The sequence below is a fragment of the Micromonospora sp. MP36 genome, from assembly GCF_008119785.1.
In the GTDB taxonomy this organism is placed as follows: Bacteria; Actinomycetota; Actinomycetes; order Mycobacteriales; family Micromonosporaceae; genus Micromonospora.
This window is the reverse complement of record NZ_VSFA01000030.1, coordinates 1-57671: the sequence shown is the minus strand read 5'-3', so window position 1 is coordinate 57671 and position 57671 is coordinate 1. Positions and strand designations below refer to the sequence as shown.

Genomic DNA, 57671 nt, shown 5'->3' with positions numbered 1-57671 from the left:
CCGTGCCGGTGGCGAGGGTGTCGGTCACGGTCAGTCGATTCCGTGGCTCTGGAGCCACATTTCCAGGAGTCCGAGTTGCCACAGCTTGTTTCCGTTCAACGGGGTCAGTTCGGCGTTCGGGTCGGCGAGCAGTGCGTCGACGTACTCCGCGCGGAACAGGTCGCGGCGCCGGGCCTCGGGCGCGGTGAGGGCGTCGCGTACCCGGTCGAGGAGCTTGCCCTCGAGATGGGTGAGGCCCGGCACCGGGAAGTAGCCCTTCGGGCGGTCGATGACCTCGTGGGGGAGGAGCCGCCGGCCGATCTCCTTGAGCACGCCCTTGCCGCCCTGGGCCAGCTTCAGCTCCGGCGGGCAGCTCGCGGCCAGCGCCACGAACTCGTGGTCGAGGAACGGCACCCGGGCCTCCAGCCCGTGCGCCATGGTCATGTTGTCCACCCGCTTCACCGGGTCGTCGGTCAGCATGACCTGGGTGTCGATCCGCAGGCCGGCGTCGATCGCGGTCTGCGCGCCGGGCCGGGCCAGGTGCGCGGCGACGAACTCCCGCGCCGGGTCGCCGCCGACCAGCCACGCCGGGGTGAGCACCCGGGCCAGGCCGGCCGCGTCGCGGTCGAAGAAGGCCTTCGCGTACGTCTCGAGCGCCCGCTCGCGGTCGACCCCGGCGAGCGGCGGATACCAGTGGTAGCCGCCCAGGATCTCGTCCGCGCCCTGGCCGGACTGGACCACCTTGACGTGCCGGGCCACCTCCTGGCTGAGCAGCCAGAACGCCACGCAGTCGTGGCTGACCATGGGTTCGCTCATCGCCGCGACGGCGGCCTCCAGCGGCGGCACCAGGTCGCCGGTGGGCACCCTGATCTGGTGGTGGCCGGTGTCGAAGGTCCTGGCGACCAGGTCGGAGTAGACGAACTCGTCACCCGGCCGGCCGCCGACCGCGTCGAAGCCGATCGAGAAGGTGGCCAGGCCAGACTGTCCCTCGCCCGCGAGGAGCGCGACCACGAGGCTGGAATCCAGCCCGCCGGAGAGCAGCACGCCCACCGGCACGTCGGCCACCATCCGCCGGCGTACCGCGGTGGTCAGCGACTCCAGCAGCGCGTCCTGCCAGTCCCGCGCCGACCAACCGGCCCGCTCGGCGGCCCGGGTGAAGGACGGATCCCAGTAGACCCGCTCGTGGCGGGAGCCGTCCGGCTCGTACACCCGGACGGTGGCCGGGGGCAGCTTGGTGACGCCGCGGAGGATGGTCCGCGGCGGCGGCACGATGCTGTGGAAGCTCAGGTAGTGGGCCAGCGCCACCGGGTCGATCGAGGTGTCCACGCCACCGCCGGCCAGCAGCGCCGGCAGGGTGCTGGCGAAGCGGACCACACCCGGGGCCTCGGCCAGATAGAGCGGCTTGATGCCGAGGCGGTCCCGGGCCAGCACCAGCCGCCCGCTGTCCCGCTCGCTGATCGCCACCGCGAACATGCCGACCAGATGGTCGACGAATTCGAGCCCCCACTCGGCGTACGCCTTGACCACGACCTCGCTGTCGCCGGAGGAGAAGAAGCGGTGCCCCCTGGCCTGCAACTCCGCCCGCAGCTCGCGGTAGTTGTAGATGCAGCCGTTGAAGACGCCGGTGAGGCCGGCGGCGGCGTCGACCAGGGGCTGGCCGCTCGCGGCGGACAGGTCGATGATCTTCAGGCGACGGTGCCCCAGGGCGATCGGGCCCTGCGACCAGATCCCGTTGTCGTCCGGTCCTCGGTCACTCATGGTGGCCGCCATCCGCTCCACCGCCGCGACATCGGCGCGTGAACCGTCATGACGGAACTCCCCAGCCAGTCCGCACATGCCGGGCAATGCTGCCAGAGGTCGGCCCAGCTCGCCTGTTGAGCTGATGTCCGGGGAGTCTGGTCTTTGCTAAGATGCGCGGCCGCTCCTCGGTGGGGCGCAGGCCGTGCCCGTATTTCGCGCCGGGCCCGGTCGGCTGACCGGAGTGAGCCGGGCCCACGGTGTGACAAACACCGCAGGCCCGGAAACGGACACCCGGTCGATCAACCGGCGGTACGGGCCACGCCCACCGGGCAGCTGAGCCCGTTCGGGCCGTGGTTGCAGTACCCGCCCGGGTTCTTGGTCGGGGCCAGGTACTGCTGGTGGTAGTCCTCGGCGAAGTAGTAGTCACCGAGCCGGGCGATCTCCGTGGTGATCTCGCCCTTGCCGGCCCGCGCCACGATCGGCGCGAACGCGTCCCGGGACGCCTGCGCCGTGGCGAGCTGCTCGTCCGTGGTGGCGTAGATCGCCGAACGGTACTGGGTCCCGACGTCGTTGCCCTGGCGCATGCCCTGGGTCGGGTCGTGGTTCTCCCAGAAGACCTTCAGCAGGTCCTCGTAGCTGATCCGGCTGGGGTTGTAGACCACCTGGACCACCTCGGCGTGCCCGGTCATCCCCGAGCAGACCTCCTCGTAGGTCGGGTTCGGGGTGTAGCCACCCGCGTAGCCGGCCGAAGTGGTGATCACGCCCGGGAGGGTCCAGAACAGCCGCTCGGCACCCCAGAAGCAACCCATCCCGAACACGGCGACCTGCGCGCCCTCGGGGAACGGGCCCTTGAGCGAGGACGGCAGCACCTCGTGCCGGTCGGAGATCGGCATCGCGATGGCGCGGCCCGGCAGGGCCTGGTCGGGAGAGATCATCTCGGCCTTCATGCGGCGAAGGAACACGGTGGGACTCCTCTCTTGGCTTTCCCAGCCTGTGCAACACCGCCGGGCCCCGCTTCCTTACCCGCCCGTCCCGCGGTCAGGCCAGGGCGGCGGCGATCCGGTCGGCGTACTCCTGGGCCTCCGTGTCGTCGGTGTAGCGGGTCCGCGGCCAGAAGAAGCCGCGCAACCCGTCGCCCTTCGTCCGGGGCACCACGTGGGTGTGCAGGTGCGGGACGGACTGGGACACCTTGTTGTTGACCGCCACGAACGTCCCACCGGACCCCAGCCCGGTCTCCACCGCCACGATGAGCCGCTGCACCAGCCGGAAGTAGCCCGGGATCGCCTCGGTCGGCAGCGTGTCGAGGGTGACCAGGTGGGTGCGCGGCACCACCAGCACGTGCCCCTTGAAGACCGGCCGGGTGTCCAGGAACGCCACCCCGTCCGGCTCGTCGGCGACGGTGAACGCGGGCACCTCGCCCGCCACGATCCCGCAGAACACGCACCCGCTCACCCGGCCAGGGTAGGCGCTCCGGCGGACGGCCGACTCGCGCCCGGGTTCCATCCGATGGGACGGGTGGGCGGACTAACGTCTCGGGAATGAGTCACGGCTTCGAGACGCTCGCCATCCACGCCGGTCAGGACCCGGAGGCCCGCACCGGCGCGGTGATCCCGCCGATCTACCAGACCAGCACCTACGCCCAGGACGCCGTCGGCGCGCCCCGGCAGGGCTACGAATACAGCCGATCCGGCAACCCCACCCGCGACGCGCTCCAGGAGTGCCTGGCCGCGCTGGAGGGCGGGCCGGTGGGGCTCGCCTTCGCCAGCGGCCTGGCCGCCGAGGACACCCTGCTGCGCACGGTCTGCAAGCCGGGCGACCACGTGGTGATCCCGGACGACGCGTACGGCGGCACCTACCGGCTCTTCGCCCGGGTCGCCGAGCGCTGGGGGCTGACGTACACCCCGGCGAAGGTCTCCGACCCGGACGCCGTTCGGGCCGCGATCCGCCCCGGCGCCACGAAGATCATCTGGGTGGAGACGCCCACCAATCCGTTGCTCGGCATCGCCGACATCGCCACCCTGGCCGCTGTCGCGCACGACGCCGACGCGCTGCTGGTGGTCGACAACACCTTCGCGTCGCCGTACCTCCAGCAGCCGATCGCGCACGGAGCCGACGTGGTGGTCCACTCCACCACCAAGTACATCGGCGGACACTCCGACGTGGTCGGTGGCGCGCTGGTCGTCGCCGACAGCGGGCTCGGCGACGAGTTGCGCTACCACCAGAACGCGATGGGCGCGGTCAACGGGCCGTTCGACGCCTGGCTCACCCTGCGCGGCATCAAGACCCTCGGCGTACGCATGGACCGGCACTGCGACAACGCCGAGCGGATCGCGGCCTACCTGGACGGTCACGCCAAGGTCGGCCAGGTCATCTACCCCGGCCTGCCCGCGCACCCCGGGCACGAGGTGGCCGCCAAGCAGATGCGCCGGTTCGGCGGCATGATCTCCTTCCGCGCCGCGGGCGGCGAGGAGCACGCCGTGGAGATCTGCAACCGGGCCAAGCTCTTCGTGCTCGCCGAGTCGCTCGGCGGCGTCGAGTCCCTGATCGAACACCCGGGACGGATGACACACGCGAGCGCTGCCGGCTCGCCGCTTGAAGTTCCCGGCGATCTCGTGCGACTGTCTGTCGGCATCGAGACGGTCGACGACCTGCTCGCCGATCTGGAGCAGGCACTGGGCTGACCGCTGGCTGGGGAGGATGGCCGTGCCGGAGATCATGCCGACGACCTGGGTGGGGGCGACCGCCAAGCAGATCGCCCGCGGCGTACGCCGGGGTGACGTCTCCGCCACCCAGGTCGTGGCCGACCACCTCGACCACATCGCCCGCGCCGACGCCGACCTCGCCGCGTTCCGCACGGTACGCGGCGGGGAGGCGATCACCGAGGCGGAGAAGGTCGACGAGCAGGAGGACCTGGCCAACCTCCCGCTGGCCGGGGTGCCGGTCGCGGTCAAGGAGAACACCCCGGTGGCCGGCCTGCCCACCTGGAACGGCTCCGCCGCCGTGCGTACCCCGGTGGCGGAGGCCGACCACGAGGTGGTCCGGCGGTTGCGCGGCGCGGGCGCGGTGATCCTCGGGGTGACCCGGATGCCGGAGCTCGGCCTCTGGGCAGTCACCGACGACGAGACCGCGGTGACCCGGAACCCGTGGGATTTGCGGCGTACCCCGGGCGGCTCGTCCGGCGGCGCCGCCGCCGCGGTCGCCGCCGGCCTGGTGCCGATGGCGCACGGCAACGACGGCCTCGGCTCGATCCGCATCCCGGCCGCGTGCTGCGGCCTGGTCGGGCTCAAGCCCGGCCGGGGCGTGATCCCCTACCAGCTCGGCGCGGACGACTGGTTCGGCCTCGCCGAGCACGGCGTGCTGACCGGCACGGTCGCCGATGCGGTGGTCGGCTTCTCGGTGCTGGCCGGCCGCCGCCCCGACAAGCTGGTGCCGCCGCAGCGGCTGCGGGTGGGCGTCTCGCTGCGCTCGCCGGTCCGCGGCGTCTCGCCGGACGCGCCCAACCGGGACGCGGTGGCCGCCGCCGGCCGGCTGCTGGCCGCCGCCGGGCACGACACCGTCCCCGCCGAGCCGGTCTACCCGACCTCGCTCGGCCTCAAGGGACTCGCCACCTGGTTCGCCGCGGCCGCCGCCGACGCGCAGGCCGCCGGGCTCCAGCGCAGCGGACTCCAGCGGCGCAGCCGCCGGCATGTCGCGCTCGGCGAATGGGCGCAGCGTCGGGGATACGTCCGCGCGGCGGACCGGATCGCCTGGCGCGAGCGTTCGGTGAACTTCTTCGCCGACCACTCGGTCGACCTGCTGCTCACCCCGGCGCTGGCCGGCCCGCCGCCGGAGGCCGGGGGCTGGTCCGGCCGGTCCTGGCTGGCCAACATGAAGGCCAACATCCGGTACGCCCCGTACGCCGCGCCGTGGAACATCGCCGGGCTGCCGGCGATCGTGGTGCCGGTCGGCCGCCGCCCGGACGGCCTGCCCGTCGCCGTGCAGTTCATCGGCCCGCCCGGCTCGGAGCTGCTGCTGCTCGGCGTCGCCGGCCAGTTCGAGATGCAGGCGCCGTGGCAGCGACACGCCCCCGACTACCCCCGGATCGGCACGGGGTCGCCGGCCCACGCTTGATCGTTTAGCGTGTGCGCACCCACGCACCCCTGGACGGTCATCCATGCGCTGCCACACCTGCGGGGACGAGACGTCTCCCAGCGACAACGAGTGCCAGAACTGCCACACCCCACACGGCCAGCCCGCCGTAACCCCGGGCGTGCCGACCTACTCGGTGCGGGGCGTCGGCCTGGCCGCCTCGATCGCGGTCGGTGCGACCGCGCTGCTCTACCTGGTGGTGGCGCTCTTTCCGCTGGTCGGTGCCGCCCTGGCCGGGCGCGCGAGGGAGAGCCAGGACCCGGACGTGCTGCTCGGCGCGGTGCTGATCGAGGTGGTGCTCTCGCTGCCGTTCCTGCTGGCCTACCTGACCGCCGCCGTGCTGGTGATCGTCTGGACCTGGCGGGCCCGGAAGAACCTGGACGCCTTCCCGGGTGCGCTGCCCCACCTCGGCGCCGGCTGGGCGATCGCCGGCTGGCTGGTGCCGTTCGCCAACTTCGTGGTGCCCGCCCGGGTGGTCGCCAACCTCGCCCGGGACAGCCTCTGGAAGCGGTTCACCCCCGGGCTGGTCTTCGTCTGGTGGGTGGCGTGGCTGGCCTTCAGCTTCGGGGAGCGCCTGGTCAGCCGGCGCGACGACCAGGCGTACGGCCGGCTGCCCGAGCAGCCCATGTTCGACACCGAGTTCAAGTGGTACGCCGACTACTACCGGGAGGCGCTGGGGTGGCACCTGATCCCGCTGGTCGCCTGCCTGGTCGCCGCGGGGTCGCTGATCGTGCTGATCCGGCGGATCTCCACCGCCCAGGAACAGCGGATCGCCCTCGGCCGGCCGGCCTGGCCCGCCCACCCCGGCTGGCCGGCGCCCGGCGCGCCGCAGGGCTACGCCTATCCGGCGCAGCCGGTCACCGGGCCGCCGCCGCAGGGGTGACCGATCCGACGGTGGCGTCGCCGCAGGTTCCGCCGGGGGCGGGTGGCACGATCGGGGCATGACGGAACTGGTCGGTCTCGCCGACGTACGGGCCGCGCGGGAACTGCTCGCCGGCGTCACCCGCACCACCCCGCTGGAGCCCTCCCGGCCGCTCAGCGCCGCGCTCGGCGGGCCGGCATGGCTGAAGTGCGAGAACGTGCAACGCGCCGGGTCGTACAAGGTGCGCGGGGCGTACGTGCGGATCTCGCGGCTGTCGGCGGAGGAGCGGGAACGCGGCGTGGTCGCGGCGAGCGCCGGCAACCACGCGCAGGGGGTGGCGCTCGCCGCCGGCCTGGTCGGCACCCACGCCACCGTCTTCATGCCGGTGAACGCGCCGCTGCCCAAGGTGGCGGCCACCAAGGGGTACGGCGCCACGGTCGAGTTGGTCGGCAACACGGTGGACGAGTCGCTGGTGGCGGCGCAGACCTTCGCCGAGCGGACCGGGGCCGTGTTCATCCACCCGTTCGACCACCCGGACGTCATCGCCGGCCAGGGCACGGTGGCGCTGGAGATCCTCGAACAGTGCCCGGACGTGAAGACCATCGTCACTGGGGTGGGTGGTGGCGGTCTGATCTCCGGCATCGCGGTGGTGGCCAAGGCGCTGCGTCCCGACGTACGGGTGATCGGGGTCCAGGCGGCCACCGCCGCCGCCTTCCCGCCCTCGCTCAAGGCCGGTGAGCCGGTCCGCCTGTCGTCGTTCTCGACGATCGCCGACGGCATCGCCGTCGGCCGTCCCGGCGAGCTGACCTTCACCCACGTCCGCAAGCTGGTCGACGACGTCGTCACGGTCTCCGAGGAGGACATCTCCCGGGCCCTGCTGATGCTGCTGGAACGCGGCAAGCAGGTGGTGGAGCCGGCCGGCGCGGTCGGCGTGGCCGCGCTGCTGGCCGGGGTGGTCCAGGTGGAGGCACCGGTGGTGGCGGTGCTCTCCGGCGGCAACATCGACCCGCTGCTCATGCTCCGGGTGATCGAGCACGGCCTGGCGGCGGCCGGCCGCTATCTGCGCGTGACCGTCCGTTGCACGGACCGGCCGGGTCAGCTCGCCTCGCTGCTGCACGAGATCGCCGAGCACCGGGCCAACGTGGTCGACGTGGAACACCAGCGGGCCAACCCGCACCTGCGCCTCGGCGAGGTGGAGGTGGCGCTGTCGGTGGAGACCCGCGGCGTGGAGCACTCGGACACGCTGATCAGCGCCCTGCGGGCCAGCGGCTACCAGGTGGTGTTCGCCGGCGAGTCGTGATCTCGGTCCGGGGGCTGAGAAGACGCGACCGCCCCGGCCGGTGGGCCGGGGCGGTCGAAGGTGGCTCGGGTCCGAGGAGCCTGTCAGCCTCGGTCGGGTCGGACCCGAGCCGTCCGGCGCGGGTCCGGTTGGCTCTTAGCCGGAGAACGGCTCGAACTTGACGACAGTCACCTTGATGTCGGCGCCGCTCGGCGCCGTGTAGGTGCAGGTCTGGCCCGCCTTACCGCCCAGGATCGCCTTGCCGAGCGCGGACTCGGGGCTGTAGACGGTCAGGTCGGTCGTGGAGGCGATCTCCCGGGAGCCGAGCAGGAAGGTCTCGGTGTCGTCGGCGTCGTCGTCGAAGTAGATCGTCACGACCATGCCGGGCGACACGGCGTCGGCCGTCGGCGCCTCGCCGACCTTGGCGGTGCGGAGCAGCTCCTTCAGATAGAGGATGCGGCCCTCCGCCTTGCCCTGCTCTTCGCGGGCGGCGTGGTAGCCCCCGTTCTCCCGCAGGTCGCCCTCCTCCCGCCGGGCGTTGATTTCGGCGGCGATGACCGGCCGGTTGGCGATCAGCTCATCGAGCTCGGCCTGCAGGCGGTCGAAAGCGTCCTGGGACAGCCAGGTGGCGGGCGCCTCGTTGCCATTGGTGGACACAGGCGTTCTCCTCGGTTGGTGCGGACTGGCTGACAGGTGAACTATCAAGTTACCAGTGCCGGACCGATCCGGGTGTCGACGATCACGACGGGTGCCGGTGACGGGACCCGCCGTAGGGGTTCGAGCAGGTGGGAGCGGGCGGCTCAGCCGGCCGGCCGGCAGCGCAGGACCTCGCCGATGAACGGGCGGGCGGTGGTGGGCACCTCGTGCCGGGTGGTGACGTGTCGCTCACCGGGACGGGCGGCCACGGTGGCCTCGACGCGACCCACCTCGGCGCCGTCGTGCGCGCGGGCTCGCAGCACGCAGGTCGCCGAGCCGCCCGGGGGCACGGTGACCCGGAAGTCGACGACCACCCGCGAGTCGGTGATTCCGGTGTACGTGATCATCTGGGCCCGGTAGTCGGGGTCGCCGTACTGGGCGTAGAGCTTGGTGGCGGCCAGCCCGAGCACCGCCAGCAGGACGGCCGCGGACAGGGCCAGCAGGAGCGGACGGCGGCGCCCCGGCTCCCGGCGACGGCCGTAGCGGCCGGGCGGGAAGACCGGCGTACCCGGTGCGATTGTGGCGTGCGTCTCGCTCACCGGCGGGTATCTCCTGGCGTTGTTGTCGTGGGCATCGGCAAGAATGGCAGAGTCCATCTTCCCAGCCCGGGCACTCAACCAAGGATGGCAGGTCGGCGGGGCCGCCGACCGGCCGGTACGGGTTTCCGCGGGCACGGGGGGAGATTCCGGCAGGTCAGCCGGTCGACCCCGACGGGTCCGGCCGGTCGGCACAGACGAGGAGCACCGAAGGTGGCAGAGCAACTGCGTCTGATGGCCGTGCACGCCCATCCCGACGATGAGTCGAGCAAGGGCGCCGCGACCATGGCGAAATACGTCGCCGAGGGGGTGGATGTCCTGGTCGTGACCTGCACCGGCGGCGAGCGCGGCAGCGTGCTCAACCCCAAGATGGACCGGCCGGACGTCTGGGCCAACATCGGCGAGATCCGCCGCGCCGAGATGGACGCGGCCCGGGCGATTCTCGGCGTCGAGCAGGCCTGGCTGGGCTTCGTCGACTCCGGGCTGCCCGAGGGCGACCCGCTGCCGCCGCTGCCGGAGGGCTGCTTCGCCCTCCAGGACGTCGAGGTGGCCGCCGCGCCGCTGGTGCGGCTGATGCGCCAGTTCCGTCCGCACGTCGTCACCACGTACGACGAGGAGGGCGGCTACCCGCACCCCGACCACATCATGACCCACAAGGTGACCGTCGCCGCGTTCGAGGCGGCCGGCGACCCGGATCGCCACCCGGACCTCGGCGAGCCGTGGCAGCCGCTGAAGCTCTACTACGACATCGGCTTCTCCCGCGGCAAGATCATGGCCCTGCACGAGGCGATGCTCGCCGCCGGGCTCGAGTCGCCGTACGAGGACTGGCTCAAGCGCTGGGAGGATCGCCCGGACAAGGGGCCGCGGATCACCACCCGGGTGGAGTGCGCGGAATACTTCCCGGTGCGCGACGACGCCCTGCGCGCCCACGCCACCCAGATCGATCCCGACGGCTTCTGGTTCCACGTGCCGATGGAGCTCCAGCGGCGTGCCTGGCCGACCGAGGACTTCCAGCTCGCCCGCTCCCTGGTCGACAGCCCGCTGCCCGAGTCCGACCTCTTCGCCGGGGTCCGCGAGACGTGCGATGCCCACTGATCTCCCCGCGGGCTACCCTGGTCAGCAACCGCACATCGGAGGAACGCCATGTTGACCACCGCCCAGGTGCTCGCGGAGAACAACTTCGGTGACACCCGCACGGGTGGCCTGGCCGGTCCGATGGGCCTCTTCCTCATCGTGCTGCTGGCCATCGTCACCATCCTGCTGATCCGCAACATGAACGCCCGGCTGCGTCGACTGCCCGACCGCTTCCCGCAGCAGGCCGGTCCGGCCGACCGGGACCAGACCGATGCGACGGTCGCCGATCCGACAGACGGGATGGCCTCGCAGGAATCACCGACGAATGCTCCCAACGGCTCTCAGCAGCGCCGGAACGGGTAGTCGGCACGTGAATCACGTCGAAGCCGGTGGTCGCCCCCTGTTGCGACCACCGGCTTTGGCTTAGCCTTCCGCCGGGGGGACCGAAAGGCCCCAGCCGTGCGCGGAAGGGGGGCGCCGATGTCCATGGCAGCCGTGGCCGCCCACCGTGCCCTCGGACCGCCCGTGGACGGGGTGGGCCGGTGACCTCCGGCCGGGACGGTCACCCTCCGGAGCGGTGGGGCCTGCGCGGCACCCCCTCCGGGGTGCTTCTGCTGACCTGTGCCGTCGCGGTGACCGCCCTGGTGGCCGCCGTGCTCGGCCTCACCGTGCCCGCGTCCCTCCCGGCGGGCAACCCGCTGCCGGCCCCCGCCCGGTTCGGCATCGCGGTCGCCGCGTTCGCCGTCGCCCAGCTCGCCCGCCTGCGCTTCCGGACCGCAGCCGGGATGGTCAGCATCACCTGGGGCGAGGCGGCCCTCATCGTCTGCCTCTATCTCGTACCGGCCGGGTGGCTGCCGGCCGCGGCCCTGCTCGGCACCGGGGCCGCCTGGACCGCGATGTCCCTGCTCGCCGACCGCCGGCCGGTGCTGGAACTGGTCCGGATCGCCGGTTCGCTGACCGCCGCCACCGCGCTCGCGGCGGCGGTGGCCAGCGCGCTCGGCCAGCCGCTGCTCGCCGCGCCGACCCCCGAGCTGGCCCTCGCGCTGACCGCTGGCTCGGTCACCTACCTGCTCACCACCGCCTGGCTCGGCGCGGCCACCCTGGCGCTGCGGCACGGGGTGCCGATCGGGCCGCCGCTGCTCGCGGCGCTCCGGGGCAAGCTGCTCATGTTCGTCGGCAACGTGGCCGTCGGCCTGGTGGTGGTCGCGCTGCTGGAGATCGACGCCCGCTGGCTGCTGCTCCTGCCCCCGCCGCTGTGGCTGCTCCAGCAGACCTACCGCCACCGGCTCCGGTCTGACCAGGAACGGCGCACCTGGCGGGCGTTCGCCGAGGCCACCGCCGCGCTGAACCAGCTCGAGGAGCGGGGTGTGGCGACCGCCGCGGTGACCGGGGCGCTCACCCTCTTCGGCGCCGAGCTGGTCGAGGTGGACGTGGCCCGGGGCGACGGCCGGTGGCGGCGCTACCGGGCGGACACCGGCGGCCAGGTACGCGACCGCGAGGTGCCGCCCCCGGCGCCTACCGAGTCGAGCGATCACGAGTTGATCCGGCCGCTGACCGTGGGCAGCGCCGCGGTGGGCCAGCTGCGGGTCCTGTTTCCCCGGTCGGCCCCGCCCAGCGCCCGGGAGCGGGACGCCGTCGCCGCGTTCGGCGACGCCCTGGCCGCCGCCCTGCACGACGCGGCGACCCACCGCGAGCTGCGGCTGGTCACCGCCCGGTCGTCGTACGAGGCGGTGCACGACCAGCTCACCGGGCTGTTCAACCGCGCCGCCCTGCTCACCAAGGGCGACCAGACGCTGCGGCAGCTCGCCCACGACCACCCGGTGGCGCTGCTGCTGCTCGACGTCAACCAGTTCAAGGAGGTCAACGACACGCTCGGGCACGCGGCCGGGGACCAGCTGCTGCGGCTGACCGCCAACCGGCTGGCCGCCCTGGCCCGCCCCGGTGACCTGCTCGGCCGGCTCGGCGGCGACGAGTTCGCCCTGCTGCTGACCGAGGTGCCGGTGGTCGACGACCGGACCGCCCCGCTGGCGTACGCGCTGCGCCAGGCCCGGGAGATCGCCGAGCGGCTCGCCACCCCGACGGAGGTGGCGGGCGTCCGAATGTCCGTCGAGGTGGCGGTCGGGGTGGTGGTCGCCGACGCGGGCACCGCGGACCTGACCGAGCTGCTGCGCCGGGCCGACATCGCCATGTACCAGGCGAAGGAGGGCGGCGGCAGCGTCGCCGCGTACGACAGCTCCCGGGACGCGGCGAGCACCGACCACCTGGCGCTCCTCGCGGAGCTGCGGGAGGCCTTGGAGGCCGACGACCAGCTGGTGCTGGCGTTGCAGCCGGCGGTGGACCTGGCCACCGGCGCCCCGACCGGGGTGGAGGCGTTGATCCGCTGGCGGCATCCGCGGCGGGGTTGGCTCGGGCCGGCCGACTTCATCCGCCCGGTGGAGAACAGCGAGCAGCTTGGCAGCTTCACGCGGTACGTGCTGGACAAGGCGCTGGGGGTGGCCGCCGAGTGGGCCCGGGCGGGCCTGGACGTGCCGATCTCGGTCAACCTGTCGGCGCGCAGCCTGCTCGATCCGCGGCTGCCGGCGGAGATCGGCGAGGCGTTGCGCCGGCACCAGGTTCCGCCGCACCGGCTGGTCCTGGAGATCACCGAGACGGTGGTGATGAGCGAGCTGGAGGTCATCGACGAGGTGCTCGCCATGCTGCGGTCCATGGGGGTGCAGCTCGCCGTCGACGACTTCGGCACCGGCTTCTCGTCGCTGACCTTCCTGACCCGGATCGCCGTCGACGAACTCAAGGTCGACCGCTCCTTCGTGATCCGGATGGCCGACTCGCCGGAGGCGGCGGCGATCGTCCGGACCACCGTCGGGCTCGCCCACGAGCTGGGCCTGCGGGTGGTGGCCGAGGGCGTGGAGACGGCCGAGCAGCGGACCGCGCTGGCCGAGCTGGGCTGCACCGCCGCCCAGGGTTACCACTTCTTCAAGCCGATGCCGGCGGAGAAGATCGGGGCGGTGCTGGGCTCGCTGCTCGACACCGCCCGCGGCAACGTTCTCCCGCTGCGCGCCGACGGCGCCTCCTGACGGCTCGTCGACACGGAGTCGCGCATCGGCGACATTGGACGGGACAGCGCTACGGCGGCGCGATCACTACCCTCGGTACGGGCGCGCACACAGAGGGCGTCCGCAATGTCCACTTCGGGGGAGGACTACATGCTTCGTTCCTGGCGACGATCTCTGCTCGCCGCAGCCCTGTCGTTGACCGCCGGCGCCGCCGGCCTGATCGTCTCCGCGCCCGCCTCGGCGGAGCCCCCGGTCGGCCCCGCTTCGGGCACGTTCACCCTGACCGGTGACCTGGACGATCCGATCACCAGGGGAGAGTCCTTCTCCTTCACCACGGCGTCGGGCATGACGGCTGAGATGTATGACCAGTTCGGGGGCGTTGCGGTCGCGCTGAACGACCCCGGCGCCGGCGTCAGCTTCTACCTGGCCCTGGCGTCCGGTGGGGCCCCGTTGGCGCCCGGCACTACCTACACCGGTGCCACCCGCTTCCCGTACCAGGAGGGCGGCAACCCGGGGATGATCGTGCATGGCAATGGTGCGACCTGCGGCGACGCGTTGACCGGCTCGTTCACTGTCCACGATGTCAAGTTCGGGCCGTACCACTACGTGGAGAAGCTGCACGCCACCTTCGAGCAGCACTGTGACGGCGGGGAGCCGGCGGCCCGGGGTGAGGTCAACCTGACCAACCCGCCGGCGCCACCGCTGCTGGACCCGCAGGCCACCGTGACGACCGGCACGGTCGTCATGCCGGACGGTCCGGTGACGGTGCAGGGCACGCTGACCTGCGGCCAGGCGGCCACGATGTCCGTGGACGCCAATGCGCAGCAGGACGGCCGGATCGTCTATTTTGAGCGCGTCGAGGTGCAGTGCGTACCGGGCCAGGCGGTCGGCTGGACGGCGACGGGCACTCCGGCGAGCGGCGTGCGGTTCCGACCGGGCGACACGCAGGTCAGGGTGCAGATCCAGGGCCGTGACCCGTTCTTCGACGAGTTTGTCGAGGTGATTCCCCCGCTGTTCCCGGTGCGGCTGGACGTCGCCCGACCCTGACAGCGTGATACCCAGGCCGGGCCGGGCATTGTTCCCGGCCCGGCCGGTCCGCTCCCGCAGCGACGGCGGGGCGCGCTCGATATGGTCGTCGGGTGAACCGACTCGCCAACGCCACCTCGCCGTACCTGCTCCAGCACGCCGACAACCCGGTCGACTGGTGGCCCTGGTGTGACGAGGCGTTCGCCGAGGCGAAGCGGCGGGACGTCCCCGTGATCATCTCGGTCGGATACGCGGCCTGCCACTGGTGCCACGTGATGGCGCACGAGTCGTTCGAGAACGAGGCCGTCGCCCGGCTCATGAACGAGGACTTCGTCTCGATCAAGGTGGACCGGGAGGAACGCCCCGACGTCGACGCCGTCTACATGACCGCCACCCAGGCGATGACCGGCCAGGGTGGCTGGCCGATGACCGTCTTCGCCGCCCCGGACGGCACGCCCTTCTTCTGCGGCACCTACTTCCCGCGGCCGAACTTCATCCGCCTCCTCGGCTCGGTCGCCACGGCGTGGCGGGACCAGCGGGAAGACGTCCTGCGGCAGGGCGCTGCCGTGGTGGAGGCGATCGGCGGCGCCCAGGCCGTGGGTGGCCTGACCGCCCCGCTCACCGCCGACTTGCTGGACGCCGCCGCGGACCAGCTCGCCCGGGAATACGACGAGACGAACGGCGGGTTCGGCGGAGCGCCCAAGTTTCCGCCGCACATGAACCTGCTCTTCCTGCTCCGGCACCACCAGCGCACCGGCTCGGCGCGGAGCCTGGAGATCGTCCGGCACACCGCCGAGGCGATGGCCCGGGGCGGCATCTACGACCAGCTCGCCGGCGGCTTCGCCCGCTACTCCGTGGACGGCCACTGGACGGTGCCGCACTTCGAGAAGATGCTCTATGACAACGCGTTGCTGCTGCGGGTCTACACGCAGCTCTGGCGGCTCACCGGCGACCCGCTGGCCCGCCGGGTGGCCCGGGACACCGCGCGGTTCCTCGCCGACGAGTTGCACCGGCCCGGCGAGGGCTTCGCCTCCGCGCTGGACGCGGACACCCAGGGCGTGGAGGGCCTCACCTACGTCTGGACCCCGGCCCAACTGGTCGAGGTGCTGGGGGAGGAGGATGGCCGCTTCGCCGCCGATCTGTTCGGGGTGACCGAGCAGGGCACCTTTGAGCACGCCACCAGCGTGCTGCGGCTGGCCCGGGACGTGGACGCCGCCGACCCGGAGATCCGGGCCCGCTGGCAGGACGTGGTGGGACGGTTGCTGGCCGCTCGGGACACCCGTCCCCAGCCGGCCCGGGACGACAAGGTGGTGGCCGCCTGGAACGGCCTGGCGATCACGGCGATCGCCGAGTTCCAGCAGGTCGCCGCGCTGTACGCGTCTCCCGAAGACGAGGACGCGAACCTGATGGAGGGCGTCACCATCGTGTCCGACGGCGCGATGCGGGACGCCGCCGAGCACCTGGCCACCGTGCACGTCGTGGACGGCCGGCTGCGCCGGGTCTCCCGGGACAAGATCGTCGGCGAGCCGGCCGGCGTGCTCGAAGACTACGGCTGCGTGGCCGAGGCGTTCTGCGGGCTGCACCAGCTCACCGGTGAGGGGCGCTGGCTGGCGCTGGCCGGCCAGCTCCTGGACGTGGCGCTGGCCCGGTTCGCCGCCCCCGACGGCGGCTTCTACGACACCGCCGACGACGCGGAGCGGCTGGTCACCCGGCCGGCCGACCCCACCGACAACGCCACCCCGTCCGGCCGGTCGGCGATCGTCGCGGCGCTCGTGGCGTACGCGGCGTTGACCGGTGAGACCCGGTACCGGGAGGCCGCCGAGGCCACCCTGTCGACGGTCGCGCCGATCGTCGGGCGGCACGCCCGGTTCACCGGGTACGCGGCCACCGTCGGCGAGGCGCTGCTCTCCGGGCCGTACGAGATCGCGGTGGTGACCGACGACCCGGCGGGCGACCCGCTGGTGGCCGCCGCCCACCGGCACGCCCCGCCCGGTGCGGTGGTGGTGGCCGGCCGCGCCGACCAGCCCGGCGTGCCGCTGCTGGCCGAGCGGCCGGCGGTGGACGGGGGCTCCACCGCGTACGTCTGCCGAGGGTTTGTCTGCGATCGGCCGGTAACCTCCGTCGACGACCTGGTTGCCCAGCTCCGCGGCTGACTCCGGCGGCGGGGCCGGGCAGCCGCCCCGATAGGCTGGTGGCGCTATGGATTCCCGTACTGGACTGCCTGTCGTCGGCATGGTGGGCGGTGGCCAGCTGGCCCGGATGACCCACCAGGCCGCCATCGCTCTTGGCCAGTCGCTGCGCGTGCTGGCTCTCGCCCCGGACGACGGCGCGGCCCTGGTCGCGGCCGACGTCCAGTACGGCGACCACACCGACCTCGCCGCGCTGCGCACCTTCGCCAAGGGTTGTGACGTGGTCACCTTCGACCACGAGCACGTGCCCACCGGGCACATCCGCACCCTCGCCGAGGAGGGGGTGAAGCTCTTCCCGCCGGCCGAGGCGCTGGTGCACGCGCAGGACAAGCGGGTGATGCGCGAGCGGCTCGGCGAGCTGGGTGCGCCGAACCCGGCCTGGCGTCCCGTCGAGGCGCCCGCCGACCTGGTCGCCTTCGGCGAGGAGACCGGCTGGCCGGTGGTGCTGAAGGCGGCCCGGGGCGGTTACGACGGGCGGGGTGTCTGGCTGGTGGACGACGCCGGCCAGGCCGCCGAGCTGGCCACGACCCTGCTCGCCGGGGGCACCCGGCTGATCGTCGAGGAGCGGGTCGCGCTGCGGCGGGAGTTGGCGGTGCAGGTGGCCCGCTCGCCGTTCGGGCAGGTCGCCGTGTACCCGGTGGTGGAGACCGTGCAGCGGGACGGGATCTGCGTCGAGGTGCTCGCCCCGGCACCCGACCTGCCCGAGGAGTTGGCGGTCGCGGCCCAGCAGCTCGCCATCGACCTGGCCACCGCGCTCGGTGTGGTCGGGTTGCTCGCCGTGGAGCTGTTCGAGACGCCCGACGGGCTGGTGGTGAACGAGCTGGCCATGCGCCCGCACAATTCCGGGCACTGGACCATCGAGGGCGCCCGGACCTCCCAGTTCGAGCAGCACCTGCGGGCCGTGCTCGACTACCCGATGGGGGACACCTCGCTGACCGCGCCCGTCGTGGTGATGGCGAACGTGCTCGGTGGCGAGCCGGGCGGGATGCCCATCGACGAGCGGCTGCATCACCTCTTCGCCGCCGAGCCCGGGGCCAAGGTCCACCTGTACGGCAAGCAGGTCCGGCCCGGCCGCAAGATCGGACACGTGACGGTGCTGGGCAACGACCTGGACGACGTACGGGCCCGGGCCGCGCGAGCCGCCCGCTGGCTGCGGGAGGGGAAACAGTGAGCACGGTCGGGCTGATCATGGGCAGCGACTCGGACTGGCCGACCATGCAGGCCGCCGCCGAGGCACTCGCGGAGTTCGAGGTGCCGTACGAGGTCGGCGTGGTGTCGGCGCACCGCACCCCGGCCAAGATGATCGAGTACGGCCGGACCGCCGCCGAGCGGGGGCTCAAGGTGATCATCGCCGGGGCCGGTGGGGCGGCCCACCTGCCCGGCATGGTCGCCTCGGTCACGCCGTTGCCGGTCATCGGCGTGCCGGTGCCCCTCAAGTACCTGGACGGGATGGACTCGCTGCTCTCCATCGTGCAGATGCCGGCCGGCGTGCCGGTCGCCACGGTGTCGATCGGCAACGCGCGCAACGCCGGGCTGCTCGCCGTGCGGATCCTCGGCGCGTCGGACCCGGTGCTGCGCGAGCGGATGGCCGCGTACCAGGCGAGCCTGGAGGAGTTGGTCGCCGAGAAGGAGGCGAACCTCCACGCCTCCCTCGGGTGACCCTCGCCGGCCCGCAAACCCGGCACGCTCTGCCCGCCCTCGACGGTGAGTGCCCACCCCTCGAGTTTCATCGCATGCCGCGCAGGGCGGTCTGCAGCCGCTCCTGGGCCCGGCGGCGGCGTTCGTTGCTCGCGCCGAGCACCAGCAGGAGGATGCCGACCGGGATCAGCACCAGCCACGGGCCGAGGCTGATCAGCGCGTGCACCGCGGTCACCGCGGTGACCGTGGCGCCCACGATCACCGGTGCCTGCTGCCGGCTGGTCGAGCCGAAGATCAGCACCGCCACGGCACCGAGCAGCAGCAGCACCTGCCGCAGCATGCTGGTGTCGGTGGCCAGCACGATCGCCAGTGTCGGCAGGAACGCGGCGACCAGCGCCGGCCCGTACGCCACCCAGCTCGACAGGTCGGGCCGGTGGCGCAACTCCAGCACCCCGACCAGCAGGGCGAGCAGGGCGAACGGCAGGGTGTACGCCTCGGGCAGCGCCACGTCGGCCACCCGCATGAGGATCCACCAGGCGGTGATCTCGCAGCCCACCACCGACCAGAACAGGATCCGCCGCTCCACCGGCCGGCGGCCCGGGCGGCCGGCCGCCACCCCGAGTACGGCACCCCAGGCGGCCAGCAGTGCCGCGATGTGCCGGGGCGAGTCGTACGCCAGAGCCAGCGCGATGAGCGCGGCGGCGTACCCGCTCCACTCCACCGTGGCCGACTCCCGGTACGCCTCGGGACGGCGTAGCCGGGGCAGCATGGCGGCGAAGACCTGGAGTGCCGCCCCGACCGCCAGCACCCCGAACGCCGACCAGACCGCGGCGAGCCCGGCGACCAGGCCGAGGGTGAGCACGAACAGCTCGGCCATCAGCGAGGCGAACAGCCAGCCGAGGATGCGGGCCCGCTGGGTGGTGCCGAAGATCGCGGCGACCACGCCCACGCCGACCGCCCCGCCCAGCGTGAAGAGGGTCAGCTCCCGGGTGGCGAGGCTGCCGGCCAGCCCGGCGCCGCCGGCGGCCAGGCCGATGGCGAACACCAGCACCCGGGCGACCCGCAGCGAGCGGGCCGGCTCGACCAGCGGCGGGGGCGGGGTCAGCGCCAGACCGAGCATGGCGATGGTGAAGACCGCCAACCCGGCCAGCGCGGTTTGCGGCCAGCCGTGGCCGAGCGCCACGGGCGTGATCAGCAGGGTGATGGCCGCGCCGGGCAGCACCACCGGCACGGCCCGGGAGCGTCGGCCGCCGCTGAACCCGGTGGCGGCCAGCGCCGCCGTGGCGGTGAGCAGCAGGGCGGTCAGCACGTGAGTGGGGTCCACCGCCGCGGCGGGCGGGGTGAGCAGCTCGGGTGGTGCCCCGTGCCAGATCCGCGGCAACACCCGGAACGGCTCGACCAGGGCCACCAGCAGCGGCGGCGTCAGGGTCACCAGGGCCAGCGCGGTGGGCAACGCCGCCGCCGCGAGGGCCCCGGCCGCCGGGCTCACCCGCCAGCGCAGCTCGCTGCCGTCGTCGGGCAGCCGGCGCAACGCCCCGTCCAGCAGCACCGACCAGCGGCGTACCGGACGGGCCGACCCGACCGGCGGGGTGGTGGCGGCGCGGACCAGCTCGGCGAGCACGCCGAGCAGCGCCGCCGCGGCGGCGTAGACGCCGGAGGGCAGGCGGGCGATCACGGCGGCCACCGCGCTGACGGTGGCGCCGCCCACCACGGCCACGCTCGCGTACGGGAGGAACTGCGGGACCTGCCGGCGGGCCGCCGCCACCGCGGCCAGGCCGATGCTGGACGCGGCCAGCGCGGCGGTGAGCACCACCTGCGGGGAGCGGCCGAACTCGGCGGCCAGGGCGGCCACCGCCCCGGGCAGGGCGAGCAGGGCGGCGCCCATCGCCGCGCCGCCCACCTGGACCAGGTGCGGCGGCATCCCCTCGGTCTGGAGGTCCTCGACGAGCGACGGCGCGAGCACCCGGGCGAGGACGGCCACCACCACGCCGATCAGCGCGATGCTGCCCAGCGCCAGCGCGGTGGTCCACGGGCGGACCAGGCCGGCGCCGGCGGCGTGCAGGGCGATCACGCCCGCCACGGTGGCCCGGGACAGCGCGGCCCGGGGGTCCAGTGAGGCGACCGCCGCCATCCCGCAGACCGTGGCGACCATGGCACCGATCAGGACCGGCGACCACCACGGCAGGTCGAACGCGGCCGGGGCACCGATGGTGGCGAGCACGACGGCCGCCCCGGCGACGTCGTACTTCCACGGCGGCGGCAGCAGGATGCCGGCGGCCACCGCCAGCAGCGCCAGCGCGACGGGCGCCTGCCAGGTCGACGCGCCCGTCGGCGCGGCCGGCCAGCCGCTCAGGTCGCCGGCCCAGATCGGGCCGGGCGTGGCCAGCACGCCGACCCCGCCGCGCAGCGCGGTCCAGCCGGCGATGAGACCGATCAGCGTGCCGCCGACCGCGATGCCGAGGACGGGGCCGCGCCGCCACTCCTCGGGCATAGCCCGGGCGGCGACGGCGACCACCAGCACCAGCGCGGCCGCCACCACCAGCTGGCCGCCGGGCGCGAGCACGGCGGCGATCCGGACCAGGGTGGCGATCAAGGCCGCCGTGGTGGCCGCCAAGGCCAGGTCGGACCCGTCCAACGTCAGGTCGGAACGGCGGCCGGCGTCGATCCGCGGAGCCAACGCCAGCAGCGCGGCGGCGAGCAGCAGAAGCCCGCCGACCCAGGCGTCGGCGGTGGTGGCGCCCGGCGCCCCGAACGCGGCAGCGGCGACCGCCACCGCGCCCAGCACCGTGCCGATCGCGTGCGGTGCGCTGAGATGTCGCTGCGCCACCTGGACCAGGGCGGCGTAGCCGAGGCTGACGCAGACGCCGAGGAAGCTTGCCGCCAGGATCGGGACGGTCACCTCGCGCAGGTTCGCCGGGGTGGGCGCCAGGTTGGTCGGCACGGTGGCGGCGACGAACGCGGCCACCGCCCCGGGCAGCGCGAACGCCGCCCCGCCGGCGGCCCAGCCGCAGACCGTGTCCGCCGCGGCCGCGGCGATCCGCACCCGGGGTGCCAGCGACACCAGCGCGCCGGCCAGGCAGAGGGTGGTCAGCGCGGCGGCGGTGAGGGCCGGCCGGGCGAGCGCCGCTCCGGCGCCGATCACGCCCAGCGCGGCGGCGGTGGCGGCGTGCACCACGGCCGAGCGCTTGGTGGCCGCGGCCAGTCCCAGGACGCCGATGCCCACGGCGGTCATCAGCATCGGCCAGCAGGCGGCCGCCCAGCCCAGCCCGAGGGAGGCGGGCACCGCGAGCGCGGTCAGCGCCGCCCCGACCACCGCGAAGTCGCGCCGGATCTCCGGCGGCAGGGCGACCACCGCGGCGACGGTGAGCAGCAGCGCGCTCGCGGCGAGCTGCCACCCGGTCGGCCCGACCGCCGCCGCCAGCTCGGTGTGCCACCGGCTCAGATCCGCCGACCAGGCGGGCAGCCCCGCGCGTACCGGCGCCAGCCCGGCGCGCAGCGCGCCGCCGGCCACCACCAGGCCGCTGACCGTCAGCGCCACGGCCGAGGCGAGCTGCGGACCGCGCCGGGCCTGCTCCGGTACGCCCCGGACGGCGAACCCGGCCAGCGCGATCACCGCGGCGATGAGCAGCAGCGACCGGCCGGGGAAGGCGACCGAGGCGACCCGGCCCAGCGCGCCGATCACCGCGAGGGTGACGATGCCGGCACCCAGGTCCGGCAACGGCGGCCGGCGCAGCACCAGGGCCCCGGCCAGCGCGGCCAGCGCGGCGAGCAGCAGCACGGCGCCCGTGGCGGCGGCCGTCGGTACGGTGGCGGCGCGCAGCAGCGCGGTGACCGCGTACGCCAGGGCGACGGCGACCGTCCCACCGTGCAGCACCCAGGCCAGCTCCCGCAGCCAGGGCACCGGGCGGGCCAGCGGGAGGATCCCCTCGTCGGCCGGCTCCGCGCCGAGCACCTCGGCCGACTCTTCCGGGTCTGTCTCCGGGCGATCGTCGGCGCTGCGCTGCCGGGGCGGGGTGGGCGTGGGCACGGGTGCCGGGGTGGGCAGGTCCCGCCGGACCGGCCATTCGAGGACGACCGCCGAGCGGGCCAGGGCCAGGTCGACGACGGCCACCACGGTCAGCACCAGGGCCCAGCCGGCCGGTCCGGTGATCCGCTCGTACGCCAGCAGGGGCAGCACCGGTTGGGCGGCCAGGACGGTGGCGAAGCGGGGTGCGCGCAGCCCGGTCCAGTGCGCGTACCCGAACGCGATCAGGGTGGTGACCAGGAAGATCGACCCGGCGAAGGCCGAGCCGGAGGCGCCGCCGATCCGGTCGACGGCCCACAGCGCGTACCCGGCCAGCGGCAGCAGCAGCAGGCCCACCGAGGCGATCGTCTCGGCGGTCGAGGTGAGCCCCCGGCGGGCCAGCACCGGCGGGGCGAGCAGCATCAGCACCGTCGCCAGCAGCAGCACGCCGAGCCGGGCCAGCGCGTCCAGCGAGCTGGTGGCGACCGCGGCGAAGACCACCGCCGCGACGCCCAGGAGCAGCGCGCCGAGCCCGAGGGGGATGTTCTGCACCTCGCGGGAGGACGCCTCCGGCGGGTGCTCCGGGTTGTCCACGTCGAGCCACTGCGGCCTGCCCCGGGGTGGGTGGTCGTCCGGGCCGGGCGGCGGGGTGCCCTGGCGGGGCACCCGGGGCGGGGCGCCGGTGGTGGCCGTGGGCGGGCGGCGGCCGGGCCGGCGGCGCAGCACCCGGCGGGGCCGGGTGGACTGCCGGACCCGTTCCTCACCGGCGTGCGCGAGGATGTCCCGCTGGAAGAGCGCGGCCTGCAGCTTGGCGGCGATCTGCCGCTGTTCGCGGGCGATCTCGGCGTCGCGGGCCTTCATCTCCGCGATCGAGCGTTCGATGTCGGCCAGGTGCTCGGCCCACTGTGGCTGGTCCGCCCCGCAGTGCGGGCAGATCACGGCCGGCTTGATCTCCCGCCCGCACGAGGCGCACCTGAAGGACTGCACGACACCCCTCCGTCCGGCCGGCCCGCACTGTGGACCCCCACTGTCGCAGCATGCCCTGACCGGGCGCGGATTTCGACAGTTGCCGGCGCGTTCGGGGCAACAAAAAGATCGCCGGGCCGCGACCGTGTCGGGTCGCGGCCCGGCGTCAGAGTGCGGAGCCGGAGGTCGGTCGACTGTTCCGGATCGTGGCGCGGCGTCAGACGCGCCGAGCCGGAACGGTCGATGGGGTCAGGGGCGGCCCATGCCGCGGTACTCCCAGCCCGCCTGCGTCCACAGTGTGGAGTCCAGGCAGTTCCGGCCGTCGACCACCTTGCGGCCGTTGACCAGTTCGCCCAGCGCGACCGGGTCGGCGTTGCGGAACTCGGCCCATTCGGTGAGCACGCAGACCAGGTCGGCGTCGCGCACCGCGTCGGTCATGCTCGCCTCGTACGTCAGCTCGGGCACGGCCCGGCGCGCGTTGTCCATGCCCTGCGGGTCGAACACGTGCACGTCGGCGCCGGCCTTGCCGAGCAGCGAGGCGACGGCGAGAGCCGGGGCGTCCCGGACGTCGTCGGTGTTCGGCTTGAAGGTGGCGCCGAGCACCGCGATCCGGGTGCCGGAGAGGTCCGGACCGGCCGGGCCCGACCGGCGGCCGAGCAGGTCGGCCGCGAGCTGGACCACCCGGGTGCGCCGGCGCAGGTTGATCAGGTCGACCTCGTGCAGGAAGCGCAGCGCCTCGCCGGCGCCGAGCTCCTGGGCGCGGGCCTGGAAGGCGCGGATGTCCTTGGGCAGGCAGGCCCCGCCGAAGCCGAGCCCGGCCTGGAGGAACCGGTTGCCGATGCGGGGGTCGTACCCGATCGAGCGGGCCAGCTGGGTGACGTCGCCGCCAGCGGCCTCGCAGACCTCGGCCATCGCGTTGATGAAGGAGATCTTGGTGGCCAGGAAGGCGTTGGCGGCGACCTTGACCAGCTCGGCGGTGGCGAAGTCGGTGACCACCAGCGGCACCTCGCGGTCCTCGGTGGCGGCCAGGTCGAAGACGCCTTTGTGGGCGGCGTAGAGCATGCCGTTGGCCCACTCGCTCTTGACCCCGACCACGATCCGGTTGGGCCGCAGCACGTCGTCGACGGCGAAGCCCTCCTGGAGGAACTCGGGGCTCCACGCCACCTCGACGCCCAGGTCGGCCGGGGTGTGTTTGCCGACCAGTTGCTCCACCCACTCGGCGGTGCCCACCGGGACGGTGGACTTGCCGACGATCAGCGCCTTGCGGGTCAGGTGCTGGGCCAGGCTGGTCACCGACGCCTCGACGTACGACAGGTCGGCGCCCATGCCGTCGGCCCGCTGCGGGGTGCCCACGCAGATGAAGTGCACGTCGCCGAAGTCGGCGATCTCCTGGATGTCGGTGCTGAACCGCAGCCGGCCGGCGGTCAGGTTGCGCCGGAGCAGCTCGTCCAGGCCGGGCTCGTGGATCGGGACCTCGCCGGCGTTCAGCTTGGCGATCTTGTCCGCGTCGACGTCGTAGCCGAGCACCTCGTAGCCGAGCTCGGCGTAGCAGATGGCGTACGTGGCACCGAGGTAGCCGGTGCCGAGGAAGGTCACCCGAGGTCGGGCCGCACCCGAAGGCGGGGTCACCGCGGCGATGGCCGGCACCGGCTGGGTGTTCGGGTAGGGGATCGTCACGCCTGTCTCTCCGCTCGCACTGGCGGCGCTTCCTTGCGTCGCATTCTGCTGCGGCGCCTGGCCGGGCACCGGTGGGGGACTTTCCTGTGGTTCTGTGGTCGCCGCTCGGCTTCGACGCCCATCATGCACGAGCCTACGCGGCGGTAAGGAGCACCAAATCCTCGGTCGCTATCCTTCACTCTGTGCGGTCGGCGGCACTCAGGGCGCTAGGACTGCGCATCTTAGCGGTGAAGGGGAGGGGCCACATGGCCGCGGAGCAGTTCGACGCCTACCGGCTGCCGGAGGAGCACGAGGCGATCCGGGAGGCGGTGCGGGACGTCTGTACGGCGAAGGTTGCTCCGCACGCCGCTGAGGCGGATGAGACGGGTGAGTTCCCCAAGGCGTCGTACGACGCGCTGCGGGCGGCGGACTTCCACGCCCCGCACATCCCCGTCGAGTACGGCGGCGCCGGCGCGGACGCGCTGGCCACGGCCATCGTGATCGAGGAGGTGGCCCGCGCCTGCGCCGCGTCCTCGCTGATCCCGGCGGTGAACAAGCTGGGCACCATGCCGCTGATCCTGGCCGGCTCCGAGGAGCTGAAGCGGACGTACCTGACCCCGGTCGCGGCCGGCGACGCGATGTTCTCCTACTGCCTCTCCGAGCCGGAGGCGGGAAGCGACGCCGCCTCGATGACCACCAAGGCGGTCCGGGACGGCGACCACTGGGTGCTCAACGGCGTGAAGCGGTGGATCACCAACGCGGGCGTCTCCGAGTACTACACCGTCTTCGCTGTGACGGATCCCACAGCCCGGTCGAAGGGCATCTCCGCGTTCGTGGTGGAGAAGTCCGACCCGGGCATCAGCTTCGGCGCGCCGGAGAAGAAGCTCGGCATCAAGGGCTCGCCCACCCGCGAGGTCTACTTCGACAACGTGCGGATCCCGGCGGACCGCATGATCGGCGCGGAGGGCACCGGCTTCGCCACCGCGATGCGGACCCTGGACCACACCCGGGTCACCATCGCCGCGCAGGCGGTCGGCATCGCCCAGGGGGCGCTGGACTACGCCAAGGGGTACGTCCAGGAACGCAAGCAGTTCGGCAAGCCGGTCGCCGACTTCCAGGGCATCCAGTTCATGCTCGCCGACATGGGCATGAAGCTGGAGGCCGCCCGGCAGCTCACCTACGCCGCCGCCGGTAAGTCGGAGCGGGGCGACGCGGACCTCACCTACTTCGGCGCCGCGGCGAAGTGCTTCGCTTCCGACGCCGCCATGGAGATCACCACCGACGCCGTGCAGTTGCTCGGCGGCTACGGCTACACCCGCGACTACCCGGTCGAGCGGATGATGCGGGACGCCAAGATCACTCAGATCTACGAGGGCACCAACCAGGTGCAGCGCATCGTCATGGCGCGCCAGCTGCTCAAGCGCTGACCCCGGCGCGACGATCGGGCGGGCGGGCCGGCAACTCCGGCCCGCCCGCGGTCGTCAACGGGTCTCGGTGGTGCCCTCCGGTCGGCCGGTCGCCCGCGGCGGCGCGGACCACGGCGACTCGCCGGCGGTACGGCGGGGCAGCGGTTCGGTGGGGGTGGTGTCGGGATAGCCCAGCGTCAGCGGGGCGGTGTCCTTGTCCGGGTCGGCCGAGGGCCAGTCGTTGAACGACTGGGTCTGCTCGCTCGCCGGGTCGGCCGGGGTCAGCTCCGCCACGGCCGGCGGCTGCCCGGGCGAGCGCCGCCAGCGCTGCCCGCTGAACACGGCCATCAGCAGCAGCACGCCGATCAGGAACAGCGTCCCGTTCTCCATCGGCTGGCGCAGTGGCAGCGGGTCCCCGAGCATCTTCCAGCCCTCGGGGATCCGGTCACGGACGGTGAACGGCGCGACGAACATCCCGACGTACGGGATGGCCAGCAGCAGCCCGGCCACGAGCGGACCGAGCGGCGAGAAGCGCAGCGTGCCGAGCAGGCCGAGGAGGATGCCGGCGACGCCGAGGTAGACGGCCGGCTCGATCAGGTTGGGCGTGCTGTAGGTACCGATCTCCACCCAGCGGTGCACGGTGCCTGCAGACCCGTCCTGACCGAGGGTGACGAGCACCCAGGTGATGGGCGCCACCACCAACCCGGCGAGGAAGCTCCAGAGATGTCGCATCCGCGCACCGTACCGTTTTCGGCATGACAGATCACCCCTCCACCGGGCCGGTGGGCAAGCCGACCTCGTATTCGCGGGTCACGCTCAGCCGGATCATGACCGCCGTCGATGTCAACCTGTACGGGACCGTGCACGGTGGGGTACTGATGAAGTTCGTCGACGACGTGGCCGGGGCCGCCGCGGCCCGGCACAGCGGCGGCACCGCGGTCACCGCCTCGATCGACGAGATCGTCTTCTCCGAGCCGGTCCGGGTGGGCGACCTGGTGCACGCGCACGCCCAGGTCAACTGGACCGGGCACACCTCGATGGAAGTCGGGGTGAAGGTGGTCGCCGAGCGCTGGGACTCGGCCGAGGACGAGCCGGTCCCGGTCGCCACCGCGTACCTGGTCTTCGTCGGGGTGGACGTGGGCGGGGCGCCGCGCCCGGTCCGGCCGGTGCTGCCGGAGACGCCGGAGGACGAGCGCCGCTACCGGGAGGCGGAGATCCGCCGCGCCCACCGGCTGGCCCGCCGCCGGGCAATCCAGGCCCACCGGGCCGGCTGAGGTGACAGGAGGGGCCCTTGACAACGCCAGGCGTCAACAAGGGCCCCTTCCTGGCAGCCCGGCCCACACAGGTGGCGGGGTGGAGGTGTGGGCGGGGCACGCCCCCGGAGCGGCACCCGGTGCGGAGAATGGCGACGCGAGGTAGGGCAAGATGGCGCCACGGCCCATGCACAGTGCTGTGACGGGCCTCAGGGAGGGTGGAGCAGTGGGTGACGTGCTGTGGACGCCGCCGGCCGACGTGCGCGAGCGGTCCCGGATCGGCGACTACCTGCGCTGGCTGGCCGAGCACCAGGGGCTGGAGTTCGCCGACTACGACGCGCTCTGGCGCTGGTCGGTGACCGACCTCGACACCTTCTGGCGGTCGATCTGGGACTATTTCGAGGTGGTGGCGCACACCCCGCCGACCGCCACGCTCGCCGACCGGGCGATGCCGGGTGCCCGCTGGTTCCCGGGCGCGACGCTCAACTACGCGGAGAACGTGCTGCGGATGCCCGGCCGGGGGGACGACGACCCGGTGGTGATCGCCCACGGGCAGACCCGCGCGCCGGAGACGCTGACCGCGGCCGAGCTGCGCGAGCGGGTCCGCCGGGTGGCGGCCGGGCTGCGCCGGCTCGGCGTCGGCCCGGGTGACCGGGTGGCGGCGTACGCGCCGAACATCCCGGAGACCTTCGTGCTGCTGCTCGCCACCGCCAGCCTGGGCGCGATCTTCTCCTCCTGCGCGCCCGAGTTCGGCACCCGCAGCGTCACCGACCGCTGGCAGCAGATCGAGCCGAAGGTCCTGGTCGCCGTGGACGGCTACCGGTACGGCGACAAGCCGGTGGACCGGCGGGGCGAGGTGGCCGCCATCCGGGCCGCCCTGCCGTCGCTGCGGCACACCGTCGGCATCGCGTACCTCGACCCGGCCGGCGCGCCGCCGGAGGGCGGGATCTCCTGGGGCGAGCTGGCGGCGGAGACCGACGAGCCGTTGACCTTCACCCCGGTGCCCTTCGACCACCCGCTCTACGTGCTCTACTCGTCCGGCACCACGGGCCTGCCGAAGCCGATCGTGCACGGCCACGGCGGCATCCTGCTGGAGCACCTGAAGATGCTGGCCCTGCACCACGATCTGGGCCCGGCGGACCGGTTCTTCTGGTTCACCACCACCGGCTGGATGATGTGGAACTTCCTGGTCTCCGGTCCGGCGGTGGGCGCGACCATCGTGCTGTTCGACGGCAACCCCGGCCACCCGGACCTGGGCGCGCTCTGGCGGATGGCGGAGCAGACCGGCACCACGTACTTCGGCACCTCCGCGCCGTTCCTGCTGGCCTGCCGCAAGGCCGGCCTGGTCCCGAAGGAGATCGCCGACCTGTCGGCGCTGCGCGGCCTCGGTTCGACCGGCGCGCCGCTGCCCGTCGAGGGCTTCACCTGGGTGTACGAGAACGTCGGCGGCCGCCTCCAGCTCCAGTCGCTCTCCGGCGGCACGGACGTCTGCACCGGCTTCGTGGGGGGCGTGCCGCTGCTGCCGGTGCACGCCGGGGAGATCACCTGCCGGGCGCTCGGCGCGAAGGTGGAGGCGCGCTCCGCCGACGGCACCCCGGTCATCGGCGAGCTGGGCGAGTTGGTGATCACCGAGCCGATGCCGAGCATGCCGGTGGGCTTCTGGAACGACCCGGAGGGCGCCCGCTACCGCGAGGCGTACTTCGAGGTCTATCCGGGCGTCTGGCGGCACGGCGACTGGATCACGGTCAACGAGCGGGGCGGCTGCGTGATCACCGGGCGCTCCGACGCCACCCTGAACCGGGGCGGCGTACGCCTCGGCACCGCCGAGTTCTACTCCGTGGTCGAGGGGCTGGACGAGGTGGTCGACTCGGTGGTGGTGCACCTGGAGGACGACCAGGGCGGGGCCGGCGAGCTGCTGCTCTTCGTGGTGCTCGCCGAGGGGCTGGAGTTGGACGACGAGCTGCGGAAGAAGATCTGCCGGGAGCTGCGGACCGCGCTGTCGCCCCGGCACGTCCCCGACGAGATCCACCAGGTCCGGGCCGTTCCGCGTACCCTCTCGGCGAAGAAGCTGGAGGTGCCGGTCAAGAAGATCCTCACCGGCACCCCCGTCGACAGCGCCGCCGCCAAGGGCGCCTTGGCCAACCCGGAATCGCTGACCGCGTTCGCCGCCTTCGCCCAGCGGCGCGCCCACACCGAGGAGTCCGCGCCCGCCTGAGCGGTGCACGCGCGCCGGCCGGGCCCCGGCCGGCGCCCGTTCAGGCGAGGCTGCGGGTGACCTGCTCCGTCGCGGTGCGCGCGTCGAGGCGGGCGGGGTCGAGGTTGCCGCAGAGGACCAGGCTGGCGCCGGCGGTCAGTGGTGCCAGCAGCCAGTCGACCGGGTCGGGGTGCTGCCCTGTGTCGACGAGCAGCCGGTCGCCCGGGGTGAGGCAGAGCTCCGCGGCCCGGGCCTCCGCGCGGGCCAGCAGCTCCGCGTCCGCCTCGCCGGCCTCCGAGTACGGCGTGAAGTGGTCGCCGTGGCCGCGTACCGCCGACACGAAGTCGGCGAATCCCGGCGGCACCTGCCGCATCGGCAGGGCGAACGGGTCGAGCGCGAGCGCGTAACGTTCGCCCGCCGACCAGGCCGCCGCCGCGTCGACCCGCTCCCCGGCGGCGAAGAGCACGTCCACGGCACCCGGGGCATCCACCACGGTCAGCTTCGCCGACCAGCAACCGAGCAGCACGGCGGCGGTCTGCCAGTGCGGGGGCAGCAGCACGGCGGCGGTGTCGCCGGGGGCGAGGGCCACCTCGTCGACGAGCAGGTTGGCCGTCTTGGCCACCCAGTTCGCGCACGTGGCGCCGGAGAGTTCGGTGCGCTCGCCGGTGGCGTCGTCGTACCAGGTCAGCAGCGGGCGGGTGGGGTCGGTCGCGATCGCGTCGGCGAACACCCGGGCAATGTTGTCGGCCATCGGCGCGAACGATACGCGCCGGTGGCCCGTACTCGATGGCAAGGACAAGTCGGCGTACCGTCGGGTCGCAGTCACCGCCGGGACCCGGGCCCGGCGTAGGCTTGCCGACAGTGTTGTTCCCCACAGATCGTCTGCCTGAGGAGTCGCCCCGTGACCGCCGGTCGCCCGCCCCGCGTGCTCATCGACGCCACGAGTGTCCCCGCCGACCGTGGCGGCGTCGGTAGATACGTCGACGGCCTGCTCGGCGCCCTCGGCCGGGTCTGCGGCTCCGGCGTGGACCTGGTCGTGGTCAGCCTCCGCACCGACCTGGAGCGCTACACCCGGATGCTGCCGGAGGCCGAGGTCATCCCCGCCCCGGCGGCGGTCGCGCACCGCCCGGCCCGGCTCGCCTGGGAGCAGACCGGCCTGCCGCTGCTGGCCCAGCAGGTGGGCGCGGAGGTGCTGCACTCGCCCTTCTACACCTGCCCGCTGCGGGCCGGCTGCCCGGTGACGGTCACCGTGCACGATGCGACCTTCTTCACCGAGCCGGAGCACTACGACAAGTCGCGCCGGACGTTCTTCCGCAGCGCGATCAAGACGTCGCTGCGCCGCGCCGACCGGGTGATCGTGCCGAGCAAGGCCACCCGGGACGAGCTGATCCGCCTCCTGGACGCCGACCCGACCCGGATCGACGTGGCCTACCACGGGGTCGACCAGGCCGCATTCCACGCCCCGAGCGAGGAGGAGAAGGCGCGGGTACGCGCCCGCCTGGGGCTGGGCAGCAGCAGCTACATCGCGTTCCTCGGGGCCAAGGAGCCGCGCAAGAACGTACCCAACCTGATCCGCGGCTGGGCTCGCGCGGTCGCCGACCGGAACAACCCGCCGGCCCTGGTCATCGCCGGCGGCCAGGGGCACGACGACGACATCGACCGCGCGGTGGCCGAGGTGCCTTCGCACCTGCGGCTGCTCCGCCCGGGCTACCTCCGCTACGCCGACCTGCCCGGCTTCCTCGGCGGCGCCCTGGTCGCCGCCTACCCGTCGTACGGCGAGGGGTTCGGCCTGCCGATCCTGGAGGCGATGGCGTGCGCGGCGCCGGTGCTGACCACGCCGCGGCTCTCCCTGCCCGAGGTGGGTGGCGACGCGGTGGCGTATACCAGCGAGGACCCGGACCAGATCGCCACCGACCTGGCCGCCCTGCTCGACGACGAGCAGCGCCGGCTCTCCCTGGCGAAGGCCGGTTTCGACCGGGCCAAGGAGTTCACCTGGGAGTCGAGCGCGGAGGTGCACATCGCCGCGTGGAGCCGGGCCCGGTCCTGACCTGTCGGACTCCCGTCTGCCCGACGTGGCGTCCGTGCCGTCATGGTTCGGGCATGATGTGCTGATGTTCTATGCCGTCATCCCGGCGGGGGGCAGTGGCACGAGGTTGTGGCCGCTGTCCCGGGCCGGCCATCCCAAGTTCCTCCACCCGCTGACCGGTACGCCGGCGTCGCTGCTCCAGGCGACGGTGGACCGGCTGTCGCCGCTGACCACACCCGAGCGCACGCTGGTGGTCACTGGGGCCGCGCACGTCGCGGCGGTGGCCCGGCAACTGGCTGGCCTGCCGGAGGAGAACATCCTGGTCGAGCCCTCGCCGCGCGACTCCTGTGCGGCGATCGCGCTGGCCGCGGCGGTGATCGCGGAGCGGGCGCCGACGGCGGTGATGGGCTCGTTCGCCGCCGACCACCTGATCGGCGACGCCGCGGCCTGGGCGGAGACGGTACGCCAGGCGATCCGGGGGGCTGAGCAGGGGTTGCTGATGACGGTGGGCATCACGCCGACCCGGCCGGAGACCGGCTACGGCTACCTGGAGACCGGCGAGCCGACGGGCGACGGTCCGTTGCGCCCGGTGATCGAGTTCAAGGAGAAGCCGGCCGCCGAGGTGGCCGAGGGCTACGTCCGCTCCGGACGGCACCTCTGGAACGCCAGCATGTTCGTCTGGCGGGTGGACGTCTTCCTGGCCGAGCTGGCCCGGCAGCAGCCGGCGCTGCACGCGGGGATCGTCGCGATCGCGGCGGCGTGGGGGACCCCGGAGCAGGACGACGTCCTCGGCACCGTGTGGCCGACGCTGCCGAAGATCTCCGTCGACTACGCGGTGATGGAGGGCGCGGCGGCCGCCGGGCGGGTGGCCACCGTACCGGGTGACTTCGGCTGGAACGACGTCGGCGACTTCCACACCCTCGGCGAGGTGCTGCCCGCCGACGCGGACGGCAACGTGGTGCTGGGCGCCGCCGAGGCCAAGCCGGGCGTGCTGCTGCGGGACAGCGCCGGCCTGGTGGTGGTGCCGCACTCGGGCCGGCTGGTGGCCGCGCTCGGCCTGCGCGACCTGATCGTGGTGGACACCCCGGACGCGCTGCTGGTCTGCCCGCGGGACCAGGCCCAGGACGTGAAGAAGCTGGTCGACGAGCTGAAGGAGCGCGGCGAGGAGGGCCTGGTCTGAGCCGACCCCACTGCACGGCCCGCCCTGGTGGCGGGCCGGGCCGGCACGGCGGCCGGCTCGGCTCGGCAGCCAGCGAGGGCGGCTCAGCCGGCGGCGCGGCGCGCGAGGGTGGCCAGGGCCGGCGCGACGAGCTGGGCGGTGGCGTCGGCCAGCGGCTCGGGGAGCCGGTCGGGTGGGAACCAGCCGAGCGCCTCGGATTCGGCGCTGACCCGCTCGGTCGCCCCGGGCGGGGCGAGCACGGCGAACCGGACGTCGTAGTGCAGTGAGCCGCCCTGGCAGGCGACCGGGTGGATGTCCACGTCGATCGGCTCCGGGTCGACCACCAGCCCGGCGATTCCGGACTCCTCGCCGGCCTCGCGCAGCGCGGCTTCGGCGAGGGTTCGGTCGCCGGGTTCGCAGTGCCCGCCGAGCTGCACCCACTTGCGGAACTTGCCGTGCAGGCAGAGCAGCACCCGCGCGCCGGTGCCGTCGAGCACCAGGGCGCTCGCGGTGACGTGCCCGGCCCGGTGGCCGCGGCTCATCGCCACCGGCCCGGCGGACAGCAGCTCCAGGGTCCGGTCCCGGGCCTGGGCGGCGCCGGGGCTGGTCGGCGTCCAGCGGCTCAGCAGCGCGGTGGCGTCGGCGTGCAGGTCGGCGTACGTGGCGAGGTCGCTGCGGGGGTCGGGCACCCCGACACTCTACGAGCGTGGTCTTCGTACCCTGGCCCGGTGACCCTGCGACTCGTCGAGTTCGTCGTGGCCGGCAACGAGGCCAGCGATCTGCTGCCGGTGCGCTCGCCGGCGCTGCTGCGCGCCCACGGCGCGCGCCGGGGCTTCTGGACGGTGCTGGACGAGGGCCCCGTGGAACGCTGCCTGGCCCTGCTGCTGGAACGTCACGACGGCGAGTGGGTGGCGCACCACGTGGCCGCCGACGCCGGCCCGGAGAACGGCCGCACCGAGGACGGCGAGGCGCTCGCCCACCACGACGGCTGGGTGTACGTCTTCGGCTCGCACTTCGGCTCGAAGGCCGGTCCGCTGCGGCCCCGCCGCGCGTTCGTGGCCCGGTTCCGCGAGGCGGACGCCGCCCGCGGGACGTTGCCGGTGCACGTGGTGCGCAACCGGTTCCGGCTGCACCGGGCGGTCAACGACGCCCTGGCCGCGGCGCCGCTGACCCCGCTGCCGCCGGGCGACCTGGTCCGGCACCGGTTCATCGTGGCGACCCTGGCCCGGGGCACCGCCCGGGCCAAGAGCTGGGTGAGCCAGCTGGCCGAGGACGACCTGCCGGTCAACGTCGAGGCCGCCGTGTTCACACCGGCCGGGACGGTGCTGCTGGGGTTGCGCTTCCCGGTGACCGCCGAGGGGGAGCCGATCCTGGTCGAGCTGGCCGGGGTGGCCGACATGTTCGACGCCGACCCGGGATGGCCCCGGGCCGTCGGGGCGTACGCCCTGACCGGGGTGACCCCGCCGGGCGCGCTGACCGGCTTCCGCGCCGTCACGCCCACCCCCGACGGCGGGTACGTGGCGGTGGTCGGGTCGATCGACGCGCTGGGCAAGGGTTCGGTGCTGCTGGACGACCACCCGCACGGTGGCGAGGTGACCTCGCGGCACGTCCGGTTCCGGTGGGACGTCACGCCGGACTCCCGGGTAGCAGGGAAGCTGGTCGCCGAGCTGGCGCCGTTCCACCACGTGGAGGGGCTGGCCGAGCTGGACGGGCGCTGCTACTACGTCACGGACGAGGACCACCGGGTGGCGCTCTGGATCGACTGAGTCGAGCGGGCGAAGTCGGACGACTGGACGGCACCTCTGCGGAGAACGCGCCGCAGACCCTCGTGGTGTCGTCCGGTCATCCGTCTCCCCGAATCCCGGACGGGGGAAGCATCGTTCCGACCCGGACGGGCAAGGGAAGCATGCCCAACCGGCCCGGTCGGCGTCGAGGTTTTTCAGTCCAGGCTTAAAGATGGAGATTAGTGCCGCCGGGTACAGTGCCAATGGTGGCGGGCTCTCCCTCCGTCCGCCCCCGGGAGCGCTCCATGCTGAAGATCATCTTCTCGAGCGAGGACATCCTGCGGACCAGGGTGGCACCCGCCGCGGACCCGGTCTGGGAGCTGGTCCTCAGCCTGCACCTGCTCCAGGGTCGCGTACGTGACCCGTTGCTGACGCCGTGGCGACGCACCGTGGCGCGCACCCTCCGGACGCAGGAGAGCGCCGGGCGACGCTTCCGCCTCCTCTTCGCGCTCAACCCGCCGCGCGGCTACTTCCCCGACTTCCTCACCCCGTACGCGAGCAGGGACGGTATCGAGGCGGGGCTGGAAGCGGTCCGGGGCACCCCGGTCGGCATGCTGCAGCGGGACCTGACCCTGCTCGCCGAGGAGAACGTCCTGCCCGCCCCGGCCGCCGGGCTGGCCCGGGGTGAGCCCGAGGTGCTGCGCCACCTCACCGACTCGATGGCTCGCTACCAGGAGCTCGCGGTCACCCCGTACTGGTCGCGGATCCAGGCCGCGGTGGAGGCGGACCGGGCGCGGCGGGCCCGGGCGATGCTCGACGGCGGGGCCGAAGGGCTGCTGGCCAGCCTGCGGCCCAGCATGCGGTGGGCGGACGGGGTGCTCGAGGTGCTCGACTACCCGGACACCCGCGAGCTGCACCTGGGCGGCCGAGGCCTGCTGCTGGTCCCCTCCTTCTTCTGCGCGCGCATCCCGGTCGCGCTCGTCGACCCCACGCTGCCGCCGGTGCTGGTCTACCCGGTCGACCGGCTCGGCGGGCTCACCCCGGCAGCCGGGCTCGGGGACCGGACGGACGCCGACGGCGCCAGCCGGGAGGCCCTCGCCGCACTGCTCGGCCGCACCCGCGCCGCCGTGCTGGAAGCCGCCGACGAGGGCTGCACCACCGGGGAGATGGCCCGCCGGCTGCGCATCTCCGCCGCGGCGGCCAGCCAGCACACCAGCGTGCTGCGCAACGCCGGGCTGCTGGTCAGCCACCGCGACCGCAACACCGTGCTGCACACCCTGACCCCGCTCGGCCGCGCCGTCCTCGACGCGTGACGCGACGGCCCCGGCCGGTTCCGCAAGGCGCGAGATCGGCGATCTGGCGGGGTCGCTCGGGCCCGGATCCCACCACATCGCCGAGGCGGCGAGGCCGGCGCGGGACCCGGGTCTGACCCGCGGCCCGGATCCCACCACATCGCATCGGGGCGGGACCCGGGCCCGAGCGCGGGTCAGACGGCCAGCGCGGCGCTGGCGGTGCTGCCGGCCGGCGGCGGGAACACCGCCGAGGAGATGCCCTCCGCGGCCAGCGCGGTCCGCAGGCGTTGCAGGTCGGCACCGAAGCGCACCAGATCCGCCGGGTCGACCGGGGTCGGCGGCGCGCCGAGGACCAGACCGCTCGCCTGCTCGGGCCAGCCGGGCACGCCGGCGACCAGGCCGGCGCGTACCTCGGCGTCGGTGACGTGGGTGAAGACCGTGCCGGGCGCGACCACCCCGGCGACCGCGGCGATCGCCCGGTCGACGGCGGCCGGCTCGGCCGGCGCCGGGCCCGGGCCATCGGGGAGGAGGGCGGCCTCGCGCAGCCCGGCGGCCTTCGCCTCGGCGGTGCCCAGCGAGAAGAGGTCCAGGGCGGCCTCGCGGACCAGCACCCGGGCACCCTCGCCGTCGTCGGCCCGCGCCACGCCGAGGTAGCCGCGCACGACCGCGACCGGCACCTGGTCGCACTTGCCCTTGATCAGCTCACCGGCGGCGGCCAGCTCGTCGACCACCGCCATCTGGGTCAGCTGGAGCTCGTTGCCGTACGGGTCGATCTCACCCCGGTGGTCGCGGATCGCCGGCATGCCGGCCACGCCCAGTGCCACGTCGGTCAGGCCGTTGCGCCACGGCCGGCCCATGGTGTCGCTGATGATCACCGCGACGTCCAGGTGGTACTGGTCGCGCAGCGCGGCCCGCAGCGCCCGGGCGGACGCGTCCGGGTCCCGGGGCAGCAGCACGAGCCGGGTCTTGTCCACATTCGAGGCGTCGATACCGGCGGAGGCCATCACGAAGCCGTGGTGGGTCTGCACGATGCGGGTCGCCCCGCGGGTCGCCACCACCCGCGCGGTCTCACCGGCGAGCACCTCGTCCCGCGCGGCGAGCCGCTCAGGTCCGTCCGCCGGCACGTCGACCAGCCGACCCTCCGCCTTCGACACGATCTTGCTGGTCACCACCAGCACGTCGCCGTCGCGCAGCCACGGCGCCGCGGTGGCGATCATCGCCGCCAGGTCGTCGCCCTCAGTCACGTCGCCGATGCCCAGCACCGGCAGGATCTCCAGCCTCACACCAGCTCCAACGCGGCCCGGACCATCTCCGCCGTGGCCGCCTCGTCGATCATCCGCAGTGGTGCCGAGCGTACGGTCACCTCCGGCACCAGCGTCCCCTCGTCCTCGGGCGCCACCAGCCAGCCGTTGAGCAGGCCACCCGCCGACCGGCCACCGTAGAGGCCACCCACCCCGGCCGCGCTGCACTCCACCCCGAGCACGGCGAGGCAGCGGTCGGCCATGCCGCGCACCGGTGCGCCGCCGATGATCGGGGAGACGCCGACCACCGGGGCCGGCCCGTCGGTCACCGCCTCGCGCAGCCCCGGTACGGCCAGGATCGGGGCGATGCTCACCACCGGGTTGCTCGGCGCGATCAGCACCACGTCGGCGGAGCCGACCGCCTCCAGCACGCCCGGCGCCGGCTTCGCCGTCTCCGCGCCCACGAAGACGAACCGGTGCGTCGGGATGTCCGCCCGGTACCGCACCCACCACTCCTGGAAATGGATCGCCCGCTGCCCCTGCTCCCCGTCGACGACGACGTGGGTCTCCAGCCGGTCGTCCGTGGCCGGCAGCAGGGTCAGCCCCGGCTCCCACCGGGTGGCCAGCGCCGCGGTCACGGCGGACAGCGGGTAGCCGGCGTTGAGCATCGTCGTCCGGACCAGGTGGGTGGCGATGTCCTTGTCGCCCAGGCCGAACCAGGTGGGCTCGGCGCCGTACGCGGCCAGCTCGGACTTGACCGTCCAGGTCTCGCCCACCCGGCCCCAGCCCCGCTCCGGATCGGCGCCGCCGCCCAGCGTGTACATCACACTGTCCAGGTCGGGGCAGACCTTCAGCCCGTGCAGCAGCAGATCGTCGCCGACGTTGACCACGGCGGTCACCTCGGCCCCCACCTCCCGGGCGTACGCCCGGACCCCGAGCAGGAACCGGGCTCCGCCGATCCCGCCGGTCAGTACCACGATGCGCATGGGCTCCATCCTTCCGTACGCGCCGCCGTCGCCCGGCCGGTGGCCATGCAGACTAGGCTCACGTCGGCAACTGTCCGTTTTCGTCCCCAGGGGGAGTTCGTGACCAGCCCCGCCGAGCCCGCGTCCGGCGACGCCACGCAGGCCAGCCAGTTGACCAAGCCACTGCGCGAACTGGCCGCGCTCGTCCTGCTCGGCGCCAACGCCGTGCTGCTCTTCGTCGGCCTGCTGCGCCTGCTGGTGCCGACGGACGACTACAGCACCTTCAGCGGTCGGGCGGGGAGCGCGTTCTTCGCCTTCATCGGCGTCGAGTCGGCCGTGCTGCCGGTGCTGGCCGTCCTGCTCGCCACCCACGTGAGCCCGGCGCTGCCCAAGGCCAAGCTGATCACTCAGGCGGCGCTCGGCGAGTACGCCTTCGCCGCGCTCTTCGGCGCGCTGACCTTCCTGGTCTGGCTGGTCGGCCGGCTCGCCGAGGTCGAGGTGCTGGACGCCCTCCTCGGCCTGCTGACCCGGCTGGCCTGGGTGGCGATCTTCGGCGTTGGCGCCTTCGTGGTCGTCAAGGTGTGGCGCACCCTCTACTACGTCCCCCGGCCGAAGCCGCAGCCCGGCCTGTACGGGCAGCCGCAGCCGGGCTGGCCGCAGCAGCCGGCCGGCTACCCGGCACCGGGCCAGCCGGGCGGCTACCCCACTGCGGGCCAGCCCGGCGGCTACCCCGCGCCCGGCCAGCCGGGTGGCTACCCCGTCCCGGGCGGGTACGCGCCCGCCAGCCCGGCCAACCAGCCCGGTGGCTACCCGCCGCCCGCCCAGCCCGGGCAGCCGGGCCAGCCGCAATCGGTGCCGCCGTTCAACACGGCCCCGCCGCACGCCCCGCAGTCGGCGCCGCCGTTCGGCGCCCCGCACCCGGCACCGCCCTTCGGCCAGCCGCCGTCGGCCGACCCGACCCAGGCCATCCCGCGCCAGCCGGCCGATCCCGGCCAGCCGACCACGCCGGACAGCGACCGCACCCAACGCTTCGACCGCGACGACCCGAACCACCCGCGCTGACCCTGCCGGGTTCACCTCAGCCAGCACGTTTCCGAAAAGAGTGGCCGTCCGACGCCGGGCGGCCACTCTTTCCGCAAGACTGCGCCCACGCCACAGGCCACGGCACCCACCCGACGCGGGGTGGGGTGGATGGCCAGCGCATAGGGTGGACGGATGGTTGATCGCAGCGAGTCCGCCCCCACCGAGGCCCGCGTCCGGCGGGCCCTGCGCCGGGCCGCGACCGGTCGGGCACTGGACGTCGACGAGGCCACCGCACTGCTGGGGGCGCGCGGCGAGGCGCTGGACGAGCTGCTCCGGATCGCCGGCGAGGTACGCGACGCGGGGCTACGGGAGGCGGGCCGCCCCGGCGTGGTCACCTTCTCCAAGAAGGTCTTCATCCCGCTGACCCGGCTCTGCCGGGACCGCTGCCACTACTGCACCTTCGCCACCGTGCCGCACCGGCTTCCGGCCGCGTACCTGGAGCGGGACGAGGTGCTCGCGATCGCCCGGGAGGGGGCGGCGCAGGGCTGCAAGGAGGCGCTGTTCACTCTCGGCGACCGCCCGGAGGAGCGCTGGCCGGCGGCCCGCCAGTGGCTGGACGAGCGTGGCTACGGGTCCACCCTCGACTACCTGCGGGCCTGCGCGGTGGCGGTGCTGGAGGAGACCGGCCTGCTGCCGCACCTCAACCCGGGCGTGCTGTCCTGGTCGGAGCTGCAACGACTCAAGCCGGTCGCGCCGAGCATGGGCATGATGCTGGAGACCACCGCGACCCGGCTCTGGTCGGAGCCGGGCGGCCCGCACTACGGCTCGCCGGACAAGGAACCGGCCGTCCGGCTCCGGGTGCTCGACGACGCTGGCCGGGTCGGCGTGCCGTTCACCACCGGCATCCTCATCGGCATCGGGGAGACCCTGGCCGAGCGGGTCGACGCGCTGTTCGCGATCCGCCGCAGCATGCGGGAGTACGGCCACCTCCAGGAGGTGATCGTGCAGAACTTCCGCGCCAAGCCGGACACCGCGATGCGCGGCATGCCCGACGCCGAGCTGCACGACCTGGCCGCCACGGTGGCCGTGGCCCGGATCCTGCTCGGCCCGAAGGCGCGCATCCAGGCCCCGCCGAACCTCATCGAGGGCGAGTACGCGCTGCTGCTGCGCGCCGGCATCGACGACTGGGGCGGGGTCTCGCCGGTCACCCCGGACCACGTCAACCCGGAACGCCCCTGGCCGCAGCTCGACGAGCTGGCCCGGCACACCGCCACGGCCGGCTTCACCCTGCGGGAGCGGCTGACCATCTACCCGGAGTACGTCCGGGCCGGCGACCCGTGGCTGGATCCGCGGCTGCTGCCGCACGTCACCGCCCTCGCGGACCCGGCGACCGGGCTCGCGGTCGAAGCAGCCCGCCCGGTCGGTCGTCCCTGGCAGGAGCCGGAGGAGGTTTTCGGCGGGCGTACCGACCTGCACGCCACCATCGACACCACCGGGCGGACGGGGGACCGGCGCGGCGACTTCGACAGCGTCTACGGCGACTGGTCGACGGTCGCCGGCAAGGTCAGCGTCCCGACGGGCGGGTCGAGCGACCCCGATCTGCGTGCGGGCCTGCGGCTGGCCGCCGACGACCCGGCGGCGCTCCTGGAGCCCCGGCACGCCGACCGGGCGCTGGCGCTCTTCGCCGCCGACGGGCCGGCGCTGGACGAGCTGTGCCGGATCGCGGACGACGTCCGGCGGGACGCGGTGGGCGACGACGTCACGTACGTGGTCAACCGCAACATCAACTTCAGCAACGTCTGCTACGTCGGGTGCCGGTTCTGCGCCTTCGCGCAGCGGGAGAGCGACGCGGACGCGTACCGGCTCTCCGTGGACCAGGTCGCCGACCGGGCCGCGGAGGCGTGGGCGGCCGGCGCCACCGAGGTCTGCCTGCAGGGCGGGATCGACCCGAAGCTGCCGGTCACCGGGTACGCCGATCTGGTCCGGGCGATCAAGGCCCGGGTGCCGGGGATGCACGTGCACGCATTCTCCCCGATGGAGATCGTCACCGCCGCGGCGAAGGCCGGCGTGCCGGTGAAGGAGTGGCTGGGGCAGCTCCGCGAGGCCGGCCTGGACACCATCCCGGGCACCGCCGCGGAGATCCTCGACGACGAGGTGCGCTGGGTCCTCACCAAGGGCAAGCTGCCGGCTGCCGCCTGGGTCGAGGTGGTGACCACCGCCCACGAGCTGGGCATCCGGTCCAGCTCCACGATGATGTACGGCCACGTCGACCACCCGGGGCAGTGGCTCGCCCACTTCCGGGTGCTGGCCGGGGTGCAGGACCGCACCGGCGGCTTCACCGAGTTCGTCGCGCTGCCGTTCGTGCACACCAACGCGCCGATCTACCTGGCCGGCATCGCCCGGCCGGGGCCGACCTGGCGGGAGAACCGGGCGGTGCACGCGATGGCGCGGCTGCTGCTGCACGGCCGGATCGCCAACATCCAGTGCTCCTGGGTGAAGCTGGGCGACGAGGGCACCGTGGCGATGCTCCAGGGTGGCTGCAACGACCTGGGTGGCACGTTGATGGAGGAGACCATCTCCCGGATGGCCGGCTCGGGCAACGGCTCGGCCCGGACCGAGGAGCAGCTCCAGGCGATCGCGGCGGCGGCGGGCCGACCGGCCCGCAAGCGGACGACCGCGTACGGCCATGCCGGCGCCTGACGTCGAACCTTTCCCGGCCGCCGTCCTCTCACCGAGAAGCGCCGGAGATAGCCAAGGATCCGATCGCCGACAGCTCCGACCTTGTCCGCGTTCGTCAGTCCCGACCGCCCGGACACCGTCACGCTGATCGCCGACTCCGTGCCGGTGCAACTACCTCGGGCGGTCCGAACTTCTTCGAGTTCGGCGACGACGTCCGGTACGAGATTCACATCGACAACGACGCGACGGTTATCCGGAGTTCACCTATCGGTTTGAATTCCCCACCGAGATCACGAATCCGAACAGCCTTCTTTACAACACCAGGCCGATCGCGCGCCAGACGCGCCGAGCTGGAGTTGTCGAAGGGTCGGCGACGACGTGGTGAGCATCCCGCTGCGGGCGGTCGCCGGGCTCACCGTGCCGTTGGCGGGCCGGACGCTCACCCCGGACGCGGCGGCGGCCACGGTCCCGCCGGGGCTCAGCGCGGCCGACGTGACCGCACCGTTTCGGGTGACTTCCCGTTCCTCGGCACGCCGTACGACGGGTTCACCAACCCGCCGGCGGCGGCGGAGTCCTGAGGGGGTGGGCCCTGCCCGGGCACCAACCCCTCGGGCCGTCGGAGAGCGGCAGCGTCGTGTTCGACCCGAGCGGCGACTCCGGCGCGCTGATCGTCCACAGCGGACGTGAGCTGCACGGATGCGAGAAACGAGATCAGTCGGGCCGGCGGGCCGAGTACTCATTTCGGCGGTGCGGGACTCCGGGACGGGGGTTCCACAGTGCCGTCGACCCCGCTCGGGAAGCGAGCCGCTATACCGTCTGGTGGGACGACCGTACGCCGGCCGGCGCGGTCTCCGTCACGGGCCGCGCGGTCGCCGAGTTCGTCTGGCCGACCAGCGCACCGCCGGGGAGCGGTTGATCGCCCGAACCCCCCGTTCGCCGTCGCGCCCCGTCCACACTGTGGACGGGGCGTAGTCGGCGTCTGCCGGTTCGACGGGCGGTACGGCGGGAGTCGCGTTATCTTTGGCCAACCACAATGCTGATCTTGGACGGTGTTCGCGACGGCCGCCCGGGTACGGCCCGCCGGAGCCTCCGCCGGGGCCACCGGTGGAGTCCACCTCGGTACGCCACGGCAGAAAACTTCGGACAACTCGCCGGAGAGGGCGTTACTCGTCCGGGGTCTGAATCGATAGGGCAGGTTGCGAGGCCCGGACGGCTGAGATGGTCGTCCGGAACGTGTCGGGAGGGCGACTCCATTATCAAGTTCGGCTTGACGGCGCACGCATTACACGCGTGTAATTTGAATGGGGTTGTTCGCACGGAACGCAACAAATTGCGACCGGACGGACAAGCACGCCTTTCGCGTGGGGGGTTGCAGCGGCGATGACGCCGGTGCGCGACAAGGAGGCATCTGATGGACGGCCAGCTCGAGGTGGCCGACCTGCTCGGAAACGCGCCGGAGTGGCAGGAGCGGGCGCTCTGCTCGCAGACCGACCCGGAGGCGTTCTTTCCCGAGAAGGGCGGTTCGACCCGCGAGGCGAAGCGGATCTGCTCGCGGTGTGAAGTCAAGACGGAGTGCCTGGAATACGCTCTCGGCCACGACGAGCGGTTCGGGATCTGGGGCGGGCTCTCCGAGCGGGAGCGGCGGAAGCTGAAGCGGCGGGTCGCCGCCTGACGCGTACCGGGCCGGGGCGGTGGGGGCCGCCCGGCTCGGGCCGACAGCTCGGCCGGTGGGGGCTGGCCGAGGTGTGGCGACGCGCGGGTGGTGGCTCAGGCCAGCTCGTCGGGGTCGACCCCGAGCAGGTTGGCCACCTGCTCGATGATCACGTCGTGCACGAGATCCGCGAGGTCCTCGCGATCCATGGCGCGGAACTCCAGCGGCCGCCGGTAGAGCACGATCCGGGGTGGCACCTCCTGCCGGCCGGGGCGCCCGGGCAGCAGCCGGGCCAGCGGCACCTCGCCGTCCTCCAGCACGTCCGAGTCATAGACGTTCAGGTCCGGCGGGACGTCCTCGACCGCGAACTCGACGCCGGCCAGTTCCTTGGCGAAGCGGCGTTCGAGGGTCTCGACCGTGTCCAGCACCAGGTCGTCGAAGACCTCGGCCTTGGTCCGGGCCAGCGGTACGGTGGCCGGCACCAGCCGCCCGCGCAGTCCGCGGCCGTGGCGGTCGCGGTGGGTGCGCCGGCCGGAGCCGGGGCGGCGGTTTTCCGGGCTCGTCATGACGCACAGGGTAGCCCGCATGACCGGGTGGTCGGCCGTTGCGCCGTTGGTGCGGCGTGCCGGTGATCCGATCGGACGAATTGTGATCACCATGACGGGCGTGTCGCAACGCGAAGCGGTGCGCCGGACCCGGTAATGGAGATACCCTGCCGCCGTGAGGTCACCACGGCGCTGCTCCCGTAACGGCTGCCCCCGGCAAGCGGTCGCCACATTGACCTATGTCTACAACGAGTCGACCGCTGTGGTGGGCCCGCTGGCGGCCTTCGCCGAGCCGCACACGTACGACCTCTGCGAGCCGCACGCCCGGAACCTGACCGCCCCGCGCGGCTGGGACGTGGTCCGGCACGAGGGCGAGTTCGAGCCGCCCCCGCCGACCACCGACGACCTGGTCGCGCTGGCCGAGGCGGTCCGGGAGGCCGCCCGCCCCGCCCCACCCCGCCCCCCAGAGGACGACCAGATCGCCCCGCAGGGCCCCCAGCAGACCGGCCGCCGCGGCCACCTCCGCGTAATCCCCCCCACCCACTAACCCCACCCCACCCCCGCGCATCCGCGCGTTGATCATGAAGTTGTTGCCCTCCGCATCGGCGTGTCGCGACAACAACTTCATGATCAACCCGCTGGTGGGGGTGGGGGCAGTGGGTGGGTTATTGGCCGAGGAGGCGGGAGAAGGCGGCGGCGCGGCGGGACGGGCGGCCGGTGCGGAGCTCGGCCTCGTCGGCGGAGAACATGAGCTTGAGGCCGGCGTTCACGGCGAGCCAGCGCAGCGGCTCGGGCTCCCACCGGGGAGAGCGGTGGTTGACCCAGGGGAGTACGGTCAGGTCGGTCGCCTCGCCCCGGATCAGGTCGGCCAGGGTACGGCCGGCGAGGTTGCTGGTGCCGACGCCGTCGCCGACGTAGCCGCCGGCCCAGCCGAGACCGGTCGTCCGGTCCAGCCCCACCGAGGCGGTCCAGTCCCGGGCCACGCCGAGCGGCCCGCCCCAGCTGTGGCTGACCGGCGCCGCCCCGAGCACCGGGAAGAGTTCGCCCAGCGTCCGGCGCAGCGCCGCGAAGACCCGCGGCTCCCGGTCGTAGTCGGGGTGGATCCGGGAGCCGAAGTGGTAGGGGGCGCCCCGGCCACCGAAGGCGAGCCGACCGTCGGCGGTGCGCTGGCCGTAGATGATGACGTGCCGGTAGTCGGAGAAGGTCTCCCGCTCGGCCAGCCCGATCTCCGCCCAGGTCGCCTCGGGCAGCGGCTCGGTGGCCACCATCAACGAGTAGACCGGCGCCACCGCCCGCCGCTGCCCGGGTAGCCCGGGGGTGAACCCCTCCGTCGCCCGGACCACCACCGGCGCCCGGACCACCCCCGCGGGGGTCACCGCCGCGCCGGGCCGGACCGTCGTGACCGGGGTCCGCTCGAAGATCCGTACGCCCCGGCGTTCCACCGCCCGGGCCAGCCCGCGGACCAGCTTTGCCGGGTGTACGGCGGCGCAGTGCGGGGTGTAGGTGCCGCCGCGTACCCCGTCGGCCCGGCAGCGGGCGGTGGCCTCGGCGGCGTCGAGCAGCACCAGGTCGTCGTCGGCCAGCCCGTGGTCGCGGGCCTCGGCGACGGCGGCCCGGGCCCGGGCGAGCTGGACCTCGGTGCGGGCCAGCACCACGGTGCCGGCGGCCCGCCAGTCACAGTCGATCCCCTCGGCGGCGATCACCCGGCCGACCTCGCGGACCGTGTCGTGCATGGCCCGTTGCATGGCCAGCGCCCGGTCGCGGCCGTGCCGGCGGGCGAGCGCGGGCAGTGAGGTGGGCAGGAGCGCGGAGCACCAGCCGCCGTTGCGTCCCGAGGCGCCGTACCCGGCGATCTCCTGTTCGAGCACGACGATGCGCAGCGACGGGTCGGCCGCCGCCAGGTAGTACGCCGTCCACAGCCCGGTGTAGCCGGCCCCGACTAGCACCACGTCGGCGTCGGTGTCGCCGGGCAGCCCGGGGCGCGACGTCAGCGGCTCGTCCAGGCTGGACAGCCAGTACGACAGGTCCTGGTAGCGCATCACCACTCCGGTGGGGGCAGGTCGTGCCGCAGCCGCGGATCGGGCTGCGGGATCCCGTACGCCTCGACGATCGGCACCACCCCGGCCCAGACCGGCCGGTCGAGGTCGTCCTCGGGGTCGTCGGGCGGCCCGGCGCTGATCTTCACCGAGCACTCGTCCAGCGGCAGGGCGAGCACCAGCGTGGCGGCCAGTTCCTTCGCCGAGGGTGGCCGGATCCGCGCCCAGCGGCCGGGCAGCAGGTGCTCGGAGAGCCGTTCCAGGGCGGCCAGCTTCTCGTCGCCGTCGAGCACGGCGAGGCTGCCGAGCACCATGGCGCAGCGGTAGTTCATCGAGGACTCGAAGGCGCTGCGGGCCAGCACGAGCCCGTCGAGCAGGGTGACCGTGAGGCAGGCCGGGGCGCCGACGGCGAGGTGCCGGAAGAGGCGGCTGCCGGTGGAGCCGTGCACCAGCACCCGCTCCCCGTCCCGGGCGTACGCGACGGGCAACGCGTACGGCTGGGTGCCGGCGGCGATGGCGAGATGGGCGACCCGGCCGGCGTCGAGGACGGCGTGCAGGGTCGCCCGGTCGTGGACGGCGAGGTCGGGCAGCCGGCGTACCCGGGTCCGGTCGGTCCGGCCGACGTCGGTGCGCTCGGCCCGGTGCTCGCGGTGCTGTTCGGCGGGGGCGAGGGGGCCGTCCGTGCTTCCGGCCCGGTGCTCGCGGTGCTGGTCGGCGGCCGGGGCGATGGAGCGGGGCCGGTCCTCGCGGTCGCGAGTCCCGGCCCCGTCCGACGCGGAGGCCGGGGTCAGAGGCGCGCCCATGCCTCGGTCAGCACGGCGCGCAGGATCTGCTCGATCTCGTCGAACTGCTGCTGCTCGGCGATCAGCGGCGGGGCGAGCTGCACCACCGGGTCGCCCCGGTCGTCGGCGCGGCAGTAGAGCCCGGCCTGGAAGAGCGCGGTGGAGAGGAAGCCGCGCAGCAGCCGCTCCGACTCGGCCTCGTCGAAGGTCTCCCTGGTCGCCTTGTCCTTGACCAGTTCGATCCCGTAGAAGTAGCCGTCACCGCGGACGTCGCCGACGATCGGCAGGTCGTTGAGCTTCTCCAGGGTGGACCGGAACGCGTCCTCGTTGGCCCGGACGTGCCCGACCAGGTCCTCGCGGGCGAAGACCTCCAGGTTGGCCAGGGCCACCGCGCAGGAGACCGGGTGGCCGCCGAAGGTCACCCCGTGGGCGAACATGCCGGTCTCGGTGAGGAACGGCTCCATCAGCCGCTCGCTGGCGATCATCGCGCCGAGCGGGGCGTAGCCCGAGGTGATGCCCTTGGCCGTGGTGATGATGTCGGGCTGGTAGCCGTACCGGGTGGCGCCGAAGTATTCACCCAGCCGGCCCCAGGAGCAGATCACCTCGTCGGAGACGAGCAGCACGTCGTACGCGTCGCAGATCTCCCGGACCCGCTCGAAGTAGCCGGGCGGCGGCGGGAAGCAGCCGCCGGAGTTCTGCACCGGCTCCAGGAAGACCGCCGCGACCGTGTCCGGCCCTTCCCGCTCGATGGCCCGGCCGATCTCCTCGGCGGCCCAGCGGCCGAACGCCTCCGGCGAGTCGCCGTGCTCCGGTGCCCGGTAGAAGTTGGTGTTCGGCACCTTGATGCCGCCCGGAACCAGCGGTTCGAAGTCGGACTTGATGCCGGGCAGGCCGGTGATCGACAGCGCCCCCATCGAGGTGCCGTGGTACGCGATGTAGCGGCTGACCACCTTGTGCTTGTTCGGCTGGCCGGTGCGCTTGAAGTAGGCCCGGGCCAGCTTCCACGCCGCCTCGACGGCCTCCGAGCCGCCGGTGGTGAAGAACACCCGGTTCAGGTCGCCGGGGGTCAGCGTGGCGACCTTCTCGGCCAGCTCGACGGCCTTCGGGTGGGCGTACGACCACAGTGGGAAGTAGGCGAGCTCGGCGGCCTGCTTGGCGGCCGCCTCGGCGAGCTCGGTCCGGCCGTGACCGGCGTTGACGACGAAGAGCCCGGCGAGTCCATCCAGGTAGCGGCGGCCCTGCGAGTCCCAGACGTAGGCGCCCTCGCCGCGCACGATGGTCGGGACCTCGCCGGCGGAGTAGCTGGCCATCCGGGTGAAGTGCATCCAGAGGTGGTCGGTGGCGTTGGCCATGTCAGCCCCATCGGTCTCGGGCCGGTCAAGGGGTGAAACCGGCCGCTCTGCCCACGGTTATCCCACAGCCCTGGCCACGAAAGCAAGTGGGATCGGTGGTCTGTTGGCTTCCCGGCGACGGAATTAGCGAGCTGTTCCCTGGATGGCAACGGATTCCGTAGTTGCCCGGGGTTGCTCAGGCCGTGCCCCAGCTGTAGGTCTGCTTGCGCAGCTTGAGGTAGACGAACGCCTCGGTCGACAGCACGCCCGGGACGGTGCGCAGCTTCTGGAGGATCTCCAGCAGATGCTCGTCGTTGCGGCAGACCACCTCGGCCAGCAGGTCGAAGGAGCCGGCCGTGATCACCACGTAGTCGATCTCCTCGAACTCGGCGAGCCGATCGGCCACGGCCTCCAGGTCCCCGTCGGTACGCAGGCCGATCATGGCTTGGCGGGGGAAGCCGAGCTGGAGCGGATCGGTCACCGCGACGATCTGCATGACCCCGGCGTCGAGGAGTCGCTGCACCCGCTGGCGGACCGCCGCCTCGGAGAGGCCGACCGCCTTGCCGATGGTGGCGTACGGGCGGCGGCCGTCCTCCTGGAGCTGCTCGATGATCTGTTTGGCCACGTCGTCGAGCAGAGCGTGACTGGCGCCCTCACGTACGGTGACACGGCGGGCGCCGTTGCCGTTCTCCACTTGCCGGTTGACCATTGAACGCTCCCCTGTCCGGTTCCTTGGCGCTGAGCGTAATGCTCGCCGAGTCTGGCGTAATTCGTGGCCCTTGGCTAATCCAACAACGGAATCCCTTGTAAGGGAGGTCACATCATGTCAGGATCAGTCGTCCCATCGCCTTGACCCTCCCGTTGGCGTGCCGCCCCCGTCCCGCCGCCGACGATCCCCCTTAGGAGTCGTCACATGCGTAGTCACCTCCGGCCCCTCACCCGGCGTGGTCTGCTCACCGGCACCCTCGGCTCGGCCGCACTGTTCGCCATGGCGGGCACGCTGGCCGGCTGCGGCACGAAGGGCGCCCAGCAGACCGAGGCCGGCTGCAAGAGCGAGGACCTCTCCGCGACGGAGAAGAAGCTGGCCTTCTCCAACTGGCCGCAGTACATCGACGTCGACGAGAAGGACGAGTCCAAGCGGCCCACCGTGGACGCCTTCATCGCCAAGACCGGCATCCAGGTGACCTACACCGAGGACATCAACGACAACAACGAGTTCTTCGGCAAGGTGCAGACGCAGCTCGCCAGCTGCCAGCCCACTGGGCGGGACCTCATGGTGCTCACCGACTGGATGGCCGCCCGGATGATCCGGCTCGGCTGGATCCAGAAGCTGGACAAGGCCAAGCTGCCCAACGTCGAGGCCAACCTGCTGCCCTCACTGCGCAATGTGACCTTCGATGCGGACCGCCAGCTCTCCGTCCCGTGGCAGTCGGGTCTGTCCGGGCTCGCCTACAACGCGAAGGTGACCAAGGAGATCCGCACGGTCGACGAACTGCTCACCCGCCCGGACCTCAAGGGCAAGGTGACCGCGCTGTCGGAGATGCGGGACACCATGGGCCTGCTGCTCCAGTCCAACGGCCACAACCCGGCGGACTTCACCACCGCCCAGTTCGACGACGCGCTGGCCAAGTTGCAGCGGGCCGTCGACTCCGGGCAGATCCGCAAGTTCACCGGCAACGACTACTCGCAGGACCTCAACAAGGGCGACATCGCCGCCTGCATCGCCTGGTCCGGCGACGTGATCCAGCTCGGCTTCGAGAACGACAACATCAAGTTCGTGCCGCCGGAGTCCGGCGTGATGCTCTGGTCGGACAACATGCTGGTGCCGAACAGGTCCAGCCACAAGGCCAACGCCGAAGAGCTGATCAACTACTACTACGACCCGGCGGTGGCGGCGCGGCTCGCCGCGTACGTCAACTACATCTGCCCGGTCAAGGGCGCGCAGGCGGAGATGGAGAAGATCGATCCGGACCTGGCCAAGAACCCGCTCATCTTCCCCGATGAGGCACTGCTGTCGAAGGCCCGGGGCTTCATGGCCCTGGACGAGAAGCAGGAGAAGGAGTACGAGGCCAAGTTCCAGAAGGTCATCGGGGCATGATCACGATGGGACACGACACACCGGCCGGCGACCTGCGGCTGGCCAACCTGACCAAGCGGTTCGGCGTCTTCACCGCCGTGGACGACCTCAGCCTGACCGTCCCGCAGGGCTCGTTCTTCGCCCTGCTCGGGGCGTCCGGCTGCGGCAAGACCACCACGCTGCGGATGATCGCCGGGCTGGAGGAGCCGACCAGCGGGCAGGTGCTGCTCGGCGACCGGGACATCGCCGGGCTGCGACCGTACAAGCGGCCGGTGAACACCGTGTTCCAGAGCTACGCGCTCTTCCCGCACCTCGACATCCAGGAGAACGTGGCCTTCGGGTTGCGCCGACGGGGCATCCGCAACGTCACCGACCAGGTCGAGCGGATGCTCGCGCTGGTACAGCTCGAAGGGTACGGCCGGCGCAAGCCGGCCCAGCTCTCCGGCGGGCAGCAGCAGCGGGTCGCGCTGGCCCGCGCGCTGATCAACCACCCGCAGGTGCTGCTGCTCGACGAGCCGCTCGGCGCGCTCGACCTGAAGCTGCGCCGGCAGATGCAGATCGAGCTGAAGCGGATCCAGACCGAGGTCGGCATCACCTTCGTGCACGTCACCCACGACCAGGAGGAGGCCATGACCATGGCCGACACGGTCGCGGTGATGAACGCCGGGCAGATCGAGCAGCTCGGCACCCCGGCGGACCTCTACGAGTATCCGGCCACCGCGTTCGTGGCGAACTTCCTCGGCCAGTCCAACCTGCTGGCCGGCGAGGCCCCCGGGCCGAGCGGGGACGAGGTGCTGGTCACCGCGCACGGCCTGCGCTTCTCGGTGCCCGCCGGGCGGGCCCGCGCCGACCAGGGCCCGGTCTTCCTCGGGGTACGTCCGGAGAAGCTGCACCTGGTCGAGCGCCCCGACCAGGTGCCCGCCGGCCACCAGCACGTCGGCGGTGTGGTGACCGACGCCTCCTACGTCGGCGTGAGCACCCAGTATCTGGTGCGGACGGCGTGGGGCAGCGAGCTGTCCGCGTTCTCGGCCAACAGCGGGGTCGGCGGCCAACTGCCGCTCGGCGCCACGGTGGTGGCGCACTGGGACCCGCGGCACGCGTTCCTGCTGCCCCGCGATTCCGGTGCGGACGACCAGACCACCCCGCTGCTCGACCAGCCACCCGTGGGTGCGCTCTCATGAGCGAGCGCAGCGAGCGAACCATTCGGCTCAGTCCAGTGCCAGGTCATGGTGACGCCGAGCGCAGCGAGGTGGCGCCATGACCGCCCTGGCCCACGTACCGACCCCGTCGGGACAGGCGGCCCCGCCGCCACCCCGCCGGGGACGCCACCGGGCACTGCCGTACCTGCTGCTGCTGCCGGGGGCGGCCTGGCTGCTGATCTTCTTCGCCCTGCCGCTGCTCCAACTCGCCGCGACCAGCCTCTACGACCCGAGCGGATCCCTCTCCACCGGGTACGCGATGACCGGGGCCGTCGGCAACTACCCGGAGGCGTTGCAGGCGTACTGGCCGCAGTTCGTCCGGTCGTTCCTCTACTCGGCGATCGCGCTGGTGCTGGCCCTGCTGATGGGCTACCCGCTGGCGTACGCGATCGCGCAGAAGGCGGGCCGCTGGAAGAACCTGCTGCTGGTCGCCGTGGTCGCGCCGATGTTCACCAGCTTCCTGGTCCGGACGCTGGCCTGGAAGACCATCCTGTCGGACAACGGCTGGGTGGTCGGGCTGCTGCGGGACGTGCACCTGCTCGGGCCGGACGGCCGGCTGCTGGCCACGCCGGTGGCGGTGGTGCTCGGCCTCACGTACAACTTCCTGCCCTTCCTGGTGCTGCCGCTGTACGCGAACATGGAGCGGCTGGACCCGCGCCTGCTGGAGGCGGCGAGCGACCTGTACGCGAGCCCGCTGCGGGCCTTCCAGAAGGTCACCCTGCCGCTGTCCATGCCCGGCCTGATCGCCGGCACGCTGCTCTTCTTCATCCCGGCGACCGGTGACTACATCAACGCCGAACTGCTCGGCACGCCGAACGAATACATGATCGGCAACGTCATCGACTCGGCGTTCCTGGTCCGGCTGGACTACCCGCAGGGTGCGGCCCTGTCGTTCCTGCTGATGGCGGCGATCCTCGCGATCGTCTTCGTCTACCTGCGCAAGGCCGGCACGGAGGAGGTGCTGTGAGGATCTCGCGTTGGCTGGCCGACCGGTGGGTGATGGGCGTGGCCCTGCTCGTCCTGGCCTACCTCTCGCTGCCGATCATGGTGGTTGCCGGCCTCTCCTTCAACCGCCCGGCGAGCCGGCTCTCCTACGACTTCAACGAGTTCACCCTGGACAACTGGACGCACCCCTGCGCCACGTCGGACATGTGCGACGCGGTCGTCCGCAGCGTCCAGATCGGCTTCATCGCCACGGTCGTTTCCACCGTGCTCGGCACGCTGATGGCGTTCGCGCTGGTCCGGCACCGGTTCCGCGGCCGGTCCGGGATCAACCTGCTGATCTTCCTGCCGATGGCAACCCCCGAACTGGTGATGGGTACCTCGCTGCTCGCGCTCTTCGTCTGGTCCGACAACCAGCTCCGAGCCATCTTCGGCTTCGGCGTGCCGCAGGGCTTCTGGACCATCGTCATCGCGCACGTGATGTTCTGCGTGTCGTTCGTGGTGGTCACCGTGAAGGCCCGGCTCGCCGGCATGGACCGGCGGTTGGAGGAGGCCGCCATGGACCTGTACGCCAGCGAGTGGCAGACCTTCCGGCGGATCACCCTGCCCCTGGTGCTACCTGGCATCCTGGCCGCCGCGCTGCTCGCGTTCTCGCTCAGCTTCGACGACTTCATCATCACGAACTTCAACGCCGGCACCACCGTCACCTTCCCGATGTACGTCTGGGGCGCCGCCCAGCGCGGCATCCCGCCACAGGTCAACGTCATCGGTACGGCGATGTTCGTGATCGCGCTGCTGCTCGTCGGGGCCAGCTCGCTGCGCGGCCGGCGGGCCCGGCGGGCGGCCCTCACGGCCCCCGCAGTGGGCGCCGGAACGGCCAAGAGCCGGCCATGAAGCTCCCGCATACCGGCCGGGCGCTGACCGACGCCGCGCCCGTCCCGTACTGGCTCGACCGACCAGAACGCCCCGACCCGCTGCCGCCGCTGACCGGCACGCACGACGCCGACCTGCTGGTGGTCGGCGGCGGATACTCCGGCCTCTGGACCGCCCTGCTCGCCAAGGAAGCCGACCCGGACCGGGACGTGCTCCTGGTCGAGGCGGGCACCTGCGGCTGGGCCGCGTCGGGGCGTAACGGCGGCTTCTGCGCCGCCTCGCTCACCCACGGCCTGGCCAACGGCGTCGACCGGTTCCCCGGCGAGATCGACGAACTGGAGCGGCTCGGCCGGGAAAACCTGGCCGCCATCGCCGCCACCGTGGCCCGGTACGGCATCGACTGCGACTTCGAGCGGACCGGCGAAATGGCGGTCGCCGTCGAGCCGTACCAAATCGCCGGGCTCGCCGAGGACGCCGAGCTGGCCCGCCGGTACGGCCACGACGTCCGGCTGCTCGACCGCGACGAGGTACGCGCCGAGGTGGCCTCGCCAACGTACCTCGGCGGGATGTGGGACCGGGACCGAGTGGCCATGCTCGACCCGGCGAAGCTCGCCTGGGGCCTCCGCCGCGCCGCCCTCGACCTAGGCGTACGACTCCACGAGCACACCCGGGTCACCGGGCTGGCCGGCGACGGCGGCGGCCTGCGCGCGGCGACGGCCGGCGGCCCGGACGGGGCACCCGGCACGGTGCGGGCCCGGCGGGTGGTGCTGGCCAGCAACGCGTTCCCGCCGCTGCTGCGCCGGCTGCGCGCCTGGCTGGTGCCGGTCTACGACTACACGCTGATGACCGAGCCGCTGTCGGCGGCGCAGCGCGAGGCGGTCGGCTGGGCCAACCGGCAAGGGCTGGCCGACGTCGGCAACCAGTTCCACTACTACCGGATCACCGCCGACGGCCGGATCCTGTTCGGCGGGTACGACGCGGTCTACCACTACGGCAACCGGATGGCCCCCGAACTGGAGCAGCGGCAGGCCACCTTCACCGCGCTGGCCGAGCACTTCTTCACCACGTTTCCACAGTTGGCGGGCCTCCGGTTCAGCCACCGCTGGGGCGGGGTGATCGACACCTGCACCCGGTTCTGCCCGTTCTTCGGCACCGCCTACTCCGGACGGCTGGCGTACGCGGCCGGGTTCACCGGGCTCGGGGTCGGGGCCACCCGGTTCGGCGCCCGGGTGATGCTCGACCTGCTCGGCGGGGAGGAGACCCCGCTGACCCGGCTCGACCTGGTGCGCAGCAAGCCGCTGCCGTTCCCGCCGGAGCCGTTCCGCGCCGCCGGCATCAACCTCACCCGCTGGTCACTCGCCCGCGCCGACGCGCGCCAGGGGCGGCGCAACGGGTGGCTCCGTACGCTTGATCGTCTTGGACTGGGGTTCGATTCCTGATGCGCGTCCTGCTCGTCGGCGCCGGCGGGGTCGGCTCCGCCGCCGTCGCCATCGCCGCCCGCCGCTCCTTCTTCGAGACCATGGTGGTCGCCGACTACGACCTCGGCCGGGCCAGCCGGGCCGTCGCGGACCACGACGCCCGGTTCGTCGCCGCCCCGCTCGACGCCTCGTCGGCGGAGGCGGTCGCCGCGCTCTGCCGGGACCACCGGATCACCCACGTGCTCAACGCGGTCGACCCGCGCTTCGTCATGCCGATCTTCAAGGGCGCGTTCGCCGCCGGGGCCGACTACCTGGACATGGCGATGTCGCTGTCGCACCCGCACCCGACCGCGCCGTACGCGGAGACCGGCGTGAAGCTCGGCGACGACCAGTTCGCTCTCGCTGAGCAGTGGGCCGCCGCCGGCCGGCTGGCGCTCTGCGGCATCGGCGTCGAACCCGGCCTCTCCGACGTCTTCGCCCGCTACGCCGCCGACGAACTCTTCACCGAGATCGACGAGATCGGGGTACGCGACGGGGCCAACCTCACCGTCGACGGCTACGACTTCGCCCCCTCGTTCTCCATCTGGACCACCATCGAGGAGTGCCTCAACCCGCCGGTGATCTGGGCGGCCGACCGGGGCTGGTACACCACCCCGCCGTTCTCCGAGCCGGAGGTGTTCGAGTTTCCGGCGGGGATCGGCCCGGTCGAGTGCGTCAACGTGGAGCACGAGGAGGTGCTGCTGATCCCGCGCTGGGTCAAGGCGAAACGGGTGACTTTCAAGTACGGCCTCGGCGACGAGTTCATTCAGGTGCTGAAGACCCTGCACAAGCTCGGCCTGGACTCGACGAAGCCGGTGCGGGTGGGCGGCGCTTCGGTTTCTCCCCGCGATGTCGTGGCCGCCTGCCTGCCCGACCCGGCCACCCTCGGCGACCGGATGCGCGGCAAGACCTGCGCCGGGACGTACGTGACCGGCACCGGCGTGGACGGCCGGCCGCGGCGGGTCTACCTCTACCACGTGGTCGACAACGAGTGGTCGATGCGGGAGTACGGCCACCAGGCGGTGGTCTGGCAGACCGCGGTCAACCCGGTGGTCGCGTTGGAACTGCTCGCCACCGGCGCCTGGTCCGGCACCGGCGTGCTCGGCCCGGAGGCGCTGCCCCCGAGGCCCTTCCTAGACCTGCTGACCAGCTACGGCTCGCCGTGGGGGAGGGAGGAGCGGTGACCCGCTACGGCCCGATGTTCGGCCCCGACGTGACCTTCCTCGGGGTGCCCCCGTGCACCCTGCAGGAGCCGGTCACCTACGCGGACGCCGACGTGGTGATCGTCGGCGCACCCTTCGACGGCGGCACCTCGCACCGCCCGGGCACCCGGTTCGGCCCGTCCGCCATCCGCCAGGCCTGCTACCTGCCGCACGACGGCTCCCGCCCGTCCCTGGCCCTGCGGGTGGACGGCCTGCAGGACCTCCGCGTCTACGACGCGGGCGACGTGGAGATGTTCTCCGGCGACATCGAACGGTCGCTGGCCGCCCTGGAGACCGCCGTGTACGCGGTGGCCGCCGCCGGAGCGATCCCGATCGTGCTCGGCGGCGACCACTCCATCGCGCTGCCCGACGCCACCGGGGTGGCCCGCCACCACGGGCTCGGCCGGGTGTCGCTGGTGCACTTCGACGCGCACGCCGACACCGGGGACATCGAGTTCGGCTCGCTGCACGGGCACGGCCAGCCGATGCGCCGGCTCATCGAGTCCGGCGCGGTACGCGGCGACCGCTTCCTCCAGATCGGCCTGCGCGGCTACTGGCCCGGCCCGGAGACGCTGACCTGGATGGCCGGCCAGCGGATGCGGTCGTACGAGATGACCGAGGTGGTTTCGCGCGGCCTGGACGAGTGCCTGACCGAGGCGTTCGGGATCGCCACCGACGAGTGCGAGGGGGTCTTCCTCTCCGTCGACGTGGACGTGGTCGACCCGGGCATGGCCCCCGGCACCGGCACCCCGGAGCCGGGCGGGCTCACCTCGCGGCAGCTCCTCGACGCGGTTCGGCGCTGCTGCTACGAGCTGCCCGTGGTCGGGGTGGACGTGGTCGAGGTGGCGCCGCCGTACGACCACGCCGACATCACCGCGTACCTGGGGAACCGGGTGGTCCTGGAGGCGTTGTCGGCCATCGCCCGCCGCCGCCGCGACGCCGCCGGCGGCCCGCCCTGGGACCCGCGCCAACCCCTCCTCGACGGCCGCTGACGGGCCGCGTGCACTGCCCCGATGTTTAGCTCAAGCTATAGTTGAGCCATGGGTGCTGCCGGAGGACGTTGGTCGGTCCGGGTCACTGGTGATGTTCGCCAATGGCTCCGTGATCTGCGGCAGAGCGATCCAGCGTCGTATGAGAGTGTCCGGGTCGCGGTGGACAAGTTGGCGGAGGTCGGGCCGGGGCTGGGACGCCCGCTCGTGGACACACTCCGTGGCAGCAGCATCCGCAATCTCAAGGAGCTCCGGCCCCGGTCGGGTCGGGACGTGGCGATCCGGGTGCTGTTCGTTTTCGATCCCTGGTCGCAGGCTGTACTGCTCGTCGCCGGGAACAAGGCGGGAGACTGGACCCGGTGGTATCAGCGGAACATCCCGATGGCGGAGGTTGCGTACAAGGCCTGGCTCGACAATGAGCGCGAGCGAAGGGGGGAGCCATGACGGAGTTCTACGACTGGGACGAGGTTCGCGCCGAGCTCGGCGGGGACGACGCGGCGTACGAGGAGGAGCGGACGCGCACCGAGGCGTGGGTGCACGCCTTCCACCTCGCCGAAGAGCGGAAGCGGCTGGGGCTCACCCAGCGGCAGGTGGCCGACCTCATGGGTGTCACGCCGGGCCGGGTGAGTCAGATCGAGAACGGCGACCTCGACGTCAACGAGGTGGCCACGCTGAGCCGGTACGCGAATGCCCTCGGGGCCAGGCTGCGGATCATCTTCGACTACGGAGACGATCTTCGTCAGATAGCCTGAGCGTCTCAGATCAGCTTAGCGATCCTGAGTCGGATGGGGTTTCCGGGA

General features: G+C 73.0%; 50 protein-coding genes (1 of these 50 running past the window's edge). 32 read left to right on the top strand and 18 right to left on the bottom strand.

Annotated features, from left to right (window positions below; translation table 11 throughout):
* From ngg to FXF52_RS20505, 4 genes are all read right to left on the bottom strand, one after another.
* A protein-coding gene (gene ngg, locus FXF52_RS20520; protein ID WP_148798970.1) for an N-acetylglutaminylglutamine synthetase crosses the window boundary here: on the bottom strand, window positions 1-28 show its 5' end (the start). The gene continues 1796 nt to the left of window position 1, outside the view; 28 of the gene's 1824 nt are visible here — the first part of the coding sequence; it begins with the start codon at window positions 26-28; its stop codon lies beyond the left edge, outside the window.
* 2 nt (window positions 29-30) lie between these two features.
* Entirely contained in the window at window positions 31-1815 is a 1785-nt protein-coding gene (locus tag FXF52_RS20515; RefSeq protein WP_148798967.1) for an N-acetylglutaminylglutamine amidotransferase, read from the bottom strand.
* A gap of 203 nt (window positions 1816-2018) precedes the next feature.
* Window positions 2019-2681, bottom strand: a complete 663-nt coding sequence (msrA, locus tag FXF52_RS20510) for a peptide-methionine (S)-S-oxide reductase MsrA (RefSeq protein WP_148798965.1) — start codon at window positions 2679-2681, stop codon at window positions 2019-2021.
* 76 nt (window positions 2682-2757) lie between these two features.
* Window positions 2758-3171 (bottom strand): HIT family protein, encoded by a 414-nt coding sequence (locus tag FXF52_RS20505; protein WP_148798963.1) that lies wholly within the window; start codon window positions 3169-3171, stop codon window positions 2758-2760.
* 86 nt (window positions 3172-3257) lie between these two features.
* On the opposite strand from FXF52_RS20505, the gene FXF52_RS20500 reads away from it, so the two are divergent.
* The 4 genes from FXF52_RS20500 to ilvA are packed head-to-tail and all read left to right on the top strand — an operon-like array spanning window position 3258 to window position 8009.
* Window positions 3258-4400 carry a cystathionine gamma-synthase gene (locus FXF52_RS20500; protein WP_148798961.1) on the top strand — a complete coding sequence of 381 codons (1143 nt, stop codon included), beginning with the start codon at window positions 3258-3260 and terminating at the stop codon, window positions 4398-4400.
* A gap of 16 nt (window positions 4401-4416) precedes the next feature.
* Window positions 4417-5829 (top strand): amidase, encoded by a 1413-nt coding sequence (locus tag FXF52_RS20495; RefSeq protein WP_148798959.1) that lies wholly within the window; start codon window positions 4417-4419, stop codon window positions 5827-5829.
* Between the two features lie 43 nt (window positions 5830-5872).
* Entirely contained in the window at window positions 5873-6730 is an 858-nt protein-coding gene (locus FXF52_RS20490) for a DUF4328 domain-containing protein (protein ID WP_255472155.1), read from the top strand.
* A 58-nt stretch (window positions 6731-6788) separates the two neighbouring features.
* Window positions 6789-8009 carry a threonine ammonia-lyase gene (gene ilvA, locus FXF52_RS20485; protein WP_148798957.1) on the top strand — a complete coding sequence of 407 codons (1221 nt, stop codon included), beginning with the start codon at window positions 6789-6791 and terminating at the stop codon, window positions 8007-8009.
* Window positions 8010-8144: 135 nt separating this feature from the next.
* On the opposite strand, the gene greA is transcribed toward ilvA, so the two are convergent.
* The gene (gene greA, locus FXF52_RS20480) at window positions 8145-8645 is read right to left on the bottom strand and encodes a transcription elongation factor GreA (protein ID WP_148798955.1); all 501 of its coding nucleotides are present in this window, start codon (window positions 8643-8645) and stop codon (window positions 8145-8147) included.
* 143 nt (window positions 8646-8788) lie between these two features.
* Window positions 8789-9223 (bottom strand): DUF4307 domain-containing protein, encoded by a 435-nt coding sequence (locus tag FXF52_RS20475; RefSeq protein ID WP_148798953.1) that lies wholly within the window; start codon window positions 9221-9223, stop codon window positions 8789-8791.
* 210 nt (window positions 9224-9433) lie between these two features.
* On the opposite strand from FXF52_RS20475, the gene mca reads away from it, so the two are divergent.
* From mca to purE, 7 genes are all read left to right on the top strand, one after another.
* A complete protein-coding gene (gene mca / locus FXF52_RS20470; protein WP_148798951.1) occupies window positions 9434-10315 on the top strand; it encodes a mycothiol conjugate amidase Mca in 882 nt (293 codons plus the stop codon).
* Window positions 10316-10363: 48 nt separating this feature from the next.
* Window positions 10364-10657, top strand: a complete 294-nt coding sequence (locus FXF52_RS20465) for a hypothetical protein (protein WP_148798949.1) — start codon at window positions 10364-10366, stop codon at window positions 10655-10657.
* A gap of 221 nt (window positions 10658-10878) precedes the next feature.
* Window positions 10879-13368 (top strand): bifunctional diguanylate cyclase/phosphodiesterase, encoded by a 2490-nt coding sequence (locus FXF52_RS20460; protein ID WP_255472166.1) that lies wholly within the window; start codon window positions 10879-10881, stop codon window positions 13366-13368.
* A 105-nt stretch (window positions 13369-13473) separates the two neighbouring features.
* Window positions 13474-14394, top strand: a complete 921-nt coding sequence (locus FXF52_RS20455; RefSeq protein ID WP_148798945.1) for a hypothetical protein — start codon at window positions 13474-13476, stop codon at window positions 14392-14394.
* A gap of 92 nt (window positions 14395-14486) precedes the next feature.
* Window positions 14487-16526 (top strand): thioredoxin domain-containing protein, encoded by a 2040-nt coding sequence (locus tag FXF52_RS20450; RefSeq protein ID WP_148798943.1) that lies wholly within the window; start codon window positions 14487-14489, stop codon window positions 16524-16526.
* 46 nt (window positions 16527-16572) lie between these two features.
* Complete coding sequence (locus FXF52_RS20445; RefSeq protein WP_148798940.1) at window positions 16573-17733, top strand: 5-(carboxyamino)imidazole ribonucleotide synthase; 1161 nt, start codon at window positions 16573-16575, stop codon at window positions 17731-17733.
* Entirely contained in the window at window positions 17730-18221 is a 492-nt protein-coding gene (gene purE / locus FXF52_RS20440) for a 5-(carboxyamino)imidazole ribonucleotide mutase (RefSeq protein WP_148798938.1), read from the top strand. Before FXF52_RS20445 ends, purE begins: the two co-directional genes overlap by 4 nt.
* Window positions 18222-18288: 67 nt before the next feature.
* Here purE and FXF52_RS20435 read toward each other — a convergent pair whose 3' ends face one another.
* Window positions 18289-23190 (bottom strand): SCO7613 C-terminal domain-containing membrane protein, encoded by a 4902-nt coding sequence (locus FXF52_RS20435; protein WP_148798936.1) that lies wholly within the window; start codon window positions 23188-23190, stop codon window positions 18289-18291.
* Window positions 23191-23418: 228 nt separating this feature from the next.
* A complete protein-coding gene (locus FXF52_RS20430; RefSeq protein ID WP_148798934.1) occupies window positions 23419-24846 on the bottom strand; it encodes a UDP-glucose/GDP-mannose dehydrogenase family protein in 1428 nt (475 codons plus the stop codon).
* A 245-nt stretch (window positions 24847-25091) separates the two neighbouring features.
* Between FXF52_RS20430 and FXF52_RS20425 the strand changes: the two genes are divergently transcribed.
* Window positions 25092-26252 (top strand): acyl-CoA dehydrogenase family protein, encoded by a 1161-nt coding sequence (locus tag FXF52_RS20425; RefSeq protein ID WP_148798932.1) that lies wholly within the window; start codon window positions 25092-25094, stop codon window positions 26250-26252.
* Between the two features lie 54 nt (window positions 26253-26306).
* On the opposite strand, the gene FXF52_RS20420 is transcribed toward FXF52_RS20425, so the two are convergent.
* Window positions 26307-26963: a hypothetical protein gene (locus FXF52_RS20420; protein ID WP_148798930.1), complete on the bottom strand. Its 657-nt coding sequence runs from the start codon at window positions 26961-26963 to the stop codon at window positions 26307-26309.
* 23 nt (window positions 26964-26986) lie between these two features.
* On the opposite strand from FXF52_RS20420, the gene FXF52_RS20415 reads away from it, so the two are divergent.
* Both FXF52_RS20415 and FXF52_RS20410 read left to right on the top strand, forming a co-directional pair.
* Complete coding sequence (locus FXF52_RS20415) at window positions 26987-27505, top strand: acyl-CoA thioesterase (protein ID WP_073832844.1); 519 nt, start codon at window positions 26987-26989, stop codon at window positions 27503-27505.
* A gap of 205 nt (window positions 27506-27710) precedes the next feature.
* Entirely contained in the window at window positions 27711-29699 is a 1989-nt protein-coding gene (locus FXF52_RS20410; RefSeq protein WP_148798928.1) for an acetoacetate--CoA ligase, read from the top strand.
* A gap of 40 nt (window positions 29700-29739) precedes the next feature.
* Here the strand turns inward: FXF52_RS20410 and FXF52_RS20405 are convergent, their stop codons facing one another.
* Window positions 29740-30429 (bottom strand): TIGR03089 family protein, encoded by a 690-nt coding sequence (locus FXF52_RS20405; protein ID WP_148798926.1) that lies wholly within the window; start codon window positions 30427-30429, stop codon window positions 29740-29742.
* Window positions 30430-30579: 150 nt separating this feature from the next.
* Between FXF52_RS20405 and FXF52_RS20400 the strand changes: the two genes are divergently transcribed.
* Window positions 30580-31725, top strand: a complete 1146-nt coding sequence (locus tag FXF52_RS20400) for a glycosyltransferase family 1 protein (protein WP_148798924.1) — start codon at window positions 30580-30582, stop codon at window positions 31723-31725.
* Between the two features lie 64 nt (window positions 31726-31789).
* Entirely contained in the window at window positions 31790-32884 is a 1095-nt protein-coding gene (locus FXF52_RS20395) for a mannose-1-phosphate guanylyltransferase (protein ID WP_148798923.1), read from the top strand.
* Between the two features lie 83 nt (window positions 32885-32967).
* On the opposite strand, the gene FXF52_RS20390 is transcribed toward FXF52_RS20395, so the two are convergent.
* Complete coding sequence (locus FXF52_RS20390; protein ID WP_148798920.1) at window positions 32968-33552, bottom strand: NUDIX hydrolase; 585 nt, start codon at window positions 33550-33552, stop codon at window positions 32968-32970.
* Window positions 33553-33591: 39 nt separating this feature from the next.
* Between FXF52_RS20390 and FXF52_RS20385 the strand changes: the two genes are divergently transcribed.
* Both FXF52_RS20385 and FXF52_RS20380 read left to right on the top strand, forming a co-directional pair.
* On the top strand, window positions 33592-34629 hold the full coding sequence (locus FXF52_RS20385; RefSeq protein WP_148798918.1) for a DUF4185 domain-containing protein: 1038 nt from the start codon (window positions 33592-33594) through the stop codon (window positions 34627-34629).
* 263 nt (window positions 34630-34892) lie between these two features.
* On the top strand, window positions 34893-35900 hold the full coding sequence (locus FXF52_RS20380) for a helix-turn-helix transcriptional regulator (protein ID WP_148798916.1): 1008 nt from the start codon (window positions 34893-34895) through the stop codon (window positions 35898-35900).
* A 173-nt stretch (window positions 35901-36073) separates the two neighbouring features.
* Here FXF52_RS20380 and FXF52_RS20375 read toward each other — a convergent pair whose 3' ends face one another.
* Together FXF52_RS20375 and cofD are read right to left on the bottom strand one after the other, a co-directional pair.
* Complete coding sequence (locus FXF52_RS20375) at window positions 36074-37162, bottom strand: coenzyme F420-0:L-glutamate ligase (protein ID WP_148798914.1); 1089 nt, start codon at window positions 37160-37162, stop codon at window positions 36074-36076.
* Complete coding sequence (gene cofD / locus FXF52_RS20370; protein WP_148798912.1) at window positions 37159-38106, bottom strand: 2-phospho-L-lactate transferase; 948 nt, start codon at window positions 38104-38106, stop codon at window positions 37159-37161. Before cofD ends, FXF52_RS20375 begins: the two co-directional genes overlap by 4 nt.
* 99 nt (window positions 38107-38205) lie before the next feature.
* Between cofD and FXF52_RS20365 the strand changes: the two genes are divergently transcribed.
* From FXF52_RS20365 to FXF52_RS20345, 4 genes are all read left to right on the top strand, one after another.
* A complete protein-coding gene (locus tag FXF52_RS20365; RefSeq protein WP_148798910.1) occupies window positions 38206-39147 on the top strand; it encodes a hypothetical protein in 942 nt (313 codons plus the stop codon).
* 153 nt (window positions 39148-39300) lie between these two features.
* On the top strand, window positions 39301-41808 hold the full coding sequence (locus tag FXF52_RS20360; protein WP_148798908.1) for a bifunctional FO biosynthesis protein CofGH: 2508 nt from the start codon (window positions 39301-39303) through the stop codon (window positions 41806-41808).
* Window positions 41805-42365 (top strand): DUF4331 family protein, encoded by a 561-nt coding sequence (locus FXF52_RS44095; RefSeq protein ID WP_370518005.1) that lies wholly within the window; start codon window positions 41805-41807, stop codon window positions 42363-42365. The genes FXF52_RS20360 and FXF52_RS44095 overlap by 4 nt, the downstream gene beginning before the upstream one ends.
* 833 nt (window positions 42366-43198) lie before the next feature.
* Entirely contained in the window at window positions 43199-43459 is a 261-nt protein-coding gene (locus FXF52_RS20345) for a WhiB family transcriptional regulator (RefSeq protein WP_013284161.1), read from the top strand.
* Window positions 43460-43554: 95 nt separating this feature from the next.
* Here FXF52_RS20345 and FXF52_RS20340 read toward each other — a convergent pair whose 3' ends face one another.
* On the bottom strand, window positions 43555-44004 hold the full coding sequence (locus FXF52_RS20340) for a metallopeptidase family protein (protein ID WP_091260118.1): 450 nt from the start codon (window positions 44002-44004) through the stop codon (window positions 43555-43557).
* Between the two features lie 154 nt (window positions 44005-44158).
* Here FXF52_RS20340 and FXF52_RS20335 point away from each other — a divergent pair, with 154 nt between their 5' ends.
* Window positions 44159-44530 carry a DUF3499 domain-containing protein gene (locus FXF52_RS20335; RefSeq protein WP_148798904.1) on the top strand — a complete coding sequence of 124 codons (372 nt, stop codon included), beginning with the start codon at window positions 44159-44161 and terminating at the stop codon, window positions 44528-44530.
* A 118-nt stretch (window positions 44531-44648) separates the two neighbouring features.
* On the opposite strand, the gene FXF52_RS20330 is transcribed toward FXF52_RS20335, so the two are convergent.
* The 4 genes from FXF52_RS20330 to FXF52_RS20315 all read right to left on the bottom strand — a co-directional run bounded on the left by FXF52_RS20330 (window position 44649) and on the right by FXF52_RS20315 (window position 48841).
* A complete protein-coding gene (locus FXF52_RS20330; RefSeq protein ID WP_187413604.1) occupies window positions 44649-46022 on the bottom strand; it encodes an FAD-binding oxidoreductase in 1374 nt (457 codons plus the stop codon).
* A complete protein-coding gene (locus tag FXF52_RS20325; protein WP_148798900.1) occupies window positions 46022-46822 on the bottom strand; it encodes a pyridoxamine 5'-phosphate oxidase family protein in 801 nt (266 codons plus the stop codon). The genes FXF52_RS20330 and FXF52_RS20325 overlap by 1 nt, the downstream gene beginning before the upstream one ends.
* On the bottom strand, window positions 46807-48153 hold the full coding sequence (locus tag FXF52_RS20320; RefSeq protein ID WP_148798898.1) for an aspartate aminotransferase family protein: 1347 nt from the start codon (window positions 48151-48153) through the stop codon (window positions 46807-46809). The genes FXF52_RS20325 and FXF52_RS20320 overlap by 16 nt, the downstream gene beginning before the upstream one ends.
* Window positions 48154-48328: 175 nt before the next feature.
* Complete coding sequence (locus FXF52_RS20315) at window positions 48329-48841, bottom strand: Lrp/AsnC family transcriptional regulator (RefSeq protein WP_148798896.1); 513 nt, start codon at window positions 48839-48841, stop codon at window positions 48329-48331.
* 204 nt (window positions 48842-49045) lie between these two features.
* Here FXF52_RS20315 and FXF52_RS20310 point away from each other — a divergent pair, with 204 nt between their 5' ends.
* The 9 genes from FXF52_RS20310 to FXF52_RS20270 all read left to right on the top strand — a co-directional run bounded on the left by FXF52_RS20310 (window position 49046) and on the right by FXF52_RS20270 (window position 57623).
* Complete coding sequence (locus FXF52_RS20310; RefSeq protein ID WP_148798893.1) at window positions 49046-50230, top strand: PotD/PotF family extracellular solute-binding protein; 1185 nt, start codon at window positions 49046-49048, stop codon at window positions 50228-50230.
* Window positions 50227-51390, top strand: coding sequence for an ABC transporter ATP-binding protein (locus tag FXF52_RS20305; RefSeq protein ID WP_255472151.1), 1164 nt, complete (start codon window positions 50227-50229; stop codon window positions 51388-51390). The genes FXF52_RS20310 and FXF52_RS20305 overlap by 4 nt, the downstream gene beginning before the upstream one ends.
* 76 nt (window positions 51391-51466) lie before the next feature.
* Entirely contained in the window at window positions 51467-52375 is a 909-nt protein-coding gene (locus FXF52_RS20300) for an ABC transporter permease (protein WP_148798891.1), read from the top strand.
* Window positions 52372-53244: an ABC transporter permease gene (locus FXF52_RS20295; protein ID WP_255472148.1), complete on the top strand. Its 873-nt coding sequence runs from the start codon at window positions 52372-52374 to the stop codon at window positions 53242-53244. Before FXF52_RS20300 ends, FXF52_RS20295 begins: the two co-directional genes overlap by 4 nt.
* Window positions 53241-54662 carry an FAD-binding oxidoreductase gene (locus tag FXF52_RS20290; protein WP_148798889.1) on the top strand — a complete coding sequence of 474 codons (1422 nt, stop codon included), beginning with the start codon at window positions 53241-53243 and terminating at the stop codon, window positions 54660-54662. The genes FXF52_RS20295 and FXF52_RS20290 overlap by 4 nt, the downstream gene beginning before the upstream one ends.
* Window positions 54662-55864, top strand: coding sequence for a saccharopine dehydrogenase family protein (locus tag FXF52_RS20285; protein ID WP_148798887.1), 1203 nt, complete (start codon window positions 54662-54664; stop codon window positions 55862-55864). The genes FXF52_RS20290 and FXF52_RS20285 overlap by 1 nt, the downstream gene beginning before the upstream one ends.
* Complete coding sequence (gene speB / locus FXF52_RS20280; protein WP_148798885.1) at window positions 55861-56874, top strand: agmatinase; 1014 nt, start codon at window positions 55861-55863, stop codon at window positions 56872-56874. The genes FXF52_RS20285 and speB overlap by 4 nt, the downstream gene beginning before the upstream one ends.
* A 48-nt stretch (window positions 56875-56922) precedes the next feature.
* Complete coding sequence (locus FXF52_RS20275; protein WP_148798883.1) at window positions 56923-57315, top strand: type II toxin-antitoxin system RelE/ParE family toxin; 393 nt, start codon at window positions 56923-56925, stop codon at window positions 57313-57315.
* A complete protein-coding gene (locus FXF52_RS20270) occupies window positions 57312-57623 on the top strand; it encodes a helix-turn-helix domain-containing protein (protein WP_148798881.1) in 312 nt (103 codons plus the stop codon). The genes FXF52_RS20275 and FXF52_RS20270 overlap by 4 nt, the downstream gene beginning before the upstream one ends.
* Window positions 57624-57671: the final 48 nt, after the last annotated feature.

What these genes read in the sequence shown, in the direction of transcription:
- FXF52_RS20515 (WP_148798967.1), bottom strand. Translation starts at nt 1,815, where the DNA reads ATGTGCGGACTGGCTGGGGAGTTCCGTCATGACGGTTCACGCGCCGAT.
- FXF52_RS20500 (WP_148798961.1), top strand. Translation starts at nt 3,258, where the DNA reads ATGAGTCACGGCTTCGAGACGCTCGCCATCCACGCCGGTCAGGACCCG.
- FXF52_RS20495 (WP_148798959.1), top strand. Translation starts at nt 4,417, where the DNA reads ATGGCCGTGCCGGAGATCATGCCGACGACCTGGGTGGGGGCGACCGCC.
- FXF52_RS20490 (WP_255472155.1), top strand. Translation starts at nt 5,873, where the DNA reads ATGCGCTGCCACACCTGCGGGGACGAGACGTCTCCCAGCGACAACGAG.
- ilvA (WP_148798957.1), top strand. Translation starts at nt 6,789, where the DNA reads ATGACGGAACTGGTCGGTCTCGCCGACGTACGGGCCGCGCGGGAACTG.
- FXF52_RS20465 (WP_148798949.1), top strand. Translation starts at nt 10,364, where the DNA reads ATGTTGACCACCGCCCAGGTGCTCGCGGAGAACAACTTCGGTGACACC.
- FXF52_RS20455 (WP_148798945.1), top strand. Translation starts at nt 13,474, where the DNA reads ATGTCCACTTCGGGGGAGGACTACATGCTTCGTTCCTGGCGACGATCT.
- FXF52_RS20445 (WP_148798940.1), top strand. Translation starts at nt 16,573, where the DNA reads ATGGATTCCCGTACTGGACTGCCTGTCGTCGGCATGGTGGGCGGTGGC.
- FXF52_RS20425 (WP_148798932.1), top strand. Translation starts at nt 25,092, where the DNA reads ATGGCCGCGGAGCAGTTCGACGCCTACCGGCTGCCGGAGGAGCACGAG.
- FXF52_RS20420 (WP_148798930.1), bottom strand. Translation starts at nt 26,963, where the DNA reads ATGCGACATCTCTGGAGCTTCCTCGCCGGGTTGGTGGTGGCGCCCATC.
- FXF52_RS20415 (WP_073832844.1), top strand. Translation starts at nt 26,987, where the DNA reads ATGACAGATCACCCCTCCACCGGGCCGGTGGGCAAGCCGACCTCGTAT.
- FXF52_RS20405 (WP_148798926.1), bottom strand. Translation starts at nt 30,429, where the DNA reads ATGGCCGACAACATTGCCCGGGTGTTCGCCGACGCGATCGCGACCGAC.
- FXF52_RS20395 (WP_148798923.1), top strand. Translation starts at nt 31,790, where the DNA reads ATGTTCTATGCCGTCATCCCGGCGGGGGGCAGTGGCACGAGGTTGTGG.
- FXF52_RS20380 (WP_148798916.1), top strand. Translation starts at nt 34,893, where the DNA reads ATGCTGAAGATCATCTTCTCGAGCGAGGACATCCTGCGGACCAGGGTG.
- cofD (WP_148798912.1), bottom strand. Translation starts at nt 38,106, where the DNA reads ATGCGCATCGTGGTACTGACCGGCGGGATCGGCGGAGCCCGGTTCCTG.
- FXF52_RS20360 (WP_148798908.1), top strand. Translation starts at nt 39,301, where the DNA reads ATGGTTGATCGCAGCGAGTCCGCCCCCACCGAGGCCCGCGTCCGGCGG.
- FXF52_RS20345 (WP_013284161.1), top strand. Translation starts at nt 43,199, where the DNA reads ATGGACGGCCAGCTCGAGGTGGCCGACCTGCTCGGAAACGCGCCGGAG.
- FXF52_RS20340 (WP_091260118.1), bottom strand. Translation starts at nt 44,004, where the DNA reads ATGACGAGCCCGGAAAACCGCCGCCCCGGCTCCGGCCGGCGCACCCAC.
- FXF52_RS20330 (WP_187413604.1), bottom strand. Translation starts at nt 46,022, where the DNA reads ATGCGCTACCAGGACCTGTCGTACTGGCTGTCCAGCCTGGACGAGCCG.
- FXF52_RS20325 (WP_148798900.1), bottom strand. Translation starts at nt 46,822, where the DNA reads ATGGGCGCGCCTCTGACCCCGGCCTCCGCGTCGGACGGGGCCGGGACT.
- FXF52_RS20320 (WP_148798898.1), bottom strand. Translation starts at nt 48,153, where the DNA reads ATGGCCAACGCCACCGACCACCTCTGGATGCACTTCACCCGGATGGCC.
- FXF52_RS20315 (WP_148798896.1), bottom strand. Translation starts at nt 48,841, where the DNA reads ATGGTCAACCGGCAAGTGGAGAACGGCAACGGCGCCCGCCGTGTCACC.
- FXF52_RS20310 (WP_148798893.1), top strand. Translation starts at nt 49,046, where the DNA reads ATGCGTAGTCACCTCCGGCCCCTCACCCGGCGTGGTCTGCTCACCGGC.
- FXF52_RS20305 (WP_255472151.1), top strand. Translation starts at nt 50,227, where the DNA reads ATGATCACGATGGGACACGACACACCGGCCGGCGACCTGCGGCTGGCC.
- FXF52_RS20300 (WP_148798891.1), top strand. Translation starts at nt 51,467, where the DNA reads ATGACCGCCCTGGCCCACGTACCGACCCCGTCGGGACAGGCGGCCCCG.
- FXF52_RS20290 (WP_148798889.1), top strand. Translation starts at nt 53,241, where the DNA reads ATGAAGCTCCCGCATACCGGCCGGGCGCTGACCGACGCCGCGCCCGTC.
- FXF52_RS20285 (WP_148798887.1), top strand. Translation starts at nt 54,662, where the DNA reads ATGCGCGTCCTGCTCGTCGGCGCCGGCGGGGTCGGCTCCGCCGCCGTC.
- FXF52_RS20275 (WP_148798883.1), top strand. Translation starts at nt 56,923, where the DNA reads ATGGGTGCTGCCGGAGGACGTTGGTCGGTCCGGGTCACTGGTGATGTT.
- FXF52_RS20270 (WP_148798881.1), top strand. Translation starts at nt 57,312, where the DNA reads ATGACGGAGTTCTACGACTGGGACGAGGTTCGCGCCGAGCTCGGCGGG.